The following is a 56,642-nucleotide window of genomic DNA, read 5'->3' as shown; positions in this document are numbered from 1 at the left end:
GGGAACTCGGCCCGCAGCGCGAAGGTTCCGGTGGACTGGTCGACATTGGCACCGGCGAATTCCAGCTTGCCGGTCTGCGTATAGATGGTGCCGTTCTCGAGCTTCAGCTTGACGCTGACATTGGGGCCGCTGAACTTCAGCCGACCTTCATTGATGGCTTGGCGCAAATTGAGCAAATTGGTGCTCGATTGCGTGACATCGACATTGATCGGATCGAGCGCGCGGATGGTGGTGAGCAAGGTATCTTGGTTGGCGGTGACCAGCGCTCCGGGCGTCAGCGAGGACTTGTCGATGCGGCCGGCGATCGGCGCGGTGATCTTGGTGTAGTCGAGGTTGATGCGCGCCGTCTCGACGCTGGCCTTGGCCGACGCCACATCCGCGTTGGCCTGTGCCAGCGTGGCGGCGGCATCGTCATAATCTTGTTTGGAAACAACGTTCTGCTTCAGCAGGCCGGCATAGCGGTCGAACTTCGCCTGCGCGGTCGGAACCGCCGCTTCCGCCTTCTGCTGGGCCGCTTTCGCACTGTCGTAGGCTGCCTGGTAGCTTGCCGGATCAATGAGGTACAGCGGCTGCCCGACCACCACCTCGCTGCCTTCCTTGAACAGCCGCGCCTGGATGATGCCGTTCACCTGCGGACGCACATCCGCGGTCAGCGAGGCTGTCGTACGCCCCGGCAGTTCGGCGGTGATCGCCACCGATTGCGGATGCAGGGTGACGACGCCGACCTCGGGCTTGCCGGCCGCGCCCATGCCGGCGGGCGCCTTGCTTGCCTCCTGCGAACAGGCCGCCAGAAGAACGGTGGCGGCGAACATTGCCGCCCAGGGCACGAGCCGGCGTTGCTTGGCCGACAAAGCAGGCTGACTAGGCTTGATAGGCATGGCCTTGATGATCTTTCGCTGGAGTTGCGGTCGCCGCCAGGGCATCGGATCGTTCAACCAGGAGCCGGCCGAGATGCCGGCCGAGGAAGCGCTGGATGTCGTCCATGAAGGTGTAGACGACCGGCACGTAGATGAGGCTGAGCACGGTCGAGGAGATCAGGCCGCCGATCACGGCGATCGCCATCGGCGCCCGTGTCTCGGCGTCGGCGCCGATGCCGAGCGCAATCGGCAGCATGCCCGCGCCCATCGCGATCGATGTCATGACGATTGGCCGCGCCCGCTTGCGGGCAGCGTCGAGCAGTGCCTCGAAACGGCTCATGCCGCGCTCCTTCTCCGCCACCAGCGCGTACTCCACCAGCAGGATCGAGTTCTTGGCCGCGATGCCCATCAGCATCAGTATGCCGATCAGCGGCGATATGCCAAGCGCCTTGCCGGTGACCAGCATGAAACCGAGCGCGCCACCGACCGAGAGCGGCAGCGCGACCAGGATGGTCACCGGCTGCACGAAGCTGCGGAACAGCAGGACCAGCGTCAGGTACATCAGCAGGATGCCGGCGGCGATCGCGGTGGCGAAGCCCGAAAACAGTTCCTGCATGCGGGCGGCGTCGCCGCGTGCCAGTTCGTGGACACCTTCTGGCAGATTTTGCATCGCCGGCAGAGCGCGGATGGCCGTGGTTGCTTCACCGAGCGTGATGCCGGAAAGATTTGCTTCGATCGTGGCGCTGCGGCTGCGCTCCACCCGCGCGATGCTGTTGGGCCCGGCGCTGAAGCTGATGTCGGCGACCGCGCCGAGCGGTACCGTGCCCTTGCTGCCGGTCAGCGGCAGGACGGCGAGTTTCGCCGGGTCGTCGATGGCGCCGTCGGGCAGTGTGACGACGATCGAAACCTGGCGGTCGCCAAGGTTGAATTTCGGCAGGCTGGTGTCGGTATCGCCGATGGTGGCGATCTTCACCGTATCGGCGATCTCGGTCGGCGTGATGCCGAGTTGGGCGGCTTTCGCACTGTCCGGGCGCACGATCAACTCCGGCTTGGTCGTTGCCGCTGTCGAGGTCGGATTGCTGAGACCCGGGACCAACTTCATCTGGTCGATCAGTGCATCGCTGGCTTTCTGCAGCGCATCGCCATTGTCGCCGACCAGCGTAATGGACACCTTGGCACCCGAAAAACCATCGGCACCGAACTGGATGCGCGCGCCGGGAATATCGTTGAGCCTGGGTGAGGTTTCGGCCTCGAATTGCTGCTGGCTGACCTTGCGCTCAGCGCGCGGCTTCAGATTGACAGTGACATTGGCGCTGCGCACCTCTGCCGACGTCGAACCGGGGTTCGGTCCGCCGCCGGACGTGGCCGCCGTGCCGATGGTGGCAAAGACGCTGTCGACCGCAGGCTCGCCCTTGAGGCGGCTGGTGATCTGCTGCACCACGGCCGCCGTCTGTTCGATGGTCGATCCCGGCTGCAGTTCGACTGATATCACCGAGCGGCCGCGATCGGCCGCCGCCATGAATTCCGTCGGCAGCTTTGTCGCCAGCGCCATCGAACCGGCGAAGAAGGTGATGCCGGTGACGAGCGTGATCCAGCGGTGGTCGAGCGCCTTGCGCAGCAGCCAGAGATAGGTCGGCACCCAGGCCGGCATGTCGTCCTCGCTGTGGCCGCCGGCGCGCACCAGATAGGCGCCCATCAACGGCGTCAGCATGCGCGCGACCAGCAACGAGAACAGCACCGACACGCAGACGGCAACGGCAAACGAGAAGAAGAATTTTCCAGGAATGCCGGACATGAAGGCGACCGGCAGGAAGACGGCGACGATGGTCGCGGTGGTCGCCACCACGGCCAGCCCGATCTCGTCGGCGGCCTCGATCGCCGCCTGATAGACGCTGCTGCCGGTCTGGCGCATATGGCGCACGATGTTCTCGATCTCGACGATGGCGTCGTCGACCAGAATGCCGACGACCAGCGACAGAGCCAGCAAGGTGATGTTGTTGAGCGAGATGTCGAACGCCGCCATCACCGCGAAGGTCGGGATCAGCGACAGCGGCATGGCGACCGCCGACACCAGTGTGGCCCTGAGGTCTCGCAGGAACAGCCAGACGACGCCGATGGCAAGCAGCGCGCCGAGCCACAGCGCTTCGAACGCGGCATCGTAGCTTTCCTGCACGAAGCCGGAGGACGAAGTGACCTCGGTGAATTTCGCCGCTGCGGTCTTGGCGTCGATGTCGGCGATCGCGGCGCGCGCGGCCTTGACCACGTCGATCTCGCTCGAGCCGACGGACCTGTAGATGTTGAAGGCAACGACCTGCTTGCCATCGAGATAGGCGGCCTGGCGTGGCTTTTCCCAACTGTCGACCACCGTGCCGAGATCGGAAAGCTTGACGTCGCCGGCGCCCGACAGCGCGATGCGGGTGTCGGCCAGCGCCTCGACGGTCGAGGCACTGGCCAGCGTTCTGACCGACTGCTCCTGTCCGCCGATGGCGGTGCGGCCGCCAGGCTGGTTGACGTTGTTGGCAGCGAGCGTCTGGCTGACATCGCCGGCACTGATGCCGAGCGCGGCCAGCCGATCGGGATCGAGCTCGACCCGGATGACCCGGTCGACCCCGCCCGATCGGGTGATCTTGGACACGCCGTCGACACCGAGCATCGCCTTGGCGACGTCGTTGTCGATGTACCAGCTCAGCGTATCGGGAGACATGGTGGGTGCCTCGACCACATAGGTCAGCACCGAATTGCCTGTTGCGTTGACCTTTGCCACGACCGGCGCCTGGGCCGCGGCCGGCAGACTGGATTGCACGCCGGAGACCGCATTGCGGACGTCATTGGCGGCCGTCTCGGGATTGGTGTCGAGCGTGAACTCGACCGATGTGACGGAAGAGCCTTCGCTGATCGAGGTCGAGACATCGTCGACGCCTTCGAGCGTCGCCACGGCGTTCTCGATAACCCGCGCGACCTGCACTTCCATTTCGCTGGGTGCGGCACCCGACTGCGAAACCGTGACGGTGACCATCGGCAGGTCGATGTCGGGCATGTTGTTGGTGCGCAGCTTGGTGAAGCCGTAAAGGCCGGCGATGGTCAGCGACAGGAACAGCACGATGGTCGGCACCGGGTTGCGGATCGACCAGGAGGAAATCGCGTTCATCGGGCGATCTCCCTGGCAGCCGCGGTATCGCCGGCATCCGCCTCGCTGGTGGCGACGCGCACGAGATTGCCATCGTTCAGAAAACCGGCGCCGGCGACGACGACACTGTCGCCTTGCGACAGGCCGCTGGAGACCGCGACCCGCCCATTCTGGCGCGCACCGGTTGCAACCGGGCGCGCATCGACCTTGCCGGCCGCGTCGACCACGAAGACCGCCGGCTTGCCATCCTGCCAGACAAGGGCGGCCTCGGCGACACTCAGCTGCCGCGAAGCCGCGGTCGCTATCTCCACGCGAGCGAACATGCCCGGCCGAAGGCCAGACCCCTCGCGCAACGAGACGTAGACGGTGGCAAGCCGCGTGGTCGAATTGACCGTCTCGGCGATCGACGAAACCTGGCCCTTGCTGCTGCGACCAGCAGCATCGATGACATTTGCCATCTGACCAACCGAAACTGCGGCCAAGTCTTTCTCGGCAACCAGGACGCCGACCTCCAGCCTGCCGTCACGGATGATCTTCATCACTTCCGTGCCGGCCTGAACGATCGAGCCCGCAACGGCAGGCCTGCTTGAGACGATGCCGTCGAAGGGCGCCCGGATGGTGGTTTGATCGAGCTCCGCCTGTAATTTCTGGGCGACGGCCTTCGCCTGCTCGACCTGCGCCTTGTCGGTCTTGACCGCGGTCGCTTTCTCTTCCGCCGTCTCGATGCTGATCGCCTTGCTCACCAGCAATTTGTCGGCGCGGGCGGCGGCGGATTGGGCCGCATCGAGCGTCGCCTGGGCCTGCACAACGGCGGCATTCTGCTCGGCCACTTGCGCATTCAGCAGCAAGGCGTCCAGCCGCGCGACAACATCGCCCGCCCGGACATGGTCGCCTTCAGAGACGAGCACCTCGGTCAATTTCAGGCCCGATGCCTCGGCGCCGATCGTGGCCTCCTGCCAGGCGGCAATGGTACCCGTGGCGCTGATCGATGAGGCAATTGCCTCGGACCGCACCTTTTCGACCGAAACCGTCAAGGTCGCGGCGCGCGGCGCCGCCACCGCCTGCGCGGCGGGATCGACTGTCGCGCGGCCATAGGCGCTCAGCGCCGCCATGGCGCCCAGGGCGATCAGCACCGCCGCCAGGGCAAGATATGTCTTACGCGATCTTGCGGTCATGATTTCCATGGCTGTTGGATCGTTCCGAAAGCGGAAGCGACAGGCGCCAGGCGGCGAAGCTCAGGCGGATCGCGCCCTTCAGCGTGTCGACCGGCAGGGCCGGCGGCATCGCCGCATGATTGACGCGAGCGGCATGGCCGAGCGACAAGTTCGGGCCGACCGATGCGATCAGCCGCAGCATCATGATGGCTTCCCACATTGCTTCCATTCCATGATTTGAACGATCGGATGGCGACCGCCATCGCGCAAAGAAACCGGCCGGCCCGAGAACGGGTAGGATATCGGGCCGGCCGGCGCGCAGCCGGTCAGAGTTGCTCGCCGTTCCCGGGCTGGGGCGGCTGGAGACGTCTGTCATCGTTGGGCAGGCCTCGGGGGCCGGCTGCATCCTCCGGCGGGCCGCCCCAGGGACCGGGGGGTGGTCCGTGGGGGCGATCCGCCGAAGCGAGGATTTCGAGCTGTTCGGGGGTCAGCGTCGCGCGAAGTGCGGCGATCGCGTCCTTCAGCTTGCCGGCCGAGACCGCCCGTTTGGTCACCTCGTCCGCCAGTTTCTCCTGGAAGGCGAAGGGGTCGGGCTTGCCGCCCTCGGGGCCCTTGGCTTCAGGCCCGCCCGGACCATGATCGGGCCGTGGCGGCGCCAGCACGGCCTGCAGGGCGCTGGTGTAGTCGCGCCAGGCATCGAGCTGTTCGGTCCGCACGCCAATGCGGGTCTCGAGCGCCGCCAGCCGGGCCGCCAGCATGAATTCCGGCGGCGGTCCCATGCGGCGGAGACCAAAGCCTTCCGGCCCAAAACCTTGCGGCCCAAAACCTTGCGGCCCAAATCCTTGCGGCCCATGCCGCATCGGCCCATGCGGACCGGGCCAGGGCATCGGGCCATGATCTCGCCCTTGCTCCGGGCCATCCTGCAAGGCCATGACTGGTGGCGCCTCCCCGGGTGCCGTGGCGGGGTCGGGCTGCGCCGCCAGCGCGGGATGGATGGCTGCGGCGGAAAACAGGCCGAGCGCGAGAAGTCTGCTTCGCATGATGTTGTTCCTTTCTCTCATGCTTCGGACGGCCATGAGGATAGGAAGCGTGTTTGTCCGCTTCGCGTCGGCGTGTTGCCGAAGGTTTCCGCAAAAGGGCAATTTGTTTCCGAATGTTTCCCGCGCCCTGCCGGAAACATTCGGTTGCAATTTTCCGTGCCGCTTGGGCGCGGCTCTCCCTATAATCGCGGCCAAGCAAGGGCACGGTCATGCAGTCACAGCCGCATATCCTGGTCGTCGACGACGACCGCGAGATCAGGACGCTTCTTCAACGCTATCTCGACGGCCAGGGCTTTCGCGTCTCGGTGGCAGCGGACCGGCGCGAATGCGAACAGAAGCTCGCCACCGGCCAGTTCGACCTGACCGTGCTCGACGTCATGCTGCCGGACGGCTCCGGCCTCGATATCTGCCGCAGCCTGCGTGACCGCAAGCCGCACATCCCGGTCATCCTGCTGACGGCGCTGAAGGAGGACGTCGACCGCATCATCGGCCTGGAGCTCGGCGCCGACGACTATCTCGGCAAACCCTTCAACCCGCGCGAGCTGACCGCCCGCATCCGCGCCGTGCTCAGGCGTTCGACACCCGAGGAGGCGCCTGCGCCGCCGCGCGCCCGTGTCTACCGCTTCGCCAGCTACAGGCTGGAACCGGACACCCGCAAGGTGACGGATGCGCAAGGCGAGGCCGTCGATCTCACCGGCGCCGAGTTCGACCTGCTGCAGGTGTTTCTCGACCGTCCCGGCCGCTTGCTGTCACGCGACCAGCTTCTCGACCTGACCCAAGGCCGCGAGCGCGACCCCTTCGAACGCTCGGTCGACGTGTTGATGAGCCGGCTGCGCCGCAAATTCGCCGAGACTGGCGACGGGCCGCTGTTCAAGACCGTCCGAAACGGCGGCTACCAGCTCACTGCGCGCGTCGACACCGTGGAGAACCACGCGTGAACTCGCTGCGCCGACGCCTCATCCTGTTGCTGGTCGCCTCGATCGTCGGCGTGGTTGCCCTGGCGACGGCCGCCGTCATCAGCGTCCGCGGTGGCGGGCCGCCGCCGGAATTGACCGTGCCCTGGGTTGCCCAGCAGATGGAACTCGTCGTCCGCCTCCTGCCCGGCCCGATTCCGGACGTTCTGCGGGTGCAATTCAGCGACCATGCGGCAGGCGGTAAGGTGGATCGTCCGGAAACGGCGATGCTCAACGACATCCTGCGCCGCCGCGGCCTCGACGTCCTGGCCGTCGTCAGCGACAAGGCGGATCAGCCCGGCCAGCTTGCATCGGTGCGCCTGCCCGACGATCGCTGGGCGATCATGGAGGTTCCCCACATCACGCCGCCAAGGCGTGAGTGGCTGGTCCTCGCCGGCTGGATCTCGCTGATCGTCGCCGGCGCCACGGCTGTCTCGGTCTATTTCACCGCCGTGCTGATCCGGCCGCTCGAGATGCTGGAAGCCGCGGTTTCCAAGATCGGATCGGATGGCATGCTGGCGGCGGTGCCGGAAGTCGGTTCGGCCGAGGTCAAGGCGACGGCACACGCGCTGAACCAGCTCTCGTCCCGCCTGAAGGCCGCCATGGAAAGCCGCATGCGCCTGGTCGCCGCCGCCGGCCACGACCTGCGCACGCCGATGACGCGCATGCGGCTGCGCGCCGAATTCCTCGATGACGAACGCGACAAATGGCTTCACGATCTCGACGAGCTCGACCGCATCGCCGACAGCGCCATCCGGCTGGTGCGCGAAGAGGTGAACCAGGATGCCGTCGAGCCGGTTGATCTCCAAAAGATGGTGCGCGATATCGAAGCCGAGATGGTCTCGCTCGGCCATGCCGTATCGATCGGGCATCTCGATGCCGTTTCGGTGCAAGCTGGCGCGCTCGGCCTGCGCCGGGCCTTGCGCAACCTGATCGTCAACGCCGCCACCCATGGCAAGGCATGCAGCATCGACCTTGCGGTGGCCGACAGTCGTGCCGTGCTCACCATCTCCGATCATGGACCGGGTATTCCGCCGGAGCTCCTCAACAAGGCGTTCGAACCCTTCTTCCGCGTCGACCCCGGCCGGCTCCAATCCATTCCCGGCGCCGGGCTAGGCCTGGCCATCGCCAAGGAAATCATCGAGCGCTACGGCGGCACCGTGACGCTGGAAAACCGCAAGAGCGGCGGGCTGGCGCAGACGGTGGTGTTCGAGGCGGTGTGATGCGCAAGACGGCGCCGGCACGGCCCGGTTTCACCAGGCAAGCGCGCCCCGTCGCTGACATAGCGGGCGGTCGGGGTCGGCATCCAGGGTCGCCAGCCGCACGACGATCTCGAACGCGCCGCTTCCCCATTCGATGCCCTTGTGGCCGTTGAGGTCGGTGGCGATGTGGCCGGGCGCTGCGCCGTTGACCATGAAAAAGCCGGTGACCATGCTGCATCGCGAAAAACCCCAATGATTCCAATTGATTCGCTACTATGTCGAACCGAGTCCATATAGGCAGAATATAGATTTTCGAATTTTTGTACGTGATTTAAGAAAAATCTGAGCTTTTCTGATTTTTTCGAGCCAGGAATTTTTCAAAACTACCAGAGAGAACAGGCCCGGACGCTTAACAAAAGGCTGAAATGCTGCAGACGCCGCCAAAGAAAATGAAAATTTGGCGGGTTTTGTCAATATTTAGCGCCTGCTCACACAAGTATTTCGGTCTGGTAAATTTTTTGTGTTGCGCTGCACAATGTGGTAGCCGAACCATTTCCCGGGGGACTCGTTTTGCGACTAGACATACGCCGTGAAGGATTCCGCCAGGTTGACCATCTTGAGTTGTTCGTGCGTCGATTTCGAGCCCGGGCTGAGCGGACTCGCAAAGCGCGGGTTTGATGCTGCCGCCGCCATGGCGGGCCGCCTTGGCCTGCCGTTCAGAATGGCAAGCTGGCAGCTTCATCGCGGACATCACGGCGGCGGACGCCCCTGATGGCAAACACCCGCGACATCCAACTGGATGCACTGAGGGCCATCGCCGTGACGATGGTGATGTATTCGCATTTCTTCGCGGCGGGAGGATCTTCGTTCTGGGGCCATATCGGCGTGCGGCTTTTCTTCGTGCTCAGCGGCTTCCTGATCACGCGCGTGCTGCTGGAAGCGCGGGCGGCCGCCGAGTTTCAAACCGGCCCTGCGTTGCGATCCTTCTACATCAGGCGGGCGCTGCGGATATTTCCTCCCTATTTCGCCGTCCTGGGCTTCGTCTGGCTGTTTGACCTGGAACAGTCGAGGGCATCGCTGATCTGGCATGCGCTCTATCTGTCGAATTTCTGGTATGCGCTGCACAATAACTGGACGCCCTGGGTTCTCTGCCATTTCTGGAGCCTGAGCATCGAGGAGCAGTTCTATCTCGCCTGGCCACTGATTGTCCTGCTGGTTCCGCGCCGGCGCTTTGAGCCGGTCTGCATCGCCGTCATCCTGCTGTCGCTGGCCTATCGCTTCTACTGGCCGATCACTGCCACCCCGGCGCTGGCACGCGACCTGCTGCCGCCGGCATCCATGGATGCGCTGGCGTCGGGTGCGCTGCTTGCCTGCTGGCGGTCCAGAGGCGCTGCCCTGCCGCAATGGATGCGGCTGGGCTGGCCTGCCTTGGCGGCCGCATTCCTGATGATCGAGTGGTTTGTCCCTGCGCCTGCAGATCCGGCGCTGGAATGGGCTCGCTGGCTGCTGCTGCAAGTCCTGCCCCTGGTACCGCTGATGGTCATCGTCACCGCCTGTTCCAGCGGCCTTGGCGGCATCATCGGCAAGCTTGCCGAACTGCCGCCGCTGCTGGCTCTCGGCCGCATCAGCTACGGCGTTTATCTCTATCATCCGATATTGCTGTCGCTCGCCGTCAAGTCGCAGCCCTGGATCCCGCTCAATGTCTCGGAGCAAGGGCCCGGGCGGCTGCTGGTTGCGAGCGCCGCCACGATTGTCGTGGCCTCGATCTCCTGGCTGATTTTCGAAAGGCCGCTCAACCGCCTGAAGCGCCACTTCCCCTATGTCGCGCCCGGCCATGCCGCCCGCGCCGGCCATGCCGGCTGGTTGGCGAGGGCGCCCGGCCGATTGCCCGATGGCCGCGCGCCATCGCTCGACCTCCAGCGAACGGACGCCAGACGATGACCGCCGTGCCGCTCGTCTCCGTCCTGCTGCCGGTCTACAATGCCGGGCCCTATCTCGCCGCCGCGCTGGGAAGCATCCTGCGGCAGGACTACGGCCGCCTGGAGATCATCGCCATCAATGACGGATCGACCGACAATTCGCTCGATATCCTCGAGCGATGCCGGCAGGCCGACAGCCGCATCTCGATCATCTCGCGCGAAAACCGTGGCCTCGTCGCGACGCTCAACGAAGGGCTGCGAAAAGCCCAGGGCGAGCTGGTCGCGCGGATGGACGCGGACGACGTCGCCTATCCCTGGCGCTTGTCGCGCCAGGTGGCGCTGTTCGAGCGGCGGCCGGAACTCGGTTTTTGCGGCGCCGGCGTCGATATGTTGATCGGCGGCCGCATCGCCAGGGGCAAGCCAGATCCGGTGTTCCAGCTCGGCCGCATTCCCATACTGGCGATGTTCTTCACGATCTTCATGCACCCGACGGTCGTCTACAACAGGAAGGTCATCGAAGACCACGATCTCCACTACGACAGGACCTACAGGCATGCCGAGGATTTCGATCTTTTCAGGCGGCTGGCCGGCCGCTACCCGGCAGCCATGATGCCCGAAAACCTGGTCGTCTACCGAGTCCATGAGGCAAGCGTGACCAGCCTGCACACCAAGGAGATGCGCAGGACGCATTTGCGGATCGTGGCCGAGAACCTCGAGCGCGAAGGCCTCGCGGAAATCACGCGGGACCTGCGCGACATCGGCGATGCGGTCAGCCTCGACACGGTTGCCCGTGCCGCCAACTTCATCGTCGCGCTGGAGGAGCGGATTGGCTCGCTGCCGTCCGACACGCGGCCGAGCTTCGAAGCCGGGGCGCTGAACCTGTTCTATTTCCTTTACCAGCTTGTCGCCGACGAAATGCAGCCCTCCCTGACGCATGAATTGCTGACGCGGACGGCGAAGTGGAACGTCATCCGGCGCCGCGAGCGATATGCGCTGCGGCCCGGCGCCTGGGCGCCCTGGCTCAGCCGCGCCTCGCTGTCGGCCGGCAGGCACGCGGACGCTATGGCATACTTCTTCAAATCCGCGCCCGCCGCGGCGCTCCTGGCGCCTTATGAGTTGAGCTAGGGGGATGACCGTCAAAACCCACCAACTCCTGCAGCGCGATCGTTCGACGGCGCTTGACGCCGTCCCCGCCGGTCCGCGACCGGAACGATCGGCGCCTGAAGTCAGCTTCATCATCTGTACGCGCAACCGTGTCGCCGTGCTCAAGGCCTGCATCACGTCGGTGCAGGCCGCGTGCCGCGCCCATGCCGGCTTCGCGGCCGAACTCGTGGTCGTCGACAACGGCTCGAGCGACCGCACGGCGGAACACCTGGCCAGCATTGCCGCTACGTCGGACATTCCATTCACGCCCGTTTGCGAGCCACGTCCCGGACTGGCGGCTGCCCGCAACGCCGGTTTGAGGCGCGCGCGGGGCCGTGTGCTGGTCTTCGTCGACGATGATTGCGCGGTCCATTGCGACTACCTGCGCGATCTGGAGCGACACTACGCGTCCGGGGAACACTGGCTCATCCGGGGGGGCCGTGTCGAGCTTGGCGATCAAAGGGATCTGCCTTTCACGATCAAGCGCTCGCGGGTACGCGAGCGGCTGACGCCGGATGTTCACCCCGGCGGTTTCGTGCTGGGCTGCAACATGACGATGCACCGCGATGTCGCGGCCCGTATCGGCTATTTCGACGAACGCTTCGGCGCCGGCGGGTCAATGCGGTCGGCGGAGGATACCGATTACCTCGTGCGGGCGGTGCTGCTCGGCATCGCGGTCGAGTATGTGCCCGACATGACGATATTCCATCATCACGGCCGGCGGGATCGCAAATCCATCGAAAAGCTCCACCGCGACTACAGTCTGGGCAATGGCGGACTCTGCCTGAAACATGTTCGCCATGCGCCCTGGCTGCTTCGTCATTTCTACTGGGCCGCGAGAGCGGCTTTCCGGGAATTGGCGGGCGGGCCTGCGTTCGATCGTGAACTCAACCTGTCGCACTGGCCGATCGTCGGCATGAATTTGCTCGGCGCGGCACGATTTGCGGTTCTCCTGCTGGCGAGACGGCCGCAAGATGCGCCGGTGCGGCAGGATCAACAGGCAAATGCCCAAGTGAGTGAACCGCTGTAATGCCATTGCTGCCGCCAAGCCTGCCGATGCTGTTCCGGGCGCTCGGAAAGAGGCAACTGCGCCTGCTTCCGGCCGTGGTGGTTCTCGGCCTGGCCAGCGCCGTCCTCGAAGGCTTCGGCATCGGCCTGATCATCCCGTTGCTGGGCATTATCATGGGGCACGGGGATGCAGCGGGAATGGCCGGCTTCTCGGCCGTCCTCCAGCATGTCGGAGCGGGCCTGAGCGAGCGCGACCGGCTTGTCGTCATTTCGATCGCCATCCTCGGCTCGATCCTCCTGAAGAACGTTTTCGCCTTCGCCAACACGCTGCTGACGACCTTCATCTATGGCAAGGCAAGTCATTCGATCCGCAGCGCCTTGTCGGAGCGGCTCTTGCGGGTCGGCTACCCGTTCTTCCTGCGGCAGAGTCCGGGCCGGCTGCTCAACATCATCTCCAACGAATCCTGGCGGGCTTCGGATGCGATCCAGATCATGCTGTCGGCCATCGTCAGCGCATCGGCCGCCATCATCCTTTTGGCTTTTCTGCTGCTGCTTTCGTGGCGCATGACGCTGTTGGTCACGCTGGGACTGGCCGCCGTCCAGATCGCGCACGCCATCCTCTCGGCCAATCTGAAAGAGCCCAGCCGCAGCGTCGCCTCGCGCAACTCCCACCTCGCATCGCAGATGCTGCATCTGGTGCATGCCGGACGCCTGATCCGCATCTTCGGACAGGAGAGCCGGGAGAAGGCGATCTTCGATACGGCGTCCGATGCGGTTCGCCGCGCCTCCTTCGTCCTGCTGGTGCGCCAGGGCGCGCTACCGCCGCTGACGGAGGTTCTCCACGCCGTGCTGTTTCTGGCGGTGGTGATCGGCGCCTGGCTGGCGCAGGTGAGTTTCCCGCTGATCATCGCCTTTGTCATCCTGCTCTACCGGCTGCAGCCGCATATGCGGGCCCTGCAAGGGTCGTGGAGCCAGCTGCAGGGCCTGAGCGGATCGCTCGAAGAGGTGACATGGATGCTGGATCCGTCCGGCCAGCCGCAACCGCCGCAAGGTGACGGACCGTTCCACGGCTTGCGCCAGGGCATCGAGTTCGATGACGTGACGTTCACCTATTCCGGCACCGACCAGCGTGAGGTGGTGCTGCATTCGGCGACGTTCGAAATCCGCGGCGGCCGCTCGACGGCGCTGATCGGCCGCTCGGGCGCAGGCAAGACGACGATCGTCAATCTTCTGTGCCGCTTCGTGGAACCGGACACCGGCAGGATCCTCGTCGACGGATCACCGCTCGATGAGATCGACGCCAGCCAGTGGCGGCGGCACATCGCACTGGCCAGCCAGGAGTTGGAACTGGTCGATGGCACCATTTTTGAAAACATAACCTACGGCCAGGACGCGGCCACGCCCGGCGACGCCGAGCGCGCCGCGAGACTGGCCGAGGCGCACGAATTCGTCGAACGGCTTCCGCTGGGTTACGACACGGTCGTTGGCTACAGGGGTGTCAATCTTTCGGCGGGACAGAGGCAGCGGATCGCACTGGCCAGGGCCCTGGTGCGCGATCCCGATCTCCTGATCCTCGACGAAGCCACCAACGCCGTGGACGGACTGTCGGAAGCGGCCATCGTCGAGACCCTGAAGTCGAGAGCCGGCCGCCGCACGACCATCGTCATCAGCCACCATCACAGCACCATCTCGTTCTGCGACGACGTGGTGATCCTCAGCGGCGGCCGGGTGAAGAAGCAGGCCCCTTTCGGCGCTCTGGCGTCGCTCTCCATGGACGAGCTTTACCAGCACGAGCCGCCCGCCACCCCAGGCCGGGCAGGAGCCAGGCGCCGTCGCGCGGAGCCGACGAAGTGAGCTAGAAGCAATTCCAGGAAAAGTGTGAAACGGTTTCCCCGGGAAAAGCGCATAGCGCTTTCCCTCAGGGAATTGCGTCAAGACAAGGAGATAGAGCTGTTCGCCGTTTCCGTGAAACGGTGAACTGCTCTACGGCGTCGCGCGGAGGTTCCTGCGGGCGCGCCGCCTGCCCGCTGCACGTGCTTTCTCCGCCACCACGCCGGTGATCTCGACCACGCTGCCCTCACGCGGTCTGCCGTTGGTGGCCTTGTGCAGCCGCTCGTAGGGCAGCAATTCCTTGATCCGGGCATTGAGGGACACGATTTCGGCCCTGAGGTCCTCGCATTCCTGCCTCTGGACATCGAGCTGTATCTGTTCCGACGCCTGTTGCAGCATAAGCTGTGAAAGATTGGCGTTCACTTTCGAGAGGTTCGCCTTGTCGCTATCGTTCTCTTCGGCGAGCGCGGACAATCTTTCATCGGCGATTTTCTTTTCGGCCAGGGTGTGTTCAATTCAGTCTTGAGCCTGGCGATCTCGCCGGTGGCCTCGCTGTTCTCGTTCGAGGCCGACTCCAGCCGCGATTGCAGCTCCTGGATCTCGGAACGCAACCCGCGCATCTCCGTCTCGCTGCGCGCCAGTTCGGCTTCCCTGTCACCTTCCACCATGCCGGCCGCTTCGGTCATTTCCGACAGCTTCGCCTGTGCGGCCTCGAGCGACTTCTGCAGCCGCATCTCCTCTTTCTCGCTCTTGCCGAGCGCAGCCAGCAGTTCCACAAGCCGCGCTGCTTCGCTGGCATGGATCGCCGAGAGCTCGTCGAGCCTGTGGCGTGCCTGGGATTCCCGCTTCAGCGCCTTGTCGAACTCGATCGACAGGCTGACATGTTTTTCCCGCAGCATCTTGCTCTCGCGCAAGCGCCTGTTGGCCTCGACCGTCCTGGCCGTCAGCCGCTTGGCGATGTCGCCGAAATCCGCGTCGCGTCTTGCGCTCGCATTGGATGTCTCCGCGAGTTCCAGCCTTGTCGCGGCAAGCGCCGCGCGAAGCGCATCCCTGTCCTGAACCAGGCTTGTCTCGCGCTGTTGCAGCACTTCGCAGGTGCTTTCACGCTCGCGCAGCTTTCTGCCCGCGTCGTGCAGCTTTTCCGACAGCGTTCTTTGTTCCGCGATCAGGCCGGCATTCGTCAGCTCCAGCTCGTTGGCGCGAATGATGTCGCCATGGAGGATGTTGAGGTACTCGCGCGTCAAATGGTGTGAGGTCGCGATCTCCGACAGCTTGCCGTTGATATCGTCCAGATAATCCCTGGCGTCATGGAACAGCCCTTCGAAGGCACTCAAGGCAGCCAGTCGGGTCTGGGTGTGGGAGGTCAGTCGCGGCCCGGTTTCAGGACTGTCCGCATCGCCGGGATCGTTTGCATTTGCAGCACTGTCCCCATTTGCCGCAATGGCCTCAGGTGGCGGCTCGTCAGGGCCTGCCGCGGCATCCGCGGCATCGCCGCTCTTGGGCGGCGCCTCGTCCTCGGCGTCGAGAGTCGCATCCAGCGCATCCGCCAGATCGATCTCGAGGTCTTGAATTGCTTTATCTACGTCTTCAGCACGCTTGATCAGGCCCTTGAAGTTCATGGCCGAATACCCCTTACGCCATACCCCAACTTGCTACTTAACGAATTGCTAACATATCCTTACATCCGCTAATTGCGCAGGGGAAGCCCCCCATTGGCGGGAGGCAAGGTCGGCACATTTGGGGTTTGGATGCCGCGAACAACCAATGCCGCGGCCGTGGGAAAGCTTGTTCCTCGCCTCACCAGTGTGGGGGGCCGAAGGACAGGCAAGACCGTGGCGCGCCCCGGCGAGATGGCTCGGCAAAGCCGCGCGGGACCTTCAGGGTGGGGATGTGCCGCCGAGAAACTCGCCGCATCCCGGCTTGCCGGACTGCACGGTGATTGTCGCAGGCGAGACTGAGTGCCTACCTCAAAAGGCGTCTCAGCTGCTTTTGGGGGCCGGCACCAGCTGGATCGGGGGCCGCTCACCGGGCGCGTTGCCCAGTGCGATGGCGACCCGGTCGCGCCCCTTGCCCTTGGCATCGTAGAGCGCGTGATCCGCGGCATTGGTCAATTCGGCCCAGCCGACGTGAACTTCCGGGTGGGGGTGCTGGCGCAGCCCCCCGCCCCGATCCGCTTTGCGGGATCGACCCCCAGGAGTAAAGTCAGCCCGCCATCGCCAGCGGCACGGCGCTCTTGTTGGGGATCTGGATGTCGATTTCCAGCGTCGACATGGTCTCGCCGCGGTCCATCGAGACCTGCAGATAGTCCTGGTCGATCTGCACATGCTTGGCGATGACGGCCATGATCTCCTCGCGCAGGATGGAGACGAGGTCTGGCTGGCTGCGGTTGCGGCGCTCATAGGCGAGCAGCACCTGCAGCCGCTCGCGCGCCACCGGCGCACTGGAGCGCCGCTTGAAGATATCGAGCAGGTTCATGCCGCCCTCCTTCCCAAAAGACGATCGAGGAAACCCTTGCGCTCGAACGGCACGACGACCGGCAGCTGTTCGCCCTCGAGCCGCCTGGCGGCGTCGATATAGGCTCGTGCCGCGGCGTTGAGCGGCTCCGACAGCGTCACCGGCGAACCGAGGTTGGAGGCCCTGAGCACATCCTGGCTCTCGGGAATGATGCCGAGCAGCGGTGTCGACAAGATTTCCAGCACGTCGTCGATGGAGAGCATTTCGCCGCGCGAGGCGCGCGCCGCGTCATAGCGCGTGACCAGCACATGCTTGGCGATCTGCTCGCCCTGCTCTGCCCGCAGCGTACGGGCATCGAGCAGGCCGATGATGCGATCGGAATCGCGCACCGAGCTCACTTCCGGATTGGTGACGATGACCGCCTCGTCGGCAAAGCGCATGGCGAGCTGCGCGCCGCGCTCGATGCCGGCCGGGCTGTCGCAGAAGACGTAGTCGAACACCGAGCGCAGCTTGTCGATGACTTCGCCGACGCCCTCCTCCGTCAGCGCATCCTTGTCGCGCGTCTGCGAGGCCGGCAGCAGGAACAGCGTCTCCACCCGCTTGTCGCGGATCAGCGCCTGCGACAGCTTGGCCGAGCCCTGGATGACGTTGACGAGGTCGAACACCACCCGGCGTTCGGCGCCCATGATCAGGTCGAGGTTGCGCAGGCCGACGTCGAAGTCGACAAGCGCCACCTTCTTGCCGGTCTTGGCGACCGCGGCACCAAGGGCTGCCGTCGAGGTCGTCTTGCCGACGCCCCCCTTGCCCGAAGTGACCACCACTACCTTGCCCATGAAAATGCCTCCGTTGTTGTTGCTTTGTTGTTCCTGGTCGAGCGGCCTGGCCGCCCAATATCGGTCGAAATCAATGTCAACTCAGCGGCGAAACGCGCAGCGCGTCGCCGTCGAGAAACGCCTGCACCGGCTTGCCGCGTGAAACACCTTCCATCTCCTCGGCGGTGACGTACCAGCCGTCGACCGCCAGCAGTTCGGCCTCGTTCCTGCGGCAGAAGATGCGCGCGCCCTTGTTGCCCAGCGCGCCGGCGGAAGCGCGCCCGCGCAGCGTGCCGTAGACATGGATCGAGCCCGCCGCGATGATCTCCGAACCGGACGCGACCGAGCCGAGCACGATGACATCGCCATGCGGATGCACGATCGCCTGGCCGGAGCGGATCGGCGACTTGATCATCAGCGTGCCCGAAGCCTCCTGCGGCGGCGCAACCTGAGGCTCGCTTTCGCCTGTTAGGCTTGCGCCAGCCTTGCCCTTGCCAGCAGCGCCCGCATCCGCGCGCGCCTCAAGCGCCTTGCCCTCGGCCTTGTCGGAAACCTCCGCCCTCGCCTTGCGGCCGGGCAGCAGGCCATCGGTCGTGGCCTCCTTGGCGCCGGTCAGCACCGGCGGCAATTCGGCGCCGAGAGCGGCCCCTTCGAGCTCGATGGCATAGATGCGGATGCCGCGCGTGGCCAGTTCCGCCACCAGCGCCGCGATCTCGCTCGGCTGCGGCTTCATCGTGTTCAGATCGAGCAGCACCGGGCGGCCTGAGAAATAGCCGGGCGAGTTGCCGATCCAGTGGTCCAGCCCCTCTAGCCAGGCCGCCAGGGGCGCCTCCGGCGTCAGCGTGAACGCCACGAAGGAGCGGGCGCGAAAGCGAATGGATTTGGCCTCAAGGGGAGCGGCAAAAGTCACTGGCGGCGAATCCTTACTGATAGGTAAACGCTAGCGAGTGAATGGTTAACGAATGGTTAATGGGCTGGATGACTCCTTGGCAGCCCGCGTGAAATCGGAAGGTTCGCTAGACGCCGGCTTCGGACGCCAACCGGCGACACATTGTACGTCTTGATATTGGCCGAGAGGGGCCTGTCTGCTGATCAGTCGCAATTGCGCCAAGCGGACGTCCATGCCCAGCACTGCGCGAAGCCCTCCGACCTTCTGCCGCGGACTGGACAAGACCATAGCTAGCGGCCAAGGATGAAGCGCATTCTCGCCTCAAGGTCTCCCTGCAGCCTTGCGACGCCTTCACCATTGTTGTGATAGTGAATGTAGCGCAGGTGCCGGAGATCAAACGGAACATCTTCTGCATTCTGGGTGATCAGGATGACTTCACGTCCCAGCGTGTGCGCAATACCGGCCTCATAAAAGACATTTGGGTTCCGGCCGGTGCAGTCCACAGCAATGATGCGCGACCGGTCTATCAAGGACGCGATATCCTGCATGATGGCGTGATGTTCCCAGATGTTGTCCGCTCGGTTACATCGCATACCGACGCTACGAGCCGCTGCTTCGATGCTCGCATAAACTGCTTCGAACCCTCCGGCAAATGGCATCATGGCTGATGCCTGTAGAGGGTCTACCGCCTCACGTTCTGGTAAGTTAAATACAGCCGGCCGCTGCCGAACCGGAGCGCGCAATATCCTCAACAGGACCTGATAAAGATCGACATCCTTCACTGACCAATGGTTGCGTGAGAATTCGAAGTCGTGCGGCATATGGAACTGCGCGCGGTTTTCAAGGATGTAGGCGTTGGTGAGTGCCGGAACTTCCCGCTCGATCGTGTATTCAAACGAAACATCGCGTCCAACAATACGCGCCCTGTTTAGGTGGCCAACGTACGCAAGCTCGCCTCGTACTCCTTCCTGCATGAATAAGGTTGGAAGGCGAATTAGTGCATCAACGTCGATGACGTTGTTCGGTCGGAACAGAGCCGCAATGTGATCGTCGGTATACTCGAAAATCCGCTCGATTGGCATAGTTTCTGCGCCCCCGGCCCAATCGACATTACGCATGATAAGGTTGAACATCAGCCCGGTTCCTCAATAACTATTGCCTTTGATAGACTCTCAGCCTCTGGCTGTCATTAGTTGACGAGACGCAGGTAACGTGGCCGGCGGATATGAATTCTTGGTGAGGTTGGGGATGGACAGGTCACTTTGGCGGGAGAAGTACCCTGAAGACAGTTATCCGGCTTTTCCGTGCCCAAAATGCAAGAATGGGCTTCTCAAAAGGGTGAAGGATAAGGGTGTCACCGTCTGGGAAGAAGGCGACGATCCAATGGTTGCGAGCGGCAAGTTCACCAGTTTCTTTGCCTGTTCCCATGCGTTTTGCCGAACGGTCGCGGTCTTATCCGGTATCGCAAGCTCAGGTCCCTACTATTACATCGATCAGGACGGCGAAGAGCAAATGGACGAGGAAACCAACTTCTATCCAAAGTCGATGATTCCCGGGCCTCGCATCATCGCGATACCGGGGAAGACACCCAAGGCCGTCAGTGACGAGATCACCAAATCCTTCAGACTGTTTTGGACCGACAGGAGTTCGGCGGCAAACAAGCTCCGCAATGCGGTGGAGGAGATTCTCGCCGACTTCGGCATCCCGAAAGCTACACCTGCGGGCAAATTTGTCGCGTTAGGTGTCCGGCTTGATCGGGCCGAGAAATTGGACATCGCGCACCATGGCACAATGGTAGCTTTGAAGGACGTGGGAAACACTGGAAGTCACGAAGGCGGGCTACCCCTAAAGGATCTGCTGGATGCTTACGATATTTTCGAAGACGCGCTGGAGGACATATACGGAGGTCGAAAAGCGCGCCTGGATGCAATTCGTGCGAGGCTGACAAAGCCAAAGCCACCCGCCGCGGCTCCCGTCAGGAAACCGGCAACTCAAGTTTCCAAAGCGAAGATTGGGCCGACCGCCAAACCCTGAGTACTTTTTGGCCGTCGTGCTTGACGGTAGGGAGGCCTTACACAGGATCCATCTTTCGATTGGCGCAATTTCTTACCGTGTCCACTTTTGGGAAGGATCAACGCCTTTCTTGGCGACCGACTAGAGGCGCCTTACCGCCCCGCAGGTCGGGGCCGCTTGCGTACGGTTTGCTCTCGGGCAGAGGAGCCGGATAGTCGCTACACCACTAATGCGTCTCAGCCCAATGCGGGGGTAATCCATGCCCGAGGCACGAGGGCCTGTCCACGCCATTCCTCGATCAATTTGACTCCGGGCAACTTCCCCCAGACGTCCTCATCTGCGTGGTCCAGGACGATGATCTGGAGGCGACCCTTGGCGGCCGTGACCTCAGCGCCTAGGAGCGCAAAGACCTTCCTGACAGCGACCACGTCCTGATCCCTCCACGCGATGAGGTCGGGTCCCTCGTCGCCCGCGGCCCGCTTGGGAAAATAGACTTGGCTAGGTTGGTCGAAGATCAGCTGCCCAGGGACTGGGTGATGAGGCTCGGCCAGGAAGTAGTGCTGCAGCGCAAGCATTAGTGCGACGTGATACGCGAGCCAATTGGCGCCGCTGCCAATCTCCCACAAGTAGTCCTCACGTGTTCCCCTGGTCACCTTGACGGTCAGGTCTTCAATCAACAGCCTGATCGGGGCCTCGGGCCACTCCGCGTCAAGCTGCGGAACCAGCCGATTGGCATGATGGGCGACTTGGTTCAGGGCGTTGAATAGCTTGCGCTGGATGTCGGCCTCGGAGATCGTCTTTTGCAGCGTCGCAATATCGACCTGCAGCGAGGCGACTTCCTGCCGCAAGTCCGACGACTGGTCGGCGCGATCGTAGATGTGCAGCGCTTGCTCCAATCGACCAAGGAAGCGCTCAAGCCGATCGAAGCGATTGACCTCGTCTCGGGCGGCGTCAGAGTCCTGTTCCAGCATCGTTATCTCGCTACGCACCTCGTTCAGCTCAGATAGGACCGCTTCAGCGGCGCCGCGCTGGCGCAGGATCTCCTTGTCGAGCGTGTTGGACATGGCAGGGTGGGTCCGCAGCCGGATCTCCAGACCGCCGAGGTTGTCGCAAAGGGCCAAGATCTTCTCACGGCCGCCGTCCCCGAGTGCGACCAACGGATCGGCCGACTCGTCGGCCATGTCCCTCAGCCACGTGGACAGGCCCAAACGGTCACGTTGGATGCGCATTGCGTCGCCGTACGCCTCGCTGCTCTCCACCAGACGGCGCAGTTCGTTCAGGCGCTGACGATGTTCGGTAAGTCGCGAGGCGAGTTCGGTTTCCAGCGCACGAAGGGTATCCAGACGCGTGAGCACCACATCGATGCCGGCCAGGCTTGGTCGCGCAAGGCTTGAGTTGCTGTTCGACACCCGTCGAAGCAAGTCAATGACGTCACTCCAGTCCTTCGGCACTTGAGTGGAGGAATCGACCAGGCCAAGTTCGACAGCCTGTCGCAGCCACGCCTCCGCCTCCGCCCGCCAAGCGCCAGTCGCTGACACGATCGCGCGTAGCTCAGCCTCCTTTCGGCGGAGGTTGCGCTGGAGCCGATCGATCTCAAACCGCGCCTGGAGAACCTTTGCGGTGACCGCGCCCAGAAGGTACGGGAAGATGGTCTTCAGCTTCTCCCGGTGTTCCGTCGTATCGGCCTTGAAAAACATCACGTCGGGATTGGCGACCACGTTCTGAGGTTGGAACGTGAAGGCCATGAGGTCACGGAAGCTTGGCCTCTGCTTGAATCCGTTCTCCGTACCCGGTTCGAAGTCGAGGTCTGTCAGGCCTGCCAGGCGGTTCATCGCGCGCTTGACCGTGTCGACATTGGTGGTCTTGTCGGTGATCGTCTCTGGGATCTCGACCTCCGCGCCCTCCAGCAGCACCATGTCGCCTGTGCTCTGTTGGTCCCCCGGTTCGCGCCGCGCCAAGAGCTTTTCGCCCTCCAGCGTCTCGATCAGAATGCCGAACCAGCTGCAGTTCTCGCGGATTACGCCCACCGGAATCGCGCATTTGTCCGAGCCCAGACAGTAATCGATAATAGGGATCACGGCGGACTTCCCGGTCTTCGACGCTCCGCTGATGACGTTGACGACGCCGCGCTCGAACTTGACGATCCGCGGCGCTGCGCCATTGCGAGGCCAAAGGATCAGTTTTCGAAGCTGGAAATACATTTAGAACTCCACCCGTAACAGGTTGGCCACCTGAGCAGTCCCCAGTTTCGAAAACCAGAAGCCCAACTTCTCCGAGGCAGGTCCGAGGTGCTTGACGCGCTCTGGAAGGACCAGCCTTTTCGGTTTCGGTTCTGGCACGTTTGCTCTCAAGGCAGCGTCCTTGTAATCCACGGACAGCAGCCGCCCGCTCACGCCGACAGCGACCGACTGCAATGTCAGAGCGCGCAGCAGCAGCGCCCGCTCATGGACGGCGAGGAGTTGTTCCCGTTCCTTTCCGAGCTTGGCCGCGAAGAGCGCCAGCCCGGAGGGTCGGTTTGTCGAGGTCACGATGTCGAGTGTTGCGCGATGCAGGACGATCGGCAGCACGAGAAACGCCAGGGCGAAGGGCGCTGGACGTTCGTCCTCAGCCTGGAAACCTTGGCCAAACCGCCACAAGGCGAAAGCCCCAAGTCCTGGATTCTGGACAATGGCGAGGTCGGTGAGCGGCAGACGCGATCGGCCAGGCTCAATCAAGTCGCTGGCTCCAGCAGAGTCTGGTAGTCGGGATGCCAGCCAAGCCGCAGCACGTGGGCAAGGGCGTTGAACGATCCGTGGACGAAATGGCCGGGGACGACCCGACCGTCGAGTGGAGGCTGCAACTGCGCGCAACGCCTGTAAACGATTCTCCCGCGAACCGTTGCGGGCTGTCCGGCCTGTACGTCGTGCACCTCTGCACTGACGTGCTCGTAGCGACCGACAAGATCATCGTCCCAGTCGCTCAGGTTCTTCTCAAAGATCAGCCCGCTTTCGCCCCAGATCGAGATGTCGGCGCGCGTCCTAAGGTAATCGCTGACGGCCCGGACGCGCGCTTCGTCTCCCACCTCAATCAGTTCGAGCTGGCGGACGAAGGCGGGACGGTCGGCGATCAATTGTTCGATGGCCTCGACCGGCGGTTGCTTGGTGAAAGACGACAGCAGTCCTGGAAGGTTGTTCTTCTGAACAAATGCTCTTTGTTCGGCCTGAAACGCGTCCGCGTCCAAGATGGCGGGCTTGCCAGCTCTGATCAGCCTGTCCGCCGCCTCCTTCGCAGCGCCGATCGCGCGTTCGCACACCAGGTCGATGATGAGCGGAGAGACCGTAGGCTTGAAGATCGCACGTATCGGATCGACGGGATCTGCATCGACGCTGACAACGGCGAGATTCTTGACCAAGGCGGCGCGATGAGCCGCATCAGCGTTCAGGAAAGCTTGGACGTCGGCATCGCACGCCGGGGCGGCTTTCAGCTTGCTGTAGGCCTTGACGAGATTGGCGACCAGCGCCTCGACGTCGGCGTCTGTTTTCGCGTCGTTAAGCGCGGTCGCGAAGGCGCCCGCCTTCACCGGTGTGACATATAGCTGGAAACGGCTGGTCGCCGGGTCGATCTCTCCCGCCGCCATGAAGCTGAGCCAGTTGGCCAACGACTTCCACAGGTCCGCAGCCCAGTCGGATATCGGGTTTTGCTTCAGCGCGCTCTTGCTTTGCTCAAGAACCACTTCGCCGCCGACCAGGTGAATCGCCACATCGTCTAAATGTTCGAGAGAGACCGAGGCGCCGCTAGGCACATTGAGCAGGTGAAAGCAAAGGCGCACGGGTTGAAGCGCATAGCCGAGGTATTGGCCAGCGGCGCCGTGTTTACCCGTTTGTGTTATTGCGTTCATTGCCCATCCCGAGTCGCACAGGAAGAAACCAGTAAAGATATTGGTATAGTTCGTCGTTGTTTACAATCGGCGCCCGGCGAGTTCATTCGAACTCTAGCCGCACTATGCAGGCAACCGGCGATATCGTCATTTGCTCGATCGGGGCAGCCAGGCGCGATACAATTGCGGTCTAGGCAGTTCTCGAAGCCCACTTGCGGGTAGGTGAACGACTGGCAAGGACGACCATTGCGAGGCGCATCGCGGTCGTTGCCCAGCCTGTCGATCAGCGCCTGCGCCTCGTCGCCCGGTATGCCGGTGCGCACCGCGTGCGCCTCTACCTCCAGCTGCGACGCGATTACTAAGCAGGGCTTTCGCCTCACGTGGGCAGCCGATTGCACCCGTGCATAGAGTTTGTTGACACGATGGAACACAGTGGCATTGCCACGAGTGGAACGACGGCCCTACAAACGCCTGACGACGAATTCTCAGGATGGGGCAGGCGCTGCTATGAGTGGCTGGTTGCATACTCTTCCACTCGCTTCGATGGCTCTCGTCGTGTTCGGGGCCACCTATGTCGTCGCGTTCATCTTGCACCAGGGCATCGCCGCTCTTTCCGTGGGCTCCACGGCGCGGTCATTCAAGGCGGTTTCGCCTGGCATGTTGCCGCCGCTGGGTATCATCTTTGGCCTGTTTGTGGCGTTCACCGCGGCTCAGGTCTGGAGCGACAACGATCACGCCAATGCGGCAGTCGATCGCGAGGCCAGTGCATTGCGGTCGGTCGTGGTTCTGGCGAGCAGCTTTCCCGGGGAACCCGAGGCGCGCTTACGGACGCTCGTGCGCAACTATATCGAGGAAACGACGAGCCAGGAGTGGCCGCTGATGGCCGAGAGCGCGGCGACCCTCACCATAAGCCCGGCGCTTAACGAGGCACTACGGACGACGCTGGCTTTGGCGCCAGGCAATCCCGGCCAGGAGATCGCGCAGCGCGAGATTACGAGGTGGCTTGAAGACGCCTTTGAGGCGCGTCGCCAACGGATTCTCGTCAGCTCCGCACAAGTCAACCCCACCAAGTGGGCCTGCCTGATCCTGCAAGCCTTCTGTGCTCTTCTCGCGATCGCGATCGTTCATAGTGATAACCGAATGGCATCGGCGATCGCTCTTGGAACTTTTGCGACCGGCGTGGCGGCATCCGTTCTCTTGATTCTCGCCCACGATCGGCCCTTCACGGGAGAGATCGCAGTATCGCCGCAGCCGTTGCTGCAAGTCATGCCGGAAGCCAAAGCGGGCGGCGGCGAATGATACAAGTGCAGAGACGGGTCAATTCCCACTTCGGTGTGGCGCCGGTGACCATGACTGTTTTCGGGATCATTTCGACAGTCCGCGACGAGATCGCCTCGCGGCACTGAGGAAACTGAATGCCAAAACAGCAGCCCCCTACGACTCGTCCCTCTCATCGCGCAAATTGGACACAACGCGGCGGTTCTGCGACCTGCAGGCGGCGTTGGGGCAGTCGCGGACGAGCCTGTCCTTGCCGTAGCCCTTGGCCCACATGCGGTTGCGGTCTATGCCGCCGGCGGCGAGGTAGTCCATCACCGCATCGGCGCGCTTCTGCGACAGCGCCGTTTCACTTGCGCCGGGATCGTCGGCGAAACCCTGCAGCTTGAGCAGCCAGCGCGGATGCTTTGCCAACCAGGCTATCTGGGTGTCGAGGGTGGCCTTGGCGACAGAATCGAGCGCGGCCGAACCTTGCGTGAAATAAATGCGGCGGCCGACATTGAGGATAAAATCCTCCTCGCTGCCCGGCTGGACGTTCTGGAAGGCGGCAACCTCGGCGTTGGTGACGTCGGGCGTGGAAGGGGTCAGCGTGGTGCTGGTCGAGCAGGATGCGGTCAGCACCAGCAGGCCGGCGGCGAGCAGCCGGCGCGTGTTTTCAATCATGCGGTTCATGAGGCGCGCCAATCATTCGACAGTGGTGGAAGCGGGCGCCTGGTCGGCGATGTGCGGCAGGACCTCCACCGCGGTGCCGATCGGGCAGCGCTGGTAGAGGTCGATGATGTCTTCCGGGAACATGCGGATGCAGCCGCTGGAAGCGTCGGTGCCGATGCTCCATGGCTCCAGCGTGCCATGCAGGCGGTAGCCGATGTCGGCGCCGTCGCGGTACAGATAGAGCGCGCGCGGCCCGAGCGGATTGTTGGACGCACCGCCTTCGATCATGGGCGGCAGCTCCGGCCTGCGCTTACGCATTTCGGGGGGCGGGACCCATTGCGGCCACAGCGCGCGGCGGTCGATTGTCGCGCGGCCGTACCATTTGAAGCCCTCCTTGCCGACGCCGACGCCGTAGCGGATGGCGGTCTTGTTTTCCATGATGAGGTAGAGGAAGTGGTGGCGGGTATCGACCACGACGGTGCCGACCGTCTCGCTGCTGAAATACTTGACGATCTGGCGATGCCATCTCTTGTTGATCTTGGCGAAGTTGGTCTTGCGATAGACAAAATTGTTGTCGCTGGCGGTACCGGCGAAATAGGATTTTGCCGTCGCGGCTTGAACAATATTGCCGGTCGCACCGACCGCGACCAGCGCCAGGCCGCCGAGCACGACATCCCTGCGTGATAAAACCATCGGCAATCCCCCATGCCTTAAGCCTGGTGGACCATAGTAGAGAATGATTTCGCCTCAAAGTGGAAAATGCTGCGTTGCCAGACCAGGGTCGAGACTCAATCAAAGCCAGAACGCTATTATGGTAGCGAGGGTGAGCCGATTTGCTTGGAGAGAGGGTATGATCACGACAGACCGGTTGAAGCTCAGGCCCTGGCGAGAGGCGGATAAGCCCCTGTTGGGCGTTATCCACGCCGATCCGGAGGTGATGCAGTTCCTCGGCGGCACGAAGACCGCCTCTGAGACCAGCGACGTCGTCGAACAACTGATGCGACTTTCCGAAGGCGGCGAGCCGATTTTCTGGGCTGCCGAGCGTATCGGCGACGGGGCGTTGCTCGGCGCGGTCGGCCTGCATCGCCTCGGGACCGATTTTCCTTTCGGCCCGGCACTGGAGGTGGGCTGGCGGCTTGCTCGCGACCATTGGGGCAAGGGCTATGCGACCGAAGCCGCTCGCGCCGCCCTCGACCATGCATTCGGCAGCCTGGATGCGCCGTGCGTGTACGCATTCACCGCATTGGCGAACAAGCGGTCCGAAACCGTCATGCAGCGGTTGGGGATGAAGAAGATCGAGGGCGGCGAATTCGCTCACCCTGACCTGTTGCCGACCGATCCGAGCTCAATGCACATGCTGTATGTCGCCGAAAGGACAGTGTGGCAGTCGGGTACCTAGTGCAATTGCGAACAACTCAGCTCCCCTCAATACTGCCTAATATACCGCACCTCACGCTCGTGCTTCTCGACTGCCTCGCCTTGCTTGGTGTCGGAGCAGGCTAGTCGTGCTAGGATCGCCGGTCGGCACCCTGCTGCCTCTGCGCAACGCGGCTGCAAGTGCCGGTTGGCGGGCTGACGGCAGCAGATTTCCTGGCCGCAAATTTTCTGCAGGAGCAAGGGGGCGGTGATGAGCGCAAGGGACCGATTTTTCCGCAGCCTGATGATGGCTGGCCTGTTTGCCGGTGTCTTCTGGGTGGATGCCGCCCTGGCGCAGGACGCGGGGTGTAGGTTCGAGCCGGTGGCCGCTACGTCCCGACAGGTTCTGAGATGTCGGCAAGGCCTTACCATCATTGTCGAAGGCGGCTCTCGTTTCACGCTGGTGGACCGCGATCGAAACGGCATTGTCGATGCGGTCAGGTTGCGGCGCAAGGCGCTGCTGCTCAATGCTCCGGCCGGCTCGATCCCGGATGGCTTCGCGGTTGTCACCCCGCAGGCGATCGCCGCGGCACGCGGCACCAAATGGGTCGTCGACGTCGGCCAGGGCAAGACGTCAGTTTTCGTCCTCAGGGGCCGCGTCGCCGTAAACCGGCCGGCGTCCAGCGCCGGCGTGGTGCTGGCGCCGGGCGAAGGCGTCGACGTCGCGCCTGGAACAGGCCCACTGACCGTCAAGCGCTGGCCCGCCAAGCGCGTTTCCGCATTGCTGGCCCGTTTCGGCCAGTGAGCTGCCGTGAGCAGGCGAGCGCTTCCGACGCTGATCGCGCTCATCCTGGCGGGTCTTTGGGGCGCCGGCCTGGGGGTCGCGCACTGGCGCGGCAATTTGTGGTTTCTCGACCGCGTCGAAGCAACGATGACCGATCTTCGGACGCTTGTGCGAGGACCAGCGAAGCCACCGGAGCTGCTGACCATCGTCGCGATAGACGATGAAGCGGTGCGGCGCGAGGGTACATATCCCCTCAGCCGCGCCACCCTTGCCCGGCTTGTCGATACGATAGCGCGGCTTGGACCGAAAGCCATTGCGCTCGACCTGCTGCTGGTCGATCCCGGGGCAGAAGACAACGACGAGGCGCTGGCGCGTTCGCTGCGCGGAGGGGCAAGCGTCATCGCTGCCGCGGCGGTCTACCCCGGAGGTGAACAATGGACGGTGGGCGAAGGACCCATCGCCCGCGTGCCGAATGCCGAGCGGTTCCTGTGGCCCTTGAAAGCGTTCTCGGATGTCGCGGCTGTCGGCGTCGTCAACGTGGCCACCGACAAGACGGGAACGCCCCGCTTCGTGCCGTTGCTGTTTCGGGCCGGAGATCGGCTGGAAGCGTCTTTCCCCTTGCGTGTCGCCGCCATGGCGGCAGGACAGGATCCGGAAATCGCAGCCGATCATCTATCGCTGGGCGGACGCTCGATCCGGACGGACATCGGTCACATCCTGCCCCTGACATTCTATGGCCCCCGCGGCACGATCCACACGATCAGCGCGGCGACCGTGCTGGACGGAAAATTCGACCCCGGCACGATCCGCGATCGAATTGTCGTGATCGGAGCAACGGCAACCGGCACCGGCGATGTTTTCCCGACACCGTTCGATCCCATACTGCCGGGCGTCGAAGTCATATCGACGGCGATTGCCCATCTGACGGCCGGCGACGGAATAGTGCGGGACCAGTCTGTCCGGCTTGCGGACGCGGGCTTTGCGGTGGTGCTGCCAATGGTCCTTGTCGGGCTGTTGGCATGGCGGCGAAACGCCGGCGGCCTGGCGGCGATCGCCGGCGTGGTCCTGATCTGGCTGGTGGTCAACATGACCGCTTTCTCGCACCACATCTGGCTGAGCGCCGCGCTGCCGATGACCGCCGCCGTGCCGCCGGCCATCTTGTTCGGGGCCGCGCAGCTTTGGCTGGGCAGGAGCCGAGCGCAATTTTTCGCAACGCAGAGCCAATTGCTTCAACGCGTTGAAGCCCCAGGCATGGGGGAGTGGCTGGCCAGGCATGGCGACTTCCTCTCGGACCCCGTTCGAGGAGACGCCGCCATCCTGTTCATTGACCTGTCCGGCTTCACCGGACTGAGTGAATCCCTGGGACCGGTCGCCACGCGCGAGCTCCTGAACGGTTTTCATGCGTTGGTCGGCGAAGAAGTGACGGGCTGCGGTGGCGTCGTCACGAGTTTCATGGGGGACGGAGCCATGATCCTGTTCGGACTGCCGGAACCAGCGGCGAACGACGCCTTCAATGCCGCCCGCTGTTGTGTGGCGCTCTCCAGCCGCACCAACGATTGGCTCGCCTCGTTGCCGGCAGCGACCGCATCCCGGCTCGGCTTCAAGATTGGAGCCCACCACGGAACAATCGTCGCCTCTCGGCTCGGCGGCGAAGGCCGTCAGCACATCGCGGCCATAGGCGACACAGTCAACGTTGCCAGCCGCTTGATGGAGATCGCGGCCGACCAGAATGCCGAAGTCGCGGTGAGTGACAGAATGCTCGATGTCGCCGGCCGCGACTGCGCGCTGTTCAAATCCGGCACCCTGAAAGGACCCGTGGAAACACAGATCCGTGGGCGATCCGGCTCGCTCGCAATCTGGCTTTGGCAGAGTGCAGGGATGCCGCAGTAGAGGGTTGCCGCCAGGCCTGCGGCTTGCCTGCCCTGCCAACAGCGCCCCTCAATGCCGCTTGAAATACTGCACCTCGCGCTTATGCTTCTCCGCCGCCTCGCGCGTATCGAACGTGCCGAGGTTGCGCCGCTTGCCGGTCTTTTATTCCTTCTTGCGCGCGCCTACCCTCACGCCGCGAGTTGGACCTCGCGGGCGGCCGCGATCATGACACTCGCGAGCAAGCCGTAGGCTGCCTCCCAGGCCTCGCGCACCGCCGGCGTGAAAGCTGGGCCGAGGCCGGCCGCCAGCGTCTCGATCAGCGCCTGGCCGACGATCGGGTAATGATGCTCCTCGACACCGTAGGTGACGTGACGCTTGGCGAGTTCGCGCACGGTGGGCAGGATGGTCTCGGCACGATCCAGACCATGCACGACAAAGCCCAGACTCGCCATCAGCTTGGCGCCTTGCTTGGTCATGTCTCTCACCGGAAACAGCGCCCGAAGATTCCCGTCGATAGCGAACAGGCGTTCATAGAACAGGGCGGCGGCAGCCGCGCGTATCGGGACGACTTCGCGAAAACTATCCTGGACTAGTCGAATCTGGTCGGGTGTCATCGGCGCGCTCCTGGGGTTGTGGGCAAGGCTCAACCATCTCCCCAGGGCGTTTCGCACGCATGTCGCCTGTCGCGTCGACGTGTTTCAGTTATGTCTCAATCTGGTTTCAGGTCGCATTCAGTTGTTTTCAATTTCCCGCGCCCGATGTCGGCAGCCCATCCCCTCAATGCCGCTTGAAATACTGCACCTCGCGCTCGTGCTTCTCGGCCGCCTCGCGCGTATCGAACGTGCCGAGGTTGCGCCGCTTGCCGGTCTTTTCGTCCTTCTTGCGCGAATAGAGGCGGTATTTTCCGTCCTTGAGCTTTCTGATCATCCGGCTCTCCCAGATCAGGACCGCCGCCTGGCCTTGAGGCTGCGGGCGGCTTGCTCGACAGCCGCGCGGTCGTGGCCCAGCCTGTCGATCAGCTCCTGCGCCTCGTCGCCCGATATGCCGGTGCGCACCGCCAGCGCCTCGACCGCCAGGATGTCGGAGCTGGCGATCTCGCTTGTTTCCGGAAGAGCGTCGCCTGCCGTCAGCGGCAGGGCTGCCTCGCGGTCGATCTCGGCCGCTGCCTGATGCCAGTGCCGCTCGGGGTCGCCACCGCCTTCGCGTTCCCAGAGCTCGTATGCGCGCTGCTGGATTTTCTCGTGCCGTTCGTCACCCATGTCGGTTCCTCCGTTGCGTCAGGGAAGAACGCGGCGCCAATCCAAACGATCCAAAAAATTTGCGTGATCCTGCGCGAAGAGCGTGACCCGCACGAAGGTTAGCGCCCTACGGCGCCGCCGGCGTTTTTCTCGTGGCCGGTCATTGGCGCAAATCAGCACCATGGACGAATATGTAGCATCACTGCCCTCACCATGTCAAGAATAAATTCCTATCGAAAGCCACAGGAACAAAAGCCGCCGACCCACCGGTCTGGCTGTCGTCAGGCTTGTTGACCTGAGCTCGCAGCCCCCCAGGCGGACGGTAGGAAAAGCGCTCAGACACACTCCAGAAACAAATCTCAACAGTTGGGAAAAACTGGCGAAAAGATCGGCTGGCATAAGCATCCCGCGGCGGCCGGAAATTGGCCGCGCTACGCGTTGCCCGGCCAGGACGAGAAAGCATGGAAATGGATCACGGTGTCGATATCGCCGAACTGGATGCGGCCGAACTGGACGCGGCAAGACCGGGCAGCCAGCCCGAGACTTACCGCACAAGCGTCGATGCGCTCGTAAGGGTCGCTCACGACCCAGCAACAGTCGCCCGCCGCCAGATCCTGACGGGCGCCGACTTTGCCCGGCAGGGGCAACCCGGTGAGCGGCTCGATACGGTCTTCGAGCAGCTCGCCGAGACCTTTGCCGCGTTGCCGGCGGTGATCTCCGACGGGCGTGTCTGGACGTATCAGGAGCTGGACAGCCGTGCCAACCAGTTCGCCCGCCTGCTGATCAAGCGCGGCGTGCGAAGGGGTGACCGGGTCGGGCTCATCCTCGACCGTTCGGCGGAGACCTATGTTGCGTTGCTGGCGGTGATGAAGGCAGGCGCGGCCTTCGTGCCGCTGGCCACCGCGTTTCCGCAGGAGCGGATGACGCTCATCATCGAAGACGCCAGCGTAAGCCTGATCGTCACCATCGCCGCCTATGCGTCGCGAGCCGATCAACTGCCGGTTCCGCACCTGCTGATCGACAGCGCCGCCGCCGAGATCTCCAAACAGTCCGGCGCGCCGCTGAAGCCGCATGCCAAGACCGCTTCAGCGGACGACACCTGCTACATCCTCTACACCTCTGGCACCACCGGCAAGCCCAAGGGCGTGGTCATCAGGCACCAGAGCTTCGTCAACTTCATCCGGGTCGCCGCCGCATCCTACGGCTACCGGCCGGGCGATCGTGTCTATCAGGGCATGACCATCGCCTTCGACTTTTCCTCCGAAGAGATCTGGGTGCCATTCGTCGCCGGCGCGACGGTCGTGCCGGCACCTGGCCAGATGCCTCTCGTGGGCGAGGAACTGGCGGATTTCCTGCGCCACCACGACATCACCTGCATGGCCTGCAGCCCGACCCTGTTGTCGTCCATGGCCAGCGACGTGCCCAGCCTGCGCACGCTGCTGGTCGGCGGCGAGGCCTGCCCGCACAATCTGGTTGTGCGCTGGTCGAAGCCGGGGCGGCAGATCCTCAACACCTACGGCCCGACCGAAGCGACGGTCACGGCGACGATGGGCGCGCTGACGCCCGACAGTCCGGTGACGATCGGCGCGCCGCTGCCGACCTACTCGATCGTCATTCTCGACGCTTCGCTGCCGCAGCTTGCCGAGCCGGGCGAACTGGGTGAGATCGGCATCGCCGGCATCGGGCTCGCGGTCGGCTATCTCAACCGGCCGGACCTGACGGACCAGAAATTCATCGCCGATTTCCTCGACCTGCCCAACAACCCGTCCAGGCGCATCTACCGGACCGGCGACCTTGGCCGGATCAACGACAAGGGCGAGATCGAGTATAACGGGCGCATCGACACCCAGGTGAAGATCCGCGGCTATCGCATCGAACTCGGCGAGATCGAGGCGGTGCTGCTCGACCAGCCCGAGATCGCACAGGCCGCCGTCACCACCTGGGAGATCGAGCCTGGCCGCGTCGAGCTCGTCGCCTACTACGCACCAAAACCCGGCCTGCCGGCGATCTCCCGCGCCGATCTCGCCCAGACGATGAAGCGGCGCCTGCCCGATTACATGGTGCCCTCCTACCTGGAGGAACTGCCTGTCATCCCGATGACGGTCTCCAACAAGGTGGATCTCCGCCAGCTGCCGAAGCCGACAAGCGTCCGGCTTTCGGCCGATCGCGCGATGGTGCCGCCCGGCAATGACGACGAGCGTTTCCTGGCCGACGCGCTGGCCGCGGTGCTGAAATTCGACGAGGTGTCGGTCGAGGACAATTTCTTCGACGATCTCGGCGCCAACTCGCTGCTGATGGCGCATTTCTGCGCGCGCGTGCGCACCCGCAAGGAATGGGCGACGACGTCCATGCGCGACATCTACCTCTATCCGACCGTGGCGCGCCTCGCCAAACACCTGAGCGTGGCGGAGGAGATGACGACGGCCACCAACGAGCCCGTTCTCACCCGCCAGGCATCGGATCTTGCCTACTGGACCTGCGGCGCCGCGCAGCTCGTGTTTTACGGGCTCTACAGCTATGGGGCGCTGTGGGCGGTCAATGACGGCCTCAACTGGATGTACGACGCGCTCGACGACCCGCTGCAGCTCTATTTGCGCTGCGTGGCGCTTTCGGCCGCCGTGTTCTTCGGCATGTCGGGCTTTGCCGTCGTCGCGAAATGGGTCCTGATCGGCCGCTGGAAGGCCGAGGCGTTTCCCATTTGGGGCCTGCGCTACTTCCGCTTCTGGGTGGTCAAGACCTTGATCCGCACCGCACCCGTGGTGCTGTTCCGCGGCAGCCCGCTCTACAGCTTCTATCTGCAGCTTCTCGGCACCAAGCTCGGGAAAAACGCCGTCATCGAATCGAAATCAGTGCCCGTCTGCACGGATCTCATTTCGATCGGCGCCAACACGATCCTGCGCAAGGAATCGATGATCCTCGGCTATCGGGCCCAGTCCGGCTATATCCACACCGGGCCGCTGACCATCGGCCGCGATGCCTTCGTCGGCGTCGGCTCCACGCTCGACATCGACACGCGGATCGGCGACGGCGCCCAGCTCGGCCATTCGTCCTCGCTGCACCGCGGGCAAAGCATCCCCGACGGCGAACGCTGGCACGGATCGCCGGCCGTGCCGACCACGGCGGACTATTGCAAGGTGCGCAACGTCGATCCTTCCAACATCCGGCGCTTCCTCTTCGAAGCGGTGCAGCTGATTGGGCTGTTTGCCATCGTCACCCCGCTGCCGCTCTTGTTCCACAGCTATTGGGAGAATGTCGGCGACGACTATCAGGAGACCATCGGCATCGTCGCGATCGGCACCACGGTCACGCTTTTTGGCTACATCGCCGCCGCCTTTCTCGCGGCGACACTGGTGCCGCGCCTGCTCAGCCTGCTGTTGAAACCCGGCCGCACCTATACGCTTTACGGCTTCCGCTACTGGTTGCAGACCGTCGCTGAATTCTCGAGCAACTCCCGCGTTCTCGGCCTCCTGTTCGGCGACAGTTCGGCAATCGTGCACTACATGCGCGCCATCGGCTGGAACCTCAACAAGGTGGTGCAGACCGGTTCCAACTTCGGCAGCAACCAGCAGCACGAAAACCCGCTGCTGTGCGAGATCGGCACCGAGACCATGGTTTCGGACGGGCTTTTCATGATCAACATGCACAAATCCGCCTCCGCATTCAGGCTCGAGCCGACGCGGATCGGCGAGCGCAACTATCTCGGCAACAACATCTACTATCCGCCGGATGGACGCACCGGCGACAACGTCCTGCTCGGCACCAAGGTGATGGTCCCCATCGATGGGCCGTTGCGCGAGAATGTCGGCCTTCTCGGTTCGCCTTCCTTTGAAATCCCGCGCATGGTGAACCGCGACAAGGAACTCATCGCCGGTGTCGACGAGGACGACCGGCGCCGGCGCATCCCGCACAAGAACCGGCACAACATGGTGACCATCCTGCTGTTCGTGGCAACGCAGTGGGTCATGCTGTTCGCCACGCTGGCGATCTGGGACCGCGCGCTGAACTACTATACCGAATGGGCGGAGGTCGCCCTCTTCGTCGCCGTGCTTTTGACGTCCGCGATCACCATTCCGTTCTACATCTTCGTGGAACGGGCAAGCCTTGGTTTCGGCAGGCTGAAGCCGCAAATGACGACGATCTACGACGTCGCCTTCTGGCGCCACGAACGCCACTGGAAGCTTGCCGATTCGCCGATCGTGCGCCTGTTCGGCGGCACGCCGTTCCGGCCGATGATCCTGCGCATGCTGGGCGTCAAGGTGGGCAAGCGGGTCTATGACGGCGGCGCGAACCTGACCGAGCGCTCGCTGGTCGAGATCGGCGATGACGTCACGCTCAATGAAGGCTGCGTCATCCAGGCCCATTCTCTGGAAGAAGGCGCGTTCAAGTCCGATTTCATCCGCATCGGCAAGGGCTGCACGCTCGGGCCTTCCGCGTTCGTCCATTACGGCGTCGTGATGGGCGAAGGATCGATGGTCGATGTCGACTCCTTCGTGATGAAGGGTGAAGAGCTGGAGCCCAACTCCATCTGGCGGGGCAACCCAGCCAAGCTGCACCGGTTCGTGACCCCGGTCACGGGCGATGGCGCCAAGGCATCGGCTTGAAGGCCGCAGACATCCGTCTCGTTTCGGTGACCGAGGCCAACCGGGCCCTGGTCGCGTCCCTGGAACTGGCCCCGGAGCAGATGGATTTCGTCGCCAGCAATGCGGAGTCCCTCGACGAGGCCGGATCTGACGACGATGCGCGTCCGCGCGTCGTCGTGGCTGGGGATCGTGTCGTCGGCTTCCTGATGTACGAGGCGCCGCAGGATGACGACGAGGCGCGCATCTACCGCTTCATGATCGACCGCATCTGGCAGGGCAAAGGCTACGGCAAGGCTGCGTTGCGTGAAGTGCTGGACGAAATCAGAAGCCTCGGCCACATCAGGCACATTTCAATCTGCTACGAACCGGACAATGAAGCTGCACGACGGCTCTATCGCGCCGCCGGCTTCGTCGAACAAGGGCTCGACGAAGACGGGGAAATGATCGCCGACCTGGTCCTGCCGGCGGACGATCGTTGACGCCGCCGCCCTCCCCTGAAGTCGCGCTTGCGCAAACATCCCTGCTGCGGGCGATGGTCGCCATTGCGCCCAAAAGTGTCCGCATCGGATGCCGGGTCATACGCGACGGCGACGAGGCCCATCTGCTGTCCGAGGAAGCGCGTTCCATCCTCGCGCGCCAGCCGGCCATGCGGCGCGCCAGCGGAGCGGCCCGCTGGATCGCACACGGGCTGCTGGCGGATATTGGCGTCAACGGCTTCGCCATCCTGCGCGCGCCATCCGGCACGCCGGTCTGGCCCGACGGGATAACCGGTTCGCTCGCCCATGACGACGACATGGCCGTAGCGGCGGTTGCGCATGTTGCCCACATCGCCTCTCTCGGCATCGACGTCGAGCCCGCGCAGCCCTTGCCAGACGACATCCTCGCGCTCGTGGCAACCCCTGCGGACCGGACCAACGCGGCGGAGCGGCATCTTGCCGGCCGCATCCTGTTTTGCGCCAAGGAAGCCGTCTACAAGGCGGTCTATCCGCTCGATCGCGAGGTCCTGGGCTATGAGGATATCACCGTGGACCTCGACGCAGGCCGGGCGATGACGAAGAGCGGCCGCAACGTCAGCCTCGCATACTGCGCTGCTCCGCGCGTGGTCGTCTTGGCGTGGGTTGATCCGCGTTAACGCACCCTATTCCCCAACCACCTCCCGATACCCCCTCACCTCGCCATCCAGCCCGCGCAGCCGCCAGCTCTCCCCGTCCCGTCCCTCGACATAGCAAGGCCCGATCGGCACCTTGCCGCCGCCTTCCGGCAGGTCGAGCACATAGACGGGGTTGCAGATGCCCGACAGGCGGGCGCGCAGCGCGGCGGCCAGCGCCTGTCCCTGCGCAATCGTGGTGCGCCGGTGCGCCATGCCCCGCGCGAGGTCGCCATGGTGCAGGTAGTAGGGTTTGACGCCGAGGCGGTACATCAGCTCGCGGCAGAGCTCCTCCAGCACCTCGACCGTGTCGTTGACGCCCTTGAGCAGGACGCTCTGGTTGAGCAGCACGAAGCCGGCTTGCCGCAGCATGCGGCAGGCGGCTTCCGCAGCGTCGGTGATCTCGCGCGGATGGTTGAAATGGGTGACGACCGTGACCATCAGCCGGCCCTGCAGCGCCGCGACCAGCCCTGACGTGATGCGCGACGGCAGCGCCACCGGCACGCGGGTGTGGATGCGCAGCAGCCGCACATGCGCGATCGCCTCGATGCGGCCACGGATTTCGGCCAGCGCCTTGTCCGGCAGTGACAGCGGGTCGCCGCCGGTCAGGATCACCTCGCGGATTTCGGGGTGACCGGCGATATAGGCCAAGGCCGGCTCCAGCGCCTCGCGCGTATAGCCGCGGCCGATCGACGTCAGCGACTCCTTGCGAAAGCAGAACCGGCAATAGACCGCGCATTGATAGGTCGGGAACAGCAGCACCCGGTCGGCATGGCGATGCGTCAGCCGCGGCACCGGGCTGAACTCGTGGTCGGCGATCGGATCGTCGAGCTCGCCGTCCTGCTCCAGCAATTCGTCGGGCGACGGGATGACCTGCGCCCGGATCGGATCGGCGGGATCGTTCCAGTCGATCAGGTCGAGATAGGTTTTTGGGATGCGCACCTTGTGGTTCGCGGCCGCGGCTTGAGCCGCCGCGCGCTCGCCCGGCGACAGCGGCAGGGAAGCCAGATCGCGCACATGCCGCACGCCGGCGCGGATTTCGGCCTGCCAGGCGGCGTCATCGGTGGGCTCGATTGCGTCTTTGAGGTTGGCGTCTGAAGTCATCGGATATCTCGGGGGCAATTTCTGGCGGAGCTATCGGCCGGATGGCCAGGCGGGTCAACCATCCGCTTGCCGCAGACCCGTCGCATTCCTTCGCATCGGCGGGGCGGAATGCCAGAATGCCGCAGAAAACAAGCGATGATTGCCGCCATCGACCCATCGCCTGCGAGCCCATAGGTATTTAAGCAAAATGGCACTATTCTGCGCAGTCCGGGGTTCAGGGAAAACGGATGGATTTCAGCACAGGCCATGGCTACCTGCTCATCGGCGGCCTCATCCTGGTTGGCGCCGGGCTGCTGATCCTGTCGCTGATCGTCAATCTGCGCGTCGCCCACAGTGTGCGCGACGACGTGCGCCACCGCGAAAAGCTGCTGGAATACTACCGCAACATCTTTTCGCAGCTGGGCGTGATCCTGATCGGCATCGGCGTGTCGCTGTTCATCTTCTTTTTCCAGCAGAATTACCAGGACCAGCGCCGACGCGAAACGGAACTCCAGCAGGTTCTGTCCAAGCTGGCGGCGCGCATCGCCCGCGGCGCTCCCGTCGCCGGGTCGCTTGGCGAATTCGACGCACTGCTGGATGAAGGCGGGGCCTATGTCAGTCCCGAACTTGGTGGAACCAACGCCGCGATCGGCGCGCAGGGAGCGGAGCTCGGCAAGCAGGTCGGCGAGATCCTGTTGGTCGAGCGCGACGTCGACGTCCGGGACTTCGATATCCTCAACCTGTCGCGCGATTTCGAATCGTCGTTCGTCGTCAACGAGCTCGATCCCACGCTGTGGTTCGACATCGTGCGCGACGAGAGCGAGATCAAATATGCCACCACCCAGCTCGCCCTCGACTACAAGGACCTGCAGGATGCGATCGGCGGCGAGCCGGTCGAACTTGCGATCGCCAATCCTGAAAAGGCGCGCAAGATCAAGCACGAGGTGCTCGACATCTTCTACGATGCCGACCTCCTGCGCCAGCGCAGCAGGCGATTTCTCGGCCGAGCATGCTGGCTCCTCAGCCACGGACGCAGCTTCGTCAGCCTTGCACCGGTGGATGCAATCGAAGCCGATGCGAGATCGCATCAGGAATGGATCGACCGGTCGAAACCCTTGCTGACGCAGGCGAAGTCGGGCAACGGCGATTGCTTCAAACTGCTCCAGTACGGCCAGGCGTCCTGAGTCGAGAATGAGCGGGCAAGGCCCGCCGCTCCGAACAGCGCGTCGTGTCTGAACGGGTTCAGGTGATGCGCTTCATGTCATTGTCCAAAACCGCTGCGCACTTTTGGGCCCGGGCCGCATAAATTGAGGTTGATTGATCGATCAAACATCGGGGCTGAGGTGAACAATCGCATCGATCTTTGCGACGATTCCTCATCGGGCAAGTACATCTGGAACGATGAACTGCGGCACAAGACGTGCGATCGGCCGCCGGTTGTTGCCCCTGTCAGCCCTTAGTTACCCACGCGCCGCAGCGTGCCGAGATGATGCCGCTAGCACTCGATCTGAGCGATGGGTAGCCCACGGCGGCCCCGGCCCGGAAGAGCTTATTGTTGATTGTCAACGCGCTGCAGGATCGCGCGGTAACGGCTGCACACGGCGGCATCCCTGTAGAAGTCCACTTCCGTATCGACAATCTCGTCAAGGCTTAGTCCAGGGTAATGTGCCTTGACCTTTGCCAGAACGTCCTGCGCTTGCTCGATTTCGCCCAGTTCGGAATGGCAGACGATAAGACGAACGAGCGACCACGGTGGTACAGTTACCATTTTCGCGTAGCAGGCCGTTGCCTCGCGGTATCGTCCAGCCGTGGTCAGGATGATACCGCGAAAGTCTCCATACCATCCCACAGCGTATGGGTCGCGGCGCTGGGCTTCGTTTATCTCGACGAGCGCCTCATCAGGCCTATCTGTGTAGTTCAGGTGAAGCGCGCGGATACTAAGAATGAACGGATCGTTCGGATTGAGGGCAACTGCCCGGTCAAGGCTGATTTCAGCCTGCCTGAATTGGCGCAGATACAAGTGAGCAAAACCGGTGGCGAGATGCCCATAGGCCTCGTCGGGGTCAAGCTGCAGTGCAGTTCTTGCGATCTTCAGTCCGGAGTGCAAAACGTCTGGATTGTAGTAGATCCAGAAGAACTTGAGGGTCTCGACAAAGCTGAGCAAGGCGTGGGCAGCAGCAAACCGCGGATCGAGCTTTACCGCCTGGCGCAGAAATGGTTCAGCTTCGCGCACCGTGTCATAGTCATAGGTTGCTGCCAGCTGCAGCGCCCGCAGGTAAAAGTCATAGGCGGACATGTTGACGGTCGGCCTGCCCCTGGCACGCGACGCAATCGCGGTTCTGGCCTGCCGTGCCAGACGCGCCGCAATCATCTGGGTGATTTCGTCCTGGATGGCGAAAATGTCGTCGAGTTCCCGGTCGTAGTGTTCGCCCCAGATATGAGCCATTGAGGACGCATCGATCAGTTGCACGGCGATCCGCACCCGGTTGCCGATCTTCCGCACGCTGCCTTCGACGACGTACTGGACGCCAAGTCTCTTTGCCACCTCGGCCAGGTCATTCGCCTTGCCGCGGAACTGGAAGGAGGAGTTCCGCGCAATGACAAGAAACTCCTTGAACTTGCCAAGCTCGGCGATGATGTCTTCGGTAATCCCGTCGCTAAAATAGTCTTGCTCCGGGTCGCCGCTCATGTTGTCGAAGGGTAGTATGACGATGGACGGTCTGGACGGCGCCGTAGCCTCGGCCGTAGCCGCGAAGGGCTTGGGACCAGCATATTTATAGCCGCGACCATGCACGGTTGCGATCATCTCGGCAGACAGCAGCTTTCGCAGCGCCGAAATGTGGACCTGCAGCGTGTTCTCCTCCACCACCACGCCGGGCCAGACCGCATCGAAAAGTTCGGTCTTGCCGATCACCTCGTCCGGCCTCTCGAGCAACATGGCGAGGATGTCGAAGGAACGAGCCGAAAGCTCCACCGGCCCTTTCGGCCCCAGCAGCAGCCGTTCGGCTCGTTTCAAACGATAGTTCCCAAACTCCAGGTCCATCGGCCAAGAACCCATCCCTCGCCGGCAAAGATAATCCAAGATGACCCTGAAGGCGAACTTCAGGGCTGTTCAGGACTCTTCAGCTCCTGACCAAGGACCTGAGTGGGAAGCGGTGTCATTCTCAGTCTCACAGGAGGACACCATGGCTGACATCTCCACCACTGCCCCGACTACCGTCAGACGCCTTAATCTGCCACGGCTAAGCTTTCCGAGGCTTGCAATCGGCGCAACGCTCAACGCCATATGCGCTGTGATGGGCGACGCATTCAAAATGGCCTACCAGGCCCCCTACACCAGTCTTCGTCGCCAACCGCGGATCGTCCCGGACGATGATCTCGAAGGCCGGGATCCCAGTTGGTGACCTGCTCAGCCCCTAGTCGCCCAACCGCCGCAGCGTGCCGAGATGATTGTCGTCGAGAAAACCGATGGTCACGGCCGATGCCTTGCCGTCGGGGCCGACGACAAAGCTCACGCCGGTGGGCCTGTCCGGCGTCTCGGCATCCGGGAAGGTCAGGAACAGGTCGCCGTCGAAATGCGTCAATGAATAGGACCGGGCGCCGGCCGGGCCCACCTTGAGCACAAGGCCGTCTCCCGCTTTCGACACGACCGCGTCGCCGAAAAAGTCGTTGGCGTAGCGGCCGGCATAGGCACTGGCCGGCCCGACCGGCCTTGCTGGAGACGGCGGCGCGGCATAGGTGGCCTTCGCTGCCGGGACCGCCGGGCCGAACAGGCCTGCATAGATCCCATCCCATGCCTTGACCCAATCCTTGCCGACCGTACCGTCGAAGACGAGGTCTGCGAAACTGTCGGACAGCCCCTCCGGCAGGCCTGTCGGAAAGGCGTTGGTGACGATGACGATGCCAAGCTTGTTCTCCGGGAAGATTGTCACCAGCGTACGTGCGCCGACGCTGAAGGCGCCCGCATGGCCCCAGCTCAGGCCATGCCGGCCGAATTCGACATTCCAGCCGAGGCCGTAGAAGGACTCGCCGCCGGAGACGGGGTTCTTGCCCCGCGTCATCAGCGGCACATGCGTCTGACCCAGCGCATCGGCGGCAATCAGTGTCTTGCCGGCATAGACGCCGTTGCCGATGATGAGGCGCACCCATTGCGAGAGATCACGAGCCGTGGAGCTGACACCGCCGGCGGGCGCCTGCGCATCCGGATCGCGCTCTATCTCAGCGGCCCAGGCGCCATCGATCTTGACGTGAAGCGCGGCGCGGTTGGTGTGCTTGATGAAATCCGAATGGCGGGAACTGGTCGAGGCCATGCCAAGCGGACGGTAGAGCTTTTCCTCGGCGACCTCCTCCCACGGCTTGCCTGTCGGCGTCGCGGCCGCCACGGCACCTTCTGTCAGTCCGAAATTGCTGTAGGAGTAGCCGGCGCGAAAGCTCGACGATGGCGGCACGTACCGCAGGCGATGCAGGATCTCGGCGCGGTCGTAGCCAATGTCCTCGAGGTCGTCTCCGGCGGTGCCCGGAAGCCCGCTGCGGTGCGAAAACAGGTCGCGGACGGTAAGCTGACTGGTCGGATAGGGATCGGCCAGCCGGAAGGCCGGATCGAGGTCGGCGATCTTCGAATCCCAGGACACGATCCCGTCGCTGACCAGCGCCGCCACGACGGTGGCGGAGACCGGCTTGGAAAGCGAGGCGATCTGGAACACCGTGTCGGCGTCGACGGCCTCAGGCTTGCCGGCCTCGCGATGCCCGAAACCCTTCAGGAAGATCACCTCGTCATCGTGCACGACGGCGATGGCGAGACCGGGTACGGCACCGTCCGCGACGGCGGCTTCGGCAAGCGCTTCAAGCTTGGACAGGGCCGCAGTGATCCGCTCCGGCGTGATGCCGTCGGCCGGCGCCGCCTGCGGCCAAAGCACCATGGCGGCGGTGAAGGCCCAAATCCACCGATGCCGAATCCACCAATGACAGAGATTCCGATCCAGACGCATGCGCCAGCCTCCTCCCATGCATTCACCTTGCGATCATACAGGCCCGCGCGGGTGAGGCCAGCCCACGCGCCATCCGTCATGGGGCGAGGAAATCCGGCCCTGCCGTCAGCCCTCGGGGCCCATGCGGGCCATGCAGCGGGCCTGGTCGCGCGGGCGGCCGAGTTCCTGATAGCGTGAGGCCGCCTCGTCGAAGGCGGCGAGCGCGCGGATCTCGTGGTTCTGCGCCCGCCGCTGCACACCGCGCGCTTCCCAAAGGGCGGCCGCCCAGGGGCCGCCATGCCACATGCCGGCGATGCGCTCGGCGTCGTTCAGGCGGCGGTCGACCTGGTCCAGTTCGCCCGCCTCGGCGAGCGCGATCGCAGAGGCCGTACGCAGCGCCATCGAACAGGGCTGGCAGGCGCCGTGGGTCAACAGCCGGTCGCCGGCGAGGATCTCCTGCGCCACCATCTTGGGTGTCGCCGCCGCCCGCACGGCCAGCGCCTGCATGCGCATGATCAGGTGCGGCGACAGCCATGAGCGTTCGGCGTCGGTGAGACCGCGCTGGATGAGCCGGCTGGCGCGCCATTTCTGGCCGCGCTCCAGTGCGATCTCGGCCAGCCGCTCTATGGCGAGCACGCGGCCGGCCACCGCGTCCGCCTCAAGCAACAGCCGCTCGCCCTCGGTCAGATGGCGCTCGGCCTCGTCGAGGTCGCCCGAGAACAGCGCCGCCTCGCCCAGAAGCAGGCAGGCAAGCCCGCGGCCGGCATTCGATCCGGCCTCCTCGGCCACAGTGAGCAGCTCGCGGGCAAGGCCTGCAACTTCGGCATGGCCCGAGGCGCTGCACAGGCAGAATTCGGACAGGCAAAGGTGGCCATCGAAGACATGCTGCACAAAGGCCGGCTTGGCGCGAACCCATTCGATGAATTCGGAACGGAACAGTTGCGGCCACTGCGCCCGCATCATCGAGGCGAGGCCGAGCAGCGCGCTCGCCTCGCCGACTTCGCGCGGCAGATCGGCGCCGAGCGCCAGGTCGCGGGTGTGCCTGGCGATCTCGCTTGCCTTGTCGAACTCGCCGCTTTGCAGATGCACCAGACCCCAGGCAAGCGAAGTGCGGATGCGCTCCGACAGGCTGACGGTCTCGGCGCCGGAGAGTGCCAGCGCCTTCTCGTAAAGGGCAATGGTCGCCGCACTCGGCCCGACGCCGAGTTCGGCGTGCAGGTTGTCGCGCAGCTGGTTGAACTGGCGGATGGCCTCGACGCGGTTGCCGGCATCGAGTGCCGCCTGCATCAGCGCGCATTGGGCCTGCTCGTCGGCGGGGTCGAGCGCGATCAGGCGCTGCCACAGGCCGCCGGCGCGCAAGAGGTCGCTGTAGCGCTGCTGCAATTGCGCGCGCGGCGTGTCGAGCCACTCGACGAAAAGATCGTCCGGCAAAAGCCTGCCACCATAGAGGTCGGCGGCGCGCTCATAGGCGCTCCTGTCACTTCCGCGCAGCGCCGCCTTGGCGGCGGCCTCGAAGCTTTCGGCGTCGATCTCGAGCTCGGCATGCGGGGCAAGCGAGACGATATCGTTGCTCACCTCGATCAGGTCGTGGCCCCCAAGCGCGCGGCGCGCGAAATGAATGGCCTTGCGCAGATTGGCGCCGGCCGCCTCGGGATCGGCATCGGGCCAGAAAATTTCCATGGCCTGCTCGCGGTGGATGCGATGGCCAGACCTGAGCGCCAGCAGCTTGACCAGGGCCGACGCACGGTCGCGCCGCCAGTCGGCCGCCGGGATCGGGCGGCCATCGACGCTGACGGCGAAGCGGCCGAGCAGAAGGATCGAAACGCGCATGCAGGCACCATCAGGAAAGCCCGGCCATGGCGGCGCCAGAAGCCGTCACCAGCCAGGGAGCGTTGGGGAACGCTGGCGGAACATAGATTTCCTAATTTGCCCTCGCAATCGAATTCCAACCGGAAAGGAAAGCAACCATGTCACTCCGTATCGCAGACATCGCCCCCGACTTCACCGCCGACACCACCGAAGGCACGATCAGCTTCCACGAATGGCTGGGCAAGGGCTGGGGCATCCTGTTCTCCCACCCCAAGGACTACACGCCGGTGTGCACGACCGAACTCGGCTATATGGCGCGCCTCAAGCCCGAGTTCGACAAGCGCGGCGTCAAGGTCATCGGCCTCTCCGTCGACCCGGCCGAAAAGCACGCCGGCTGGGCCAAGGACATCGCCGAGACGCAAGGCATGGCGCCGAACTTCCCGATGATCGGCGACCCGACGCTCGCCATCTCGCAACTCTACGACATGTTGCCGGCGTCGGCCGGCAACAGCGCCGACGGGCGCACCGCCGCCGACAACCAGACGGTACGCAACGTCTATGTCATTGGCCCGGACAAGAAGATCAAGCTGGTGATATCCTACCCGATGACGACGGGCCGCAACTTCGACGAGGTGCTGCGCGTGGTCGACTCCCTGCAACTGACGGCCAAGCACCGCCTGGCGACGCCGGTCAACTGGAAGCCGGGCGACGACGTCATCATCGCGGGATCGGTGTCGAACGACGAAGCCAAGCAACTCTACCCGCAAGGCTGGAAGGAGCCGAAGCCTTACATCCGCATCGTGCCGCAGCCAGTCCTGACCTGACATCGGCCAAACGACGAGGACTTGGACGGCCAACACTTTGGCGGCGAGGACACGGGAAGTCCCCGCCGCCACGACGGGAATGATCGGTCAACCAGGAAATATTGGTGGGGAACAAAGATGAACACTGCAAGCAAACCGCGTATCGTCGTGCTGGGAGCCGGTTTCGGCGGCCTGGAACTGACGACGCTGCTTTCCGAAGCGATGGGCGACAGCATCGACGTGACGCTGATCGACCGGAGCGATTCCTTCGTGTTCGGCTTTTCAAAGCTGGACGTGATGTTCGGCCTGAAGACGCCGCAGGCCGTGCGCCTGCCCTACAAAAGCTACGCCAAGCCAGGCGTCAGGATGCTGAAGCGCACGATAACCTCGATCGACCCCGAAAGGCGCCGGGTGACCACCAATGACGGCGTGTTCGACGCCGACCACCTCGTCGTCGCGCTGGGTGCCGAATATGATTTCGACGCCACGCCAGGGCTTTCGGGAACCAACGAGTTCTACACCGTGGCGGGGGCGGAGCGGCTGCGCGACGTGCTGCCGACCTTCAGGAAAGGCAAGGCGATGGTCGGCGTCTGCGGGGCGCCCTACAAGTGCCCGCCGGCGCCCAGCGAATGCGTGCTGATGCTGCATGACTATCTCGTCAGGCAGGGCGTGCGCGAGGCCTGCGAGATCGCCCTGGTGCTGCCGCTGGGCAGCCCGGTACCACCCTCGCCCGACACCTCGCGAGCGCTGCTGGCGGCCTTTGCCGAACGCGGCATCAAGTTCGTCCCCACCAGGCGCGTCGCCTCCGTCGACAATGCCCGCAATGTTGCGGTGCTCGACGACGGCACGGAAATGCCGTTCGATCTCTTCCTCGGTGTTCCCAAGCATCGCGTGCCGCCAGTGGTGCTGGAGAGCGGCATGGCCGAGAACGGCTGGATCCCGGTCAACCCACGTACGCTCGAAACAAAATACGAGAACGTCTACGCCGTCGGCGACGGCGCCAACACCGGCACGCCCAAGGCCGGCGTGTTCGCCGAGGGTGCGGCGCGCGCCGTTGCCAGCGGGCTCATCGCAAAACTGCGCCAGAGCGGCAGCGGCTCGCTCTATGACGGCTTCGGCACCTGCTATATCGAGTTCGGCGGCGGCCGCATCGGCAAGGTCGAGGTCGATTTCTTCTCGGGTCCAGCTCCAACCGGCACCTACTACGAACCCTCGGTGGCGCTGCGCGCCGACAAGGAGACTTTTGGATCGAGCCGGCGCTCGCGCTGGTTCGGCCTCTGAGGCCGGAGCATCGAGAGCGCTCGGGGGCCCGGTACCCCCGGCGCGATCCTGCTGCGCGAGGCGCGCAGGCGAGCCCCTACCCTGTTTGTGCCAAGGCCTCGCGGCGATCACCTCGTCGACCGGGACTGCAATCTTGGCTATCCTGTCGGCATGACGGTGGTCCACGAGGACACCGCCACGGAGGGATGCTGCGATGGGTGAAACTTCGGCCGGCTTGCCGCGGTACGTGGATGCCGTTCAGCGCTTTCACATCGAGGATGAAGTCGCGCGCCTTCACGGCGACCCTTCGACCGGCATCAATGCCTATGTCGAATGCTGTGGCCGCTACACAGGCGAGAACCGGCTGGCGCTGCGCGCCATCTCCGCCAGCGGTGAGCTCAAGGAATTCTCCTTCGACGATCTCGCCGACATGTCGGCCCGCGTCGCCACCATGCTGAAGGAAGCCGGCGTCGGCCCCGGCGATGTCGTCGCCGGCATGCTGCCGCGCATTCCCGAACTGGTGGCGCTCATCCTCGGCACCTGGCGCATTGGCGCGGTCTATCAGCCGCTGTTCACCGCCTTCGGCCCAAAGGCCATCGACCATCGGCTGAAGACCAGCGGCGCCAAGCTCGTCGTCACCAACATGGCCAATCGCGGCAAGCTCGACGAGGTCGGGGACTGCCCTCGCGCCGCGACCATCCTTGGCCAGGGCGAAGCCTTGCCGGCCGGCGACATCGATTTCCGCGCTGCGCTGGCTGCCGCCTCGACAATCTGCGAGCCGGTGCTGCGCAGGGGCGACGACCTGTTCATGATGATGTCGACCTCGGGCACGACCGGCCTGCCCAAGGGCGTGCCGGTGCCGCTGCGCGCGCTGCTGGCCTTCGGCGCCTATATGCGCGATGCCATCGGGCTCACCCAAGACGACGTCTTCTGGAACATTGCCGATCCGGGCTGGGCCTACGGCCTCTACTACGCCATCACTGGCCCCTTGCTGCTCGGCATCGCGACGACCTTCAACGAGAGCGCCTTCACCGCCAAAAGCACCTACGACCTCATCGAGCGCCTCGGCGTCACCAGCCTTGCCGGGTCGCCGACCGCCTTCCGCCTGCTGCTGGCCGAAGGGCCGCAGGCCGCTGCCCGCATCAAGGGCCGGCTGCGTGTGGTGAGCAGCGCCGGCGAACCGCTCAACCCGGGAGTGATCCGCTGGTTCGACGCCCATCTCGGCGTGCCGATCCATGACCATTACGGCCAGACCGAGAACGGCATGATGGTCAACAACCATCACGGCCTGTCGCACCCGGTGCGCCCGGGCTCGGCCGGCTTTGCCATGCCGGGCTACCGCATCGTCGTGCTGGACGAGGCGGGCCAGGAGCTTGGCCCCAACCAGCCCGGCATCCTCGCCGTCGACATCGCCAACTCGCCGCTGCGCTGGTTCGACGGCTACCACCAGGCGGAAACCCCCGCGATTTCGGGCGGCTATTACCGCAGCGGCGACACGGTCGAGTTCGAGCCGGACGGCTCGGTCAGCTTCATCGGCCGCGCCGACGACGTCATCACCTCGGCCGGCTATCGCATCGGGCCGTTCGATGTCGAAAGCGCGCTGATCGAGCATCCCGCGGTCAACGAGGCGGCCGTCGTCGGCGTGCCCGATCCGCAGCGCACCGAAATCGTCAAGGCTTTCGTCATCCTGGCATCTTCGTTTCGCGGCAGCCCGGAACTCGCCGAGGAACTGGCGCAGCATGTCAGGAAGCGGCTCTCGGCCCACGCCTATCCGCGCGAAATCGATTTCGTCAGCGAACTGCCGAAAACGCCGAGCGGCAAGATCCAGCGGTTCTTGCTGAGGAAGGCCGAGGTGGAGAAGCGCAAACGGGACTGATGCAGGGAGGACACGGCGCCAAGGCTGCGCCGCGCTCCCTGTGTTTCTCCGAAGCCTGATCTTTTTTTCAACATGCTCGTTGCGCATTGTCTTCCGGATAAGACCGAAATTTGGGGTATGTCATGCGGTTGGTGTGGACCATCATCTTCGCGCTCGCGACCGGCACGGCTTTCGCGGCCTCGCCCGAGGACGACTATATCGCCGCACGCGACAAGGCGATTTCCGCTATCGCGGCAATGGAAAGCGCGAACGAACCTGTTGAAACGCTCGATGCCGCCGGGACGAAGGCGCTGGCCGATCTCGAAAAGCGTCTGTCCGCCATTCTCGGCCCGCTGGCGGTTGCGGGTTTTCCGGCGACCGGCACGATCAATATCGAAAGCCTGAGCGACTCCGATATCGGCTTCGGCATGCTCGACGGATTGCGATATGCCAAAGGTGACGACGGCCCGAGCCTCGTGGCAACGACGCGGGGGCTGCTCGAGCGCTGGCTCCAGTCGAGAGCCGCCGAGATGGACGCGAGCTTCAGACTGCCCGCCGGCATCGATGCGGCGCTGAAGCTCGATGCCTTCTACACCCAGGCCATCAACAGCGACGCCGCGTTCACGGGGACGCTCGACTTTCCGCTGAAGAAACCTGAAGGCGCCGACATCGCCCTTGCACGGCTCGGCGGCTGGGCGCAGGACATCGGACCGAACCCCGACCAGCAGGTCATCGTCACCATCGTCAAGGGCAACAGCGTCATGATCGCCTCGGCGCCCGCGGCACCGCCTGTTCCGAAGATCGCGGCCTGCGACGCCCTGTGGGCCTCGGCGGACGCCGCCGCCCAGAAATTCCAGGAGGCCTACCAGGCCTCGGATCTCAAGGACCAAGAGTCGTATGATGCCGGCAATGCCGCCTGGGAAAAAGGTGATGCCGACTATCGCGCCTGCATGGGCGAGCACCTGCCAGGCGAGGCGGTCTTCCCGGCACTTCTCGCCCAAGCCCAGGAGCTTGCCGACCACATGGCCGGCAAGTAGGCCTCCTCCCGGCGCATCGGCGCCGCGCCTCCTCAGCCGGTTGCTTCCGGCCCAGTGCGCCAGTCGTCGTGCTGCGCCGACCTTGCCTCGGCAGGGTGGCTCGGCGAGGCAAGGCTCGGTCAGGCGCTAGTCCTTGGCGCGATAGGCTTCCGGGACGACGAACACTTCGTCGGCCCGGCCATAGCCGCCGTCGGCGACTTCCTCCACCAGCACCATCGTGTAGGGCCTTGCGGCTTCGCCGAAGAAGTCGACGAACATCGCGGTCGTTCGATGGATGAGGTCTTCCTTCTGCGCCTTGGACAGAGCCGCCTGCGGCATCTTGATGTTGGCGAATGGCATGATCGTTTCCTTTGCTCTCGAAGTTGATGTCAGGCAGTGGGATGGAGCAGGTCGGCAAGGCCGATCCGTTCCATGAGTTGCGCGCGGACGCGATCGGCAACGCCATTGACGATCGTCGCGCCATCGTCCGAGGGGTCGATGTGGACGCGCAGCGGGCGCCTTCCGTGCGGCATCGCGACGAGGTCGACGATGGCCGCCGCGATATCAGCCGGATCGGCGTTAGCCGGCTCAAGCGCGGCCAGTCCCTTCAGCACCCGATCATCGACCCCGGCGTAGGGCCCGGACCAGTAGAGCGCGGCGCGCTCCGCATCCGCGGGCGCCGCGGCATGGTGAAAATGCTCGGTGCCCTTGGTGAAGGCGCCCGGCACGACGATGGTCGTCTCGATGCCGAAGCGGGCAAGTTCCAGCGCATAGCTCTGCGCCAGCGCATCCATGCCGGCCTTGGCCGCGAAATAGGCCGCAAGGAAGGGCGGGGTTCCGCCACGCGTGCTGCTCGAACCGACCCAGATCATCTGGCCCCGGCCAAGAGAGCGCATATGCGGCAAGGCCGCCCGGTTGACACGCTGGGTGCCGACGACGTTGACGTCATAGAGCTGTGCCAGCTGTTCGGGCGCGAATGCCTCGGTCGGTCCAAACCCCATGTGCCCGGCATTGTGGATGAGCACGTCGAGCTGGCCGGCCTCGCTGAGGATCAGCCGGACCGCCGTCTCGGCCGAAGCGTCCGAGGTGACATCGAGCGCGATGGCCTTGAGCGCCACGCCCTCGTCGCGGGCGAACTTCTCGATTTCGGCTGCCGCAACACCGCCGCGCGCCGCCGGGTCGCGCATCGAGGCATAGACCGTGTGGCCAGCTTTCGCCAGCGCCCGCGCCGTCATTGCGCCGAAGCCGCTGGAGGCACCTGTGATCAGAATTGTCTGTTGCATGATTGTCTCCTCAGACCACGCCGCCATTGGCGCGGATGATTTGCCCGTTGACCCAGCCGCTGTCCGGCCCGGCCAGGAACGACACCAGCCCGGCAATGTCGTCGGGCTGGCCGAGCCGGCCGAGCGGGATCATCTTGCCGATGGCCTCGATCTGCGCCTCGCTCTTGCCGTCCGTGAACAGGGCGGTCTCGATCGGCCCCGGCGCCACCGCATTGACGGTGACACGGCGCGCGCCAAGCTCCTTGGCCAGGATGTGCGTCATCGCCTCGACGCCCGCCTTGGTGGCGGCATAGACGCCGTAACCCGGCTGATAGAGCCCGACGACGCTGCTCGAGAAATTGATGATGCGGCCGCCGTCGCGAAGCCGGCGCGCGCCTTCCCGCATGCCGCGGAACACGCCGCCGAGATTGATCGCGATTTGCGTATCGAAAGACGCGTCGTCGGTCTGCACGATCGGCGCCGTCTTCATGATGCCGGCATTGTTGACGAGAATGTCGATGCCGCCAAATGCCTTCTCGCCGGCGTCGAACAGCGCGGCGATGCCGGCCGGATCGGCGATATCGGCCTGCACGGCGATCGCCTTGCCGCCGCCGGCTTCGATCGCACGCACAAGCTCTTCGGCCTCCGCGCGTCCCCTTGCATAGTTGACGACGACGGCGACGCCGTCGCGGGCGAGCCGCTGTGCGATGGCGGCACCGATGCCCTTGGAGGCGCCGGTCACGATCGCGGCTCTGGTTTGATTGCCCGTACTTGTCTGCTGATTTGCCATGGACGTGTCTCCGTGTTGTTGGTGACGCAGATATAGGCCAAGCGATCTTCCGGATAATCAGCCGCCTATTGACATCACTATTCGGAAACTGCGAACAACGAGCATGGATCGTCTGGACACCATGCGGCTCTTCGTTCGCGTCCTGGAGCGGCGCAGCTTCACCGCTGCTGCCGCCGATCTCGCCCTGCCGCGTTCGACCGCGACGGAAGCGATAAGGCGGCTGGAAGAGCATCTCGGGGCGCGCCTGCTCGAGCGAACGACACGGCAGGTGAACGCCACCCAGGACGGCGAAGCCTATTACCGGCGCTGCCTGTCGATCCTTGCCGAAATCGAGGACGCCGAGGCCGCTTTCCGCAATGCCGAGCCCTACGGGCTGCTGCGCATCGACGCCAGCACACTGCTTACCCGCACATTCCTTTTGCCGCGCCTGCCGGAGTTTCTTGCCCGCTATCCCCGCATCGACCTGCAGATCGGCCAGAGCGACCGGCTGGTCGATCTCGTGCGCGAGGGCGTCGACTGCGTGATCCGCGTCGGCGAACCGCCCGACAGCGGCATGATCATGCGGCGGCTGGCGATGGTCCGCGAGATCACCTGCGCCAGCCCCGCCTATCTCGAACGGCACGGCACGCCGGCCTCCCCCGATGCGCTCGATGGCCATGAGGCGGTGGGGTTCGTCTCGTCGCGCACCGGCGAGACCCTTCCGTTCGAATTCACCGTCGGCGCCAAGACTCGCGAGGTCAGGCTGCCGGGCCGCGTGGCGGCCAACAATTCGGACACCGCCGCCGACCTGGCGCGGCTTGGGCTCGGCCTCATCCAGGCGCCGCGCTATCGCTTCGAGAAGGACCTTGCCGACGGGACGCTCGTCGAGGTGCTGGCCGGCTACCCGCCCTCGCCGACGCCGCTGTCGGCACTTTACCCGCAGAACAGGCAGCTCTCGCCGCGGCTTCGCGTCTTTCTCGACTGGGCGTCGCGCATCTTCGCCGAGGCGAACCTGTAGCGCCCGGCCTCGGTTGAGCACAGCCTGAGCCGTTCCAATCCATCCACGCCCGGTATAGAAATTTCTTTTCTGGCATGGAAGGTTAAATTTAAGCGTTTGCTACTACGATCGGCTGGCGGGCTATTGTCCAGGAAAGGTATGCAGGTCGAATTGGCCACAACGGGATTCAGTCTCGGCCGCGTGAGGCAGGCCGTTTTTTCCTCCGCCAACTTGCCGGCGGCGATTGCTTTTGTTGTGCTCATGGTCTGCGCCGTCATTGCCGACCAGCAGAACAGAAGGGTTTCCGATCAGCTGGCGCGCGCTGATGTGCTGGCCAAGGTCAACGTCATCCGCGCCAAGCTGGAAGGCAACATAAACGGCAATCTTCAGCTTGTTCAGGGGCTCGTCTCAGCCATCGTTACAGAGCCCTACATGGGCCAGCAGAGATTTGCATCGCTCGCAGGCAATCTGTTCGAGCAGAAATCGCAGTTGCACAACATCGCCGGCGCACCAGACCTCGTTATCTCGCTGATGTTCCCGATGGAGGGCAACGAGAAGGCAATCGGGCTCGATTACCGCAAGAACGAGGAGCAACGCCTGGCTGCGCTTCGGGCGCGCGATCAGCGCGCGCTGGTATTTGCCGGACCGGTCAAGCTGGCGCAAGGCGGGCGCGGCTTCATCGGCCGCATCCCGGTCTTCGTGCCGACAGCGGGCGGCGGCGACCGCTTCTGGGGCATCGTCTCGGCGGTGGTCGACGTCGACCGGCTCTACGCGGCGAGCGGACTGGCCGACCCCGATCTCGACATCGATGTCGCGCTCACCGGCAAGGATGCGCTGGGCGGCGGCGGCGAACGTTTCTTCGGCAACGGCAATGTCGTCGCCGGCAATCCCGTGTCGGCCGATGTGCAATTGCCTTCAGGCTCCTGGCAGATCTCGGCCATCCCCAAGGGTGGCTGGCCGGCTCCGAAAAATGAGTGGACCTTGCGGGCGCTCATGGCACTTGCCGGCGCGCTGGTGGTGCTGCCGATCCTGGTGGCCGGGCGCCTGTTCGGCGAACGGCAACAGAACTACGCCGAGTTGAGGCGCCTGTCCGGTCGCCTGGAGCTGGCGCTGGAAGCCTCGGGCATCGGCGTCTGGGAGCACGATCTCGCCAGCAACGAACTGCTGTGGGACGACCGCGTCAACGAAATCTACGGCAAGCCGGCCGACGGCAAGCCGCGCGGCTATGCCGACTGGGCGCAGGCGATCCACCCCGAGGACATCGAGCGGGCAAGGCAGGACTTCGATTCGGCCGCGGCGACAAAAGGCCCCTACTTCTCACAATACCGGCTCCTGCGCCCCGACGGCGCTGTCCGTCATGTGCGCACGCGCGCAAGCTTCTTCCAGGACATCAGCGGCACGCCCAAGCTGATCGGCGCCGAATGGGACGTAACCAGCGACGTGCTGCTCAACGAGAACCTCATTCGCGAGCGCCAGCTGTCGGAATCGAAGAACGCCGAACTGAAGCTCGCCAAGGCGCATATCGAGCATGTGGCGCTGCACGATTCGCTGACCGGCCTGCCCAACCGGCGCTATCTCGACGAGATGCTGGCCGAAACCGACCAACACGAGCGCATGGCGCTGCTGCATCTCGACCTCGACCGCTTCAAGCAGATCAACGACACGCTCGGCCACGCAGCGGGCGACGCCATGCTGATGCATGCCTCGAAAGTCATCACGGCCAATGCCGGTTCTGCCGATTTCGTTGCGCGCATCGGTGGCGACGAGTTCGTCGTGGTGAGCCATGGGCGTGACGACGACGAGCTCTCGGCACTCGCCGACCGCATCATCGAGGAGATGCGCCAGCCTGTCGAATATCGGGGCCATCAGTGCCGGTTCGGGGTCAGCATCGGCATTGCCGCCAACAGCGGCGTCGACGCAAAGCAGCTGCTCGTCAACGCCGATCTCGCGCTTTACCGGGCGAAGGGCCGTGGCCGCAACCGCTACGAGTTCTTCAACGAAGAGCTCCAGAGCGAGATCGTGCGGACCAAGCAGATCGCCGATGAGATCCTGGGTGGGCTGGAGCGGAACGAATTCATCGCTTACTTTCAGCCGCAGTTCGACGCCAGGACGCTCGAGATCGTCGGTGTCGAAGCGTTGTCGCGCTGGAAGCATCCGCGCCGCGGCATCCTGGCCCCCGACGCCTATCTCAAGGTGGCCGAAGAGCTCAATGTCGTATCGCTGATCGACCGCATCGTCCTCAAGGAGGCGTTGGAGAATTTCGAGCGCTGGTCGCGCAGCCATCTCAATATCCCCCGCGTCTCGGTCAACGTCTCGGCCAGGCGCCTGGAGGACAAGGACCTCATCAAGGGTCTGCGCCAGCTCGCCATCAAGGAAGGAACCGTGTCGTTCGAGCTGGTGGAGTCCATCTTCCTCGACGAGAACGATGATCTGGTCACCTGGAACATCGAGCACATCAAGGAACTCGGCATCGACATCGAGATCGATGATTTTGGCACCGGCTATGCCTCGATCGTCTCCCTGCTCAAGCTGCGGCCGCGTCGCCTCAAGATCGACCGCCAACTGGTCACGCCCATCACCGGCTCGACAGCGCAGCGACATCTGGTGTCGTCGATCATCGAGATCGGCAAGTCGCTCGGCATCGAAGTGGTTGCCGAGGGCGTGGAGACGATGGAGCACGCGCGCATCCTCAAAGAGCTTGGCTGCGATATCCTGCAAGGCTACTTTTTCGGCCGCCCGATGGAGGCGAAGGCCTTCAAGACCTTCGCCCAGTCGCGCAAATGGCTGGCGGCCGGGTAGCGGCCAGGCGCCCCTACCCTCGCGACATGGCCGCGACATTGGAGTGTTTCGCACCTATTCGGAAGAATTCGGAACAATTGCTGTAGCCTTTGAGACTCCGGCCCGAAGCTCCCCCAGTGTGAGGCCTGCCGTCATGCCGACGGCATGGAACCCCAAGAGGGAGCAATGAACGTCGTCACGTCAATTCCAGACACCGAAAGCGATTTGGCCGTCAGCAAGCAGGCGGCCTATGAACCCCTTTTCAAAAGGCGGGGGCCATCGCGCTTCGAAGACCTCGAACAGGAGCGGCAACACCGAAAGGAAAGGCTTGCCGCCGGCTTCCGCATATTCGCGGCGCTGGGTTTCAGCGAAGGCGTCGCCGGGCATATCACGGCACGTGACCCGGAATTCACCGACACGTTTTGGGTCAATCCGTTCGGCATGCATTTCGCGCACATTACCGTCTCGGACCTCATTCGGGTCGACAGCGCGGGCGACGTGGTCGAGGGCACGATGCCTGTCAATGTGGCCGCGTTCGCCATTCATCATCAGGTCCACGCGGCGCGCCCGGATGTCGTTGCGGCCGCGCACACCCACTCCATCTACGGCAAGGCATGGTCGGCGGTGGGCCGGTTGCTCGACCCCATCACGCAGGACGCCTGCGCGTTCTATGAGGATCACGTCTTCTTCGACGACACGCGGGTGCTGGTCACCGAGGCGAGCGAAGCCGCACGCATCGCCGAGTGCCTTGGTGCTCGCAAGGCGGCGATCCTGCGCAATCACGGTCTGCTCACGGTTGGCCAGACCGTCGACGAAGCCGTCTGGTGGTTCATCTCGATGGAACGCTGCTGTCAGGCGCAGTTCCTCGCCGAAAGCGTCGGGACGC

51 protein-coding genes (2 of these 51 running past the window's edge) are annotated in these 56,642 nt (G+C 64.0%); 23 read left to right on the top strand and 28 right to left on the bottom strand.

Translation table 11 applies throughout. The features are described 5' to 3' along the window. The 5 genes from AC1RZR_RS15545 to AC1RZR_RS15525 form a co-directional block, all read right to left on the bottom strand. A protein-coding gene (locus AC1RZR_RS15545; protein ID WP_481828856.1) for an efflux RND transporter periplasmic adaptor subunit crosses the window boundary here: on the bottom strand, window positions 1–878 show its 5' portion. 415 nt of this gene lie to the left of the window's left edge; the window shows 878 of its 1,293 coding nt (coding positions 1–878); the start codon lies at window positions 876–878; the stop codon falls past the left edge of the window. Further along, window positions 862–4,005 (bottom strand): efflux RND transporter permease subunit, encoded by a 3,144-nt coding sequence (locus tag AC1RZR_RS15540; protein WP_481828855.1) that lies wholly within the window; start codon window positions 4,003–4,005, stop codon window positions 862–864. The genes AC1RZR_RS15545 and AC1RZR_RS15540 overlap by 17 nt, the downstream gene beginning before the upstream one ends. Next, the gene (locus tag AC1RZR_RS15535; RefSeq protein WP_481828854.1) at window positions 4,002–5,159 is read right to left on the bottom strand and encodes an efflux RND transporter periplasmic adaptor subunit; all 1,158 of its coding nucleotides are present in this window, start codon (window positions 5,157–5,159) and stop codon (window positions 4,002–4,004) included. Before AC1RZR_RS15535 ends, AC1RZR_RS15540 begins: the two co-directional genes overlap by 4 nt. Then, entirely contained in the window at window positions 5,140–5,358 is a 219-nt protein-coding gene (locus AC1RZR_RS15530) for a hypothetical protein (protein WP_481828853.1), read from the bottom strand. Before AC1RZR_RS15530 ends, AC1RZR_RS15535 begins: the two co-directional genes overlap by 20 nt. A gap of 106 nt (window positions 5,359–5,464) precedes the next feature. Next, a complete protein-coding gene (locus tag AC1RZR_RS15525; protein ID WP_481828852.1) occupies window positions 5,465–6,178 on the bottom strand; it encodes a hypothetical protein in 714 nt (237 codons plus the stop codon). 209 nt (window positions 6,179–6,387) lie between these two features. Between AC1RZR_RS15525 and AC1RZR_RS15520 the strand changes: the two genes are divergently transcribed. Then, window positions 6,388–7,116 (top strand): response regulator, encoded by a 729-nt coding sequence (locus AC1RZR_RS15520; RefSeq protein WP_481828851.1) that lies wholly within the window; start codon window positions 6,388–6,390, stop codon window positions 7,114–7,116. Beyond that, a complete protein-coding gene (locus tag AC1RZR_RS15515; RefSeq protein ID WP_481828850.1) occupies window positions 7,113–8,354 on the top strand; it encodes an ATP-binding protein in 1,242 nt (413 codons plus the stop codon). Before AC1RZR_RS15520 ends, AC1RZR_RS15515 begins: the two co-directional genes overlap by 4 nt. Window positions 8,355–8,384: 30 nt before the next feature. On the opposite strand, the gene AC1RZR_RS15510 is transcribed toward AC1RZR_RS15515, so the two are convergent. Next, window positions 8,385–8,564 carry a hypothetical protein gene (locus AC1RZR_RS15510; protein WP_481828849.1) on the bottom strand — a complete coding sequence of 60 codons (180 nt, stop codon included), beginning with the start codon at window positions 8,562–8,564 and terminating at the stop codon, window positions 8,385–8,387. Between the two features lie 540 nt (window positions 8,565–9,104). On the opposite strand from AC1RZR_RS15510, the gene AC1RZR_RS15505 reads away from it, so the two are divergent. From AC1RZR_RS15505 to AC1RZR_RS15490, 4 genes are read left to right on the top strand one after another with little or no spacing between them, the layout of a single operon-like run. Further along, window positions 9,105–10,274, top strand: coding sequence for an acyltransferase family protein (locus AC1RZR_RS15505; RefSeq protein ID WP_481828848.1), 1,170 nt, complete (start codon window positions 9,105–9,107; stop codon window positions 10,272–10,274). Then, window positions 10,271–11,377 carry a glycosyltransferase family 2 protein gene (locus AC1RZR_RS15500; RefSeq protein WP_481828847.1) on the top strand — a complete coding sequence of 369 codons (1,107 nt, stop codon included), beginning with the start codon at window positions 10,271–10,273 and terminating at the stop codon, window positions 11,375–11,377. The genes AC1RZR_RS15505 and AC1RZR_RS15500 overlap by 4 nt, the downstream gene beginning before the upstream one ends. A gap of 4 nt (window positions 11,378–11,381) precedes the next feature. Next, complete coding sequence (locus AC1RZR_RS15495; RefSeq protein WP_477278493.1) at window positions 11,382–12,425, top strand: glycosyltransferase family 2 protein; 1,044 nt, start codon at window positions 11,382–11,384, stop codon at window positions 12,423–12,425. Further along, complete coding sequence (locus AC1RZR_RS15490) at window positions 12,425–14,257, top strand: ABC transporter ATP-binding protein (protein WP_477278492.1); 1,833 nt, start codon at window positions 12,425–12,427, stop codon at window positions 14,255–14,257. The genes AC1RZR_RS15495 and AC1RZR_RS15490 overlap by 1 nt, the downstream gene beginning before the upstream one ends. A gap of 129 nt (window positions 14,258–14,386) precedes the next feature. Here the strand turns inward: AC1RZR_RS15490 and AC1RZR_RS15485 are convergent, their stop codons facing one another. From AC1RZR_RS15485 to AC1RZR_RS15455, 7 genes are all read right to left on the bottom strand, one after another. Continuing rightward, window positions 14,387–14,707, bottom strand: a complete 321-nt coding sequence (locus AC1RZR_RS15485) for a hypothetical protein (RefSeq protein WP_481828846.1) — start codon at window positions 14,705–14,707, stop codon at window positions 14,387–14,389. Further along, on the bottom strand, window positions 14,653–15,852 hold the full coding sequence (locus AC1RZR_RS15480) for a coiled-coil domain-containing protein (RefSeq protein ID WP_481828845.1): 1,200 nt from the start codon (window positions 15,850–15,852) through the stop codon (window positions 14,653–14,655). The genes AC1RZR_RS15485 and AC1RZR_RS15480 overlap by 55 nt, the downstream gene beginning before the upstream one ends. A gap of 360 nt (window positions 15,853–16,212) precedes the next feature. Continuing rightward, complete coding sequence (locus AC1RZR_RS15475; protein WP_481828844.1) at window positions 16,213–16,344, bottom strand: hypothetical protein; 132 nt, start codon at window positions 16,342–16,344, stop codon at window positions 16,213–16,215. 91 nt (window positions 16,345–16,435) lie between these two features. Beyond that, window positions 16,436–16,708 (bottom strand): cell division topological specificity factor MinE, encoded by a 273-nt coding sequence (minE, locus tag AC1RZR_RS15470; protein ID WP_024501686.1) that lies wholly within the window; start codon window positions 16,706–16,708, stop codon window positions 16,436–16,438. Further along, entirely contained in the window at window positions 16,705–17,520 is an 816-nt protein-coding gene (gene minD, locus AC1RZR_RS15465) for a septum site-determining protein MinD (protein ID WP_477278490.1), read from the bottom strand. Before minD ends, minE begins: the two co-directional genes overlap by 4 nt. Window positions 17,521–17,596: 76 nt before the next feature. Next, the gene (minC, locus tag AC1RZR_RS15460; protein WP_481828843.1) at window positions 17,597–18,409 is read right to left on the bottom strand and encodes a septum site-determining protein MinC; all 813 of its coding nucleotides are present in this window, start codon (window positions 18,407–18,409) and stop codon (window positions 17,597–17,599) included. A gap of 269 nt (window positions 18,410–18,678) precedes the next feature. Beyond that, window positions 18,679–19,521, bottom strand: coding sequence for a hypothetical protein (locus AC1RZR_RS15455; RefSeq protein WP_481828842.1), 843 nt, complete (start codon window positions 19,519–19,521; stop codon window positions 18,679–18,681). A 115-nt stretch (window positions 19,522–19,636) separates the two neighbouring features. Here AC1RZR_RS15455 and AC1RZR_RS15450 point away from each other — a divergent pair, with 115 nt between their 5' ends. Then, on the top strand, window positions 19,637–20,422 hold the full coding sequence (locus AC1RZR_RS15450) for a DUF4145 domain-containing protein (protein ID WP_481828841.1): 786 nt from the start codon (window positions 19,637–19,639) through the stop codon (window positions 20,420–20,422). Between the two features lie 215 nt (window positions 20,423–20,637). Here AC1RZR_RS15450 and AC1RZR_RS15445 read toward each other — a convergent pair whose 3' ends face one another. Genes AC1RZR_RS15445 through AC1RZR_RS15435 form a run of 3 tightly spaced genes read right to left on the bottom strand, consistent with a single transcriptional unit; the run spans window position 20,638 to window position 24,278 of the window. Further along, a complete protein-coding gene (locus AC1RZR_RS15445) occupies window positions 20,638–22,602 on the bottom strand; it encodes a DUF3732 domain-containing protein (RefSeq protein WP_481828840.1) in 1,965 nt (654 codons plus the stop codon). Beyond that, window positions 22,603–23,115 (bottom strand): three component ABC system middle component, encoded by a 513-nt coding sequence (locus AC1RZR_RS15440; protein ID WP_481828839.1) that lies wholly within the window; start codon window positions 23,113–23,115, stop codon window positions 22,603–22,605. Continuing rightward, entirely contained in the window at window positions 23,112–24,278 is a 1,167-nt protein-coding gene (locus AC1RZR_RS15435; protein WP_481828838.1) for an ABC-three component system protein, read from the bottom strand. Before AC1RZR_RS15435 ends, AC1RZR_RS15440 begins: the two co-directional genes overlap by 4 nt. 486 nt (window positions 24,279–24,764) lie before the next feature. On the opposite strand from AC1RZR_RS15435, the gene AC1RZR_RS15430 reads away from it, so the two are divergent. Further along, entirely contained in the window at window positions 24,765–25,556 is a 792-nt protein-coding gene (locus tag AC1RZR_RS15430) for a bestrophin-like domain (RefSeq protein ID WP_481828837.1), read from the top strand. 135 nt (window positions 25,557–25,691) lie between these two features. Here AC1RZR_RS15430 and AC1RZR_RS15425 read toward each other — a convergent pair whose 3' ends face one another. Next, window positions 25,692–26,204 carry an OmpA family protein gene (locus AC1RZR_RS15425; protein WP_481828836.1) on the bottom strand — a complete coding sequence of 171 codons (513 nt, stop codon included), beginning with the start codon at window positions 26,202–26,204 and terminating at the stop codon, window positions 25,692–25,694. Between the two features lie 12 nt (window positions 26,205–26,216). Continuing rightward, window positions 26,217–26,876, bottom strand: a complete 660-nt coding sequence (locus AC1RZR_RS15420; RefSeq protein ID WP_477278483.1) for a L,D-transpeptidase — start codon at window positions 26,874–26,876, stop codon at window positions 26,217–26,219. A 157-nt stretch (window positions 26,877–27,033) separates the two neighbouring features. On the opposite strand from AC1RZR_RS15420, the gene AC1RZR_RS15415 reads away from it, so the two are divergent. The 3 genes from AC1RZR_RS15415 to AC1RZR_RS15405 all read left to right on the top strand — a co-directional run bounded on the left by AC1RZR_RS15415 (window position 27,034) and on the right by AC1RZR_RS15405 (window position 30,213). Further along, window positions 27,034–27,582, top strand: coding sequence for a GNAT family N-acetyltransferase (locus AC1RZR_RS15415; RefSeq protein WP_481828835.1), 549 nt, complete (start codon window positions 27,034–27,036; stop codon window positions 27,580–27,582). A gap of 228 nt (window positions 27,583–27,810) precedes the next feature. Then, entirely contained in the window at window positions 27,811–28,344 is a 534-nt protein-coding gene (locus tag AC1RZR_RS15410) for a FecR domain-containing protein (protein ID WP_481828834.1), read from the top strand. 6 nt (window positions 28,345–28,350) lie between these two features. Continuing rightward, window positions 28,351–30,213: a CHASE2 domain-containing protein gene (locus AC1RZR_RS15405; protein WP_481828833.1), complete on the top strand. Its 1,863-nt coding sequence runs from the start codon at window positions 28,351–28,353 to the stop codon at window positions 30,211–30,213. Between the two features lie 167 nt (window positions 30,214–30,380). Here AC1RZR_RS15405 and AC1RZR_RS15400 read toward each other — a convergent pair whose 3' ends face one another. The 3 genes from AC1RZR_RS15400 to AC1RZR_RS15390 all read right to left on the bottom strand — a co-directional run bounded on the left by AC1RZR_RS15400 (window position 30,381) and on the right by AC1RZR_RS15390 (window position 31,451). Next, window positions 30,381–30,806, bottom strand: coding sequence for a globin family protein (locus AC1RZR_RS15400; RefSeq protein ID WP_111543346.1), 426 nt, complete (start codon window positions 30,804–30,806; stop codon window positions 30,381–30,383). Between the two features lie 163 nt (window positions 30,807–30,969). Further along, the gene (locus AC1RZR_RS15395) at window positions 30,970–31,119 is read right to left on the bottom strand and encodes a hypothetical protein (protein WP_023677295.1); all 150 of its coding nucleotides are present in this window, start codon (window positions 31,117–31,119) and stop codon (window positions 30,970–30,972) included. A gap of 14 nt (window positions 31,120–31,133) precedes the next feature. After that, window positions 31,134–31,451 carry a DUF2934 domain-containing protein gene (locus tag AC1RZR_RS15390; protein WP_481828832.1) on the bottom strand — a complete coding sequence of 106 codons (318 nt, stop codon included), beginning with the start codon at window positions 31,449–31,451 and terminating at the stop codon, window positions 31,134–31,136. Window positions 31,452–31,891: 440 nt separating this feature from the next. On the opposite strand from AC1RZR_RS15390, the gene AC1RZR_RS15385 reads away from it, so the two are divergent. The 3 genes from AC1RZR_RS15385 to AC1RZR_RS15375 are packed head-to-tail and all read left to right on the top strand — an operon-like array spanning window position 31,892 to window position 37,142. Beyond that, on the top strand, window positions 31,892–36,031 hold the full coding sequence (locus AC1RZR_RS15385) for a Pls/PosA family non-ribosomal peptide synthetase (protein ID WP_481828831.1): 4,140 nt from the start codon (window positions 31,892–31,894) through the stop codon (window positions 36,029–36,031). Next, entirely contained in the window at window positions 36,028–36,489 is a 462-nt protein-coding gene (locus AC1RZR_RS15380) for a GNAT family N-acetyltransferase (protein WP_481828830.1), read from the top strand. Before AC1RZR_RS15385 ends, AC1RZR_RS15380 begins: the two co-directional genes overlap by 4 nt. Continuing rightward, window positions 36,486–37,142 carry a 4'-phosphopantetheinyl transferase family protein gene (locus AC1RZR_RS15375; protein WP_481828829.1) on the top strand — a complete coding sequence of 219 codons (657 nt, stop codon included), beginning with the start codon at window positions 36,486–36,488 and terminating at the stop codon, window positions 37,140–37,142. Before AC1RZR_RS15380 ends, AC1RZR_RS15375 begins: the two co-directional genes overlap by 4 nt. Before the next feature lie 6 nt (window positions 37,143–37,148). On the opposite strand, the gene AC1RZR_RS15370 is transcribed toward AC1RZR_RS15375, so the two are convergent. Then, window positions 37,149–38,261 (bottom strand): KamA family radical SAM protein, encoded by a 1,113-nt coding sequence (locus AC1RZR_RS15370; protein WP_481828828.1) that lies wholly within the window; start codon window positions 38,259–38,261, stop codon window positions 37,149–37,151. Between the two features lie 227 nt (window positions 38,262–38,488). Between AC1RZR_RS15370 and AC1RZR_RS15365 the strand changes: the two genes are divergently transcribed. Then, window positions 38,489–39,424, top strand: coding sequence for a hypothetical protein (locus tag AC1RZR_RS15365; protein ID WP_481828827.1), 936 nt, complete (start codon window positions 38,489–38,491; stop codon window positions 39,422–39,424). Between the two features lie 365 nt (window positions 39,425–39,789). On the opposite strand, the gene AC1RZR_RS15360 is transcribed toward AC1RZR_RS15365, so the two are convergent. Further along, window positions 39,790–41,283 carry a winged helix-turn-helix domain-containing tetratricopeptide repeat protein gene (locus AC1RZR_RS15360; protein ID WP_481828826.1) on the bottom strand — a complete coding sequence of 498 codons (1,494 nt, stop codon included), beginning with the start codon at window positions 41,281–41,283 and terminating at the stop codon, window positions 39,790–39,792. Window positions 41,284–41,425: 142 nt separating this feature from the next. Here AC1RZR_RS15360 and AC1RZR_RS15355 point away from each other — a divergent pair, with 142 nt between their 5' ends. After that, a complete protein-coding gene (locus AC1RZR_RS15355) occupies window positions 41,426–41,644 on the top strand; it encodes a hypothetical protein (RefSeq protein ID WP_481828825.1) in 219 nt (72 codons plus the stop codon). Between the two features lie 12 nt (window positions 41,645–41,656). Here the strand turns inward: AC1RZR_RS15355 and AC1RZR_RS15350 are convergent, their stop codons facing one another. Beyond that, window positions 41,657–43,228, bottom strand: coding sequence for a serine hydrolase (locus AC1RZR_RS15350; protein ID WP_481828824.1), 1,572 nt, complete (start codon window positions 43,226–43,228; stop codon window positions 41,657–41,659). 105 nt (window positions 43,229–43,333) lie between these two features. Continuing rightward, the gene (locus AC1RZR_RS15345; protein ID WP_481828823.1) at window positions 43,334–45,037 is read right to left on the bottom strand and encodes an AfsR/SARP family transcriptional regulator; all 1,704 of its coding nucleotides are present in this window, start codon (window positions 45,035–45,037) and stop codon (window positions 43,334–43,336) included. Between the two features lie 137 nt (window positions 45,038–45,174). On the opposite strand from AC1RZR_RS15345, the gene AC1RZR_RS15340 reads away from it, so the two are divergent. From AC1RZR_RS15340 to AC1RZR_RS15325, 4 genes are all read left to right on the top strand, one after another. Further along, complete coding sequence (locus AC1RZR_RS15340) at window positions 45,175–45,840, top strand: peroxiredoxin (protein ID WP_481828822.1); 666 nt, start codon at window positions 45,175–45,177, stop codon at window positions 45,838–45,840. 117 nt (window positions 45,841–45,957) lie between these two features. Beyond that, window positions 45,958–47,100, top strand: a complete 1,143-nt coding sequence (locus AC1RZR_RS15335; protein ID WP_481828821.1) for an NAD(P)/FAD-dependent oxidoreductase — start codon at window positions 45,958–45,960, stop codon at window positions 47,098–47,100. Window positions 47,101–47,293: 193 nt separating this feature from the next. Further along, complete coding sequence (locus AC1RZR_RS15330; RefSeq protein ID WP_481828820.1) at window positions 47,294–48,955, top strand: acyl-CoA synthetase; 1,662 nt, start codon at window positions 47,294–47,296, stop codon at window positions 48,953–48,955. 122 nt (window positions 48,956–49,077) lie between these two features. Continuing rightward, a complete protein-coding gene (locus AC1RZR_RS15325; RefSeq protein ID WP_477278465.1) occupies window positions 49,078–49,971 on the top strand; it encodes a hypothetical protein in 894 nt (297 codons plus the stop codon). A gap of 126 nt (window positions 49,972–50,097) precedes the next feature. On the opposite strand, the gene AC1RZR_RS15320 is transcribed toward AC1RZR_RS15325, so the two are convergent. From AC1RZR_RS15320 to AC1RZR_RS15310, 3 genes are read right to left on the bottom strand one after another with little or no spacing between them, the layout of a single operon-like run. Further along, entirely contained in the window at window positions 50,098–50,310 is a 213-nt protein-coding gene (locus tag AC1RZR_RS15320; protein WP_477278464.1) for a tautomerase family protein, read from the bottom strand. 29 nt (window positions 50,311–50,339) lie between these two features. Beyond that, window positions 50,340–51,236: an SDR family oxidoreductase gene (locus tag AC1RZR_RS15315; RefSeq protein WP_477278650.1), complete on the bottom strand. Its 897-nt coding sequence runs from the start codon at window positions 51,234–51,236 to the stop codon at window positions 50,340–50,342. A gap of 7 nt (window positions 51,237–51,243) precedes the next feature. Then, window positions 51,244–52,002, bottom strand: a complete 759-nt coding sequence (locus AC1RZR_RS15310; RefSeq protein ID WP_477278463.1) for an SDR family oxidoreductase — start codon at window positions 52,000–52,002, stop codon at window positions 51,244–51,246. Window positions 52,003–52,105: 103 nt separating this feature from the next. On the opposite strand from AC1RZR_RS15310, the gene AC1RZR_RS15305 reads away from it, so the two are divergent. The 3 genes from AC1RZR_RS15305 to AC1RZR_RS15295 all read left to right on the top strand — a co-directional run. Further along, on the top strand, window positions 52,106–52,999 hold the full coding sequence (locus AC1RZR_RS15305) for a LysR family transcriptional regulator (protein WP_481828819.1): 894 nt from the start codon (window positions 52,106–52,108) through the stop codon (window positions 52,997–52,999). 138 nt (window positions 53,000–53,137) lie between these two features. After that, a complete protein-coding gene (locus AC1RZR_RS15300; RefSeq protein WP_481828818.1) occupies window positions 53,138–55,777 on the top strand; it encodes a bifunctional diguanylate cyclase/phosphodiesterase in 2,640 nt (879 codons plus the stop codon). Window positions 55,778–55,942: 165 nt separating this feature from the next. After that, window positions 55,943–56,642 carry the 5' portion of a class II aldolase/adducin family protein gene (locus AC1RZR_RS15295; protein WP_481828817.1) on the top strand. It continues 128 nt past the right edge of the window, so the window shows 700 of its 828 coding nt (coding positions 1–700); its start codon is at window positions 55,943–55,945; the stop codon falls past the right edge of the window.

This window comes from Mesorhizobium bavaricum, from assembly GCF_056781655.1.
Note: the sequence above shows the minus strand (reverse complement) of the source record. Positions and strands in the feature narration are given on the sequence as shown.

Coding starts and splice junctions, on each gene's coding strand:
- AC1RZR_RS15360 (WP_481828826.1), bottom strand. CDS start 41,283: ATGGACCTGGAGTTTGGGAACTATCGTTTGAAACGAGCCGAACGGCTG.
- AC1RZR_RS15330 (WP_481828820.1), top strand. CDS start 47,294: ATGGGTGAAACTTCGGCCGGCTTGCCGCGGTACGTGGATGCCGTTCAG.
- AC1RZR_RS15480 (WP_481828845.1), bottom strand. CDS start 15,852: ATGAACTTCAAGGGCCTGATCAAGCGTGCTGAAGACGTAGATAAAGCA.
- AC1RZR_RS15385 (WP_481828831.1), top strand. CDS start 31,892: ATGGAAATGGATCACGGTGTCGATATCGCCGAACTGGATGCGGCCGAA.
- AC1RZR_RS15490 (WP_477278492.1), top strand. CDS start 12,425: ATGCCATTGCTGCCGCCAAGCCTGCCGATGCTGTTCCGGGCGCTCGGA.
- AC1RZR_RS15350 (WP_481828824.1), bottom strand. CDS start 43,228: ATGCGTCTGGATCGGAATCTCTGTCATTGGTGGATTCGGCATCGGTGG.
- AC1RZR_RS15430 (WP_481828837.1), top strand. CDS start 24,765: ATGAGTGGCTGGTTGCATACTCTTCCACTCGCTTCGATGGCTCTCGTC.
- AC1RZR_RS15525 (WP_481828852.1), bottom strand. CDS start 6,178: ATGCGAAGCAGACTTCTCGCGCTCGGCCTGTTTTCCGCCGCAGCCATC.
- AC1RZR_RS15535 (WP_481828854.1), bottom strand. CDS start 5,159: ATGACCGCAAGATCGCGTAAGACATATCTTGCCCTGGCGGCGGTGCTG.
- AC1RZR_RS15320 (WP_477278464.1), bottom strand. CDS start 50,310: ATGCCATTCGCCAACATCAAGATGCCGCAGGCGGCTCTGTCCAAGGCG.
- AC1RZR_RS15355 (WP_481828825.1), top strand. CDS start 41,426: ATGGCTGACATCTCCACCACTGCCCCGACTACCGTCAGACGCCTTAAT.
- AC1RZR_RS15540 (WP_481828855.1), bottom strand. CDS start 4,005: ATGAACGCGATTTCCTCCTGGTCGATCCGCAACCCGGTGCCGACCATC.
- minE (WP_024501686.1), bottom strand. CDS start 16,708: ATGAACCTGCTCGATATCTTCAAGCGGCGCTCCAGTGCGCCGGTGGCG.
- minD (WP_477278490.1), bottom strand. CDS start 17,520: ATGGGCAAGGTAGTGGTGGTCACTTCGGGCAAGGGGGGCGTCGGCAAG.
- AC1RZR_RS15510 (WP_481828849.1), bottom strand. CDS start 8,564: ATGGTCACCGGCTTTTTCATGGTCAACGGCGCAGCGCCCGGCCACATC.
- AC1RZR_RS15345 (WP_481828823.1), bottom strand. CDS start 45,037: ATGCGCGTTTCGATCCTTCTGCTCGGCCGCTTCGCCGTCAGCGTCGAT.
- AC1RZR_RS15530 (WP_481828853.1), bottom strand. CDS start 5,358: ATGTGGGAAGCCATCATGATGCTGCGGCTGATCGCATCGGTCGGCCCG.
- AC1RZR_RS15365 (WP_481828827.1), top strand. CDS start 38,489: ATGGATTTCAGCACAGGCCATGGCTACCTGCTCATCGGCGGCCTCATC.
- AC1RZR_RS15400 (WP_111543346.1), bottom strand. CDS start 30,806: ATGACACCCGACCAGATTCGACTAGTCCAGGATAGTTTTCGCGAAGTC.
- AC1RZR_RS15410 (WP_481828834.1), top strand. CDS start 27,811: ATGAGCGCAAGGGACCGATTTTTCCGCAGCCTGATGATGGCTGGCCTG.
- AC1RZR_RS15390 (WP_481828832.1), bottom strand. CDS start 31,451: ATGGGTGACGAACGGCACGAGAAAATCCAGCAGCGCGCATACGAGCTC.
- AC1RZR_RS15435 (WP_481828838.1), bottom strand. CDS start 24,278: ATGAACGCAATAACACAAACGGGTAAACACGGCGCCGCTGGCCAATAC.
- AC1RZR_RS15520 (WP_481828851.1), top strand. CDS start 6,388: ATGCAGTCACAGCCGCATATCCTGGTCGTCGACGACGACCGCGAGATC.
- AC1RZR_RS15445 (WP_481828840.1), bottom strand. CDS start 22,602: ATGTATTTCCAGCTTCGAAAACTGATCCTTTGGCCTCGCAATGGCGCA.
- AC1RZR_RS15425 (WP_481828836.1), bottom strand. CDS start 26,204: ATGAACCGCATGATTGAAAACACGCGCCGGCTGCTCGCCGCCGGCCTG.
- AC1RZR_RS15370 (WP_481828828.1), bottom strand. CDS start 38,261: ATGACTTCAGACGCCAACCTCAAAGACGCAATCGAGCCCACCGATGAC.
- AC1RZR_RS15455 (WP_481828842.1), bottom strand. CDS start 19,521: ATGTTCAACCTTATCATGCGTAATGTCGATTGGGCCGGGGGCGCAGAA.
- AC1RZR_RS15495 (WP_477278493.1), top strand. CDS start 11,382: ATGACCGTCAAAACCCACCAACTCCTGCAGCGCGATCGTTCGACGGCG.
- AC1RZR_RS15450 (WP_481828841.1), top strand. CDS start 19,637: ATGGACAGGTCACTTTGGCGGGAGAAGTACCCTGAAGACAGTTATCCG.
- AC1RZR_RS15335 (WP_481828821.1), top strand. CDS start 45,958: ATGAACACTGCAAGCAAACCGCGTATCGTCGTGCTGGGAGCCGGTTTC.
- AC1RZR_RS15325 (WP_477278465.1), top strand. CDS start 49,078: ATGCGGTTGGTGTGGACCATCATCTTCGCGCTCGCGACCGGCACGGCT.
- AC1RZR_RS15500 (WP_481828847.1), top strand. CDS start 10,271: ATGACCGCCGTGCCGCTCGTCTCCGTCCTGCTGCCGGTCTACAATGCC.
- AC1RZR_RS15505 (WP_481828848.1), top strand. CDS start 9,105: ATGGCAAACACCCGCGACATCCAACTGGATGCACTGAGGGCCATCGCC.
- AC1RZR_RS15420 (WP_477278483.1), bottom strand. CDS start 26,876: ATGGTTTTATCACGCAGGGATGTCGTGCTCGGCGGCCTGGCGCTGGTC.
- AC1RZR_RS15310 (WP_477278463.1), bottom strand. CDS start 52,002: ATGGCAAATCAGCAGACAAGTACGGGCAATCAAACCAGAGCCGCGATC.
- AC1RZR_RS15415 (WP_481828835.1), top strand. CDS start 27,034: ATGATCACGACAGACCGGTTGAAGCTCAGGCCCTGGCGAGAGGCGGAT.
- AC1RZR_RS15305 (WP_481828819.1), top strand. CDS start 52,106: ATGGATCGTCTGGACACCATGCGGCTCTTCGTTCGCGTCCTGGAGCGG.
- AC1RZR_RS15340 (WP_481828822.1), top strand. CDS start 45,175: ATGTCACTCCGTATCGCAGACATCGCCCCCGACTTCACCGCCGACACC.
- AC1RZR_RS15300 (WP_481828818.1), top strand. CDS start 53,138: ATGCAGGTCGAATTGGCCACAACGGGATTCAGTCTCGGCCGCGTGAGG.
- AC1RZR_RS15395 (WP_023677295.1), bottom strand. CDS start 31,119: ATGATCAGAAAGCTCAAGGACGGAAAATACCGCCTCTATTCGCGCAAG.